The sequence below is a fragment of the Corallococcus sp. AS-1-12 genome, assembly GCF_020036995.1.
Lineage (GTDB): Bacteria > Myxococcota > Myxococcia > Myxococcales > Myxococcaceae > Corallococcus.
This window is the reverse complement of record NZ_JAIQDD010000009.1, coordinates 169,078-226,748: the sequence shown is the minus strand read 5'-3', so window position 1 is coordinate 226,748 and position 57,671 is coordinate 169,078. Positions and strand designations below refer to the sequence as shown.

The 57,671-nt window shown below is 70.7% G+C and carries 46 protein-coding genes (2 of these 46 only partly in view); 17 read left to right on the top strand and 29 right to left on the bottom strand.

Annotation, left to right across the window (positions count from 1 at the left end; genetic code table 11):
• A protein-coding gene (locus K8556_RS17740) for a phosphatidylserine/phosphatidylglycerophosphate/cardiolipin synthase family protein (RefSeq protein WP_223741260.1) crosses the window boundary here: on the top strand, positions 1-592 show its final stretch. It extends 641 nt beyond the left edge of the window; only the last 592 of its 1,233 coding nucleotides appear in the window; its start codon lies beyond the left edge, outside the window; its stop codon occupies positions 590-592.
• Positions 593-720: 128 nt separating this feature from the next.
• Complete coding sequence (acnA, locus tag K8556_RS17735; protein WP_223741259.1) at positions 721-3,456, top strand: aconitate hydratase AcnA; 2,736 nt, start codon at positions 721-723, stop codon at positions 3,454-3,456.
• Positions 3,457-3,531: 75 nt separating this feature from the next.
• On the opposite strand, the gene K8556_RS17730 is transcribed toward acnA, so the two are convergent.
• The 8 genes from K8556_RS17730 to K8556_RS17695 form a co-directional block, all read right to left on the bottom strand.
• Complete coding sequence (locus K8556_RS17730; protein WP_223741258.1) at positions 3,532-3,954, bottom strand: GTP pyrophosphokinase; 423 nt, start codon at positions 3,952-3,954, stop codon at positions 3,532-3,534.
• A gap of 31 nt (positions 3,955-3,985) precedes the next feature.
• The gene (locus tag K8556_RS17725; RefSeq protein ID WP_223741257.1) at positions 3,986-4,612 is read right to left on the bottom strand and encodes a hypothetical protein; all 627 of its coding nucleotides are present in this window, start codon (positions 4,610-4,612) and stop codon (positions 3,986-3,988) included.
• A gap of 26 nt (positions 4,613-4,638) precedes the next feature.
• Complete coding sequence (locus K8556_RS17720) at positions 4,639-5,736, bottom strand: PilW family protein (RefSeq protein ID WP_223741256.1); 1,098 nt, start codon at positions 5,734-5,736, stop codon at positions 4,639-4,641.
• Positions 5,733-6,332 carry a type II secretion system protein gene (locus tag K8556_RS17715; protein WP_223741255.1) on the bottom strand — a complete coding sequence of 200 codons (600 nt, stop codon included), beginning with the start codon at positions 6,330-6,332 and terminating at the stop codon, positions 5,733-5,735. Before K8556_RS17715 ends, K8556_RS17720 begins: the two co-directional genes overlap by 4 nt.
• Positions 6,329-10,567 carry a hypothetical protein gene (locus tag K8556_RS17710; protein ID WP_223741254.1) on the bottom strand — a complete coding sequence of 1,413 codons (4,239 nt, stop codon included), beginning with the start codon at positions 10,565-10,567 and terminating at the stop codon, positions 6,329-6,331. Before K8556_RS17710 ends, K8556_RS17715 begins: the two co-directional genes overlap by 4 nt.
• Positions 10,568-10,771: 204 nt before the next feature.
• Positions 10,772-11,164: a peptide chain release factor-like protein gene (locus tag K8556_RS17705; protein ID WP_223741253.1), complete on the bottom strand. Its 393-nt coding sequence runs from the start codon at positions 11,162-11,164 to the stop codon at positions 10,772-10,774.
• An 85-nt stretch (positions 11,165-11,249) separates the two neighbouring features.
• Complete coding sequence (locus K8556_RS17700) at positions 11,250-11,957, bottom strand: hypothetical protein (protein ID WP_223741252.1); 708 nt, start codon at positions 11,955-11,957, stop codon at positions 11,250-11,252.
• 84 nt (positions 11,958-12,041) lie between these two features.
• The gene (locus tag K8556_RS17695; RefSeq protein ID WP_223741251.1) at positions 12,042-12,941 is read right to left on the bottom strand and encodes a histone deacetylase; all 900 of its coding nucleotides are present in this window, start codon (positions 12,939-12,941) and stop codon (positions 12,042-12,044) included.
• 129 nt (positions 12,942-13,070) lie between these two features.
• Here K8556_RS17695 and K8556_RS17690 point away from each other — a divergent pair, with 129 nt between their 5' ends.
• Entirely contained in the window at positions 13,071-14,321 is a 1,251-nt protein-coding gene (locus tag K8556_RS17690) for a VWA domain-containing protein (protein WP_223741250.1), read from the top strand.
• Between the two features lie 6 nt (positions 14,322-14,327).
• On the opposite strand, the gene K8556_RS17685 is transcribed toward K8556_RS17690, so the two are convergent.
• The 5 genes from K8556_RS17685 to K8556_RS17665 form a co-directional block, all read right to left on the bottom strand.
• The gene (locus K8556_RS17685; RefSeq protein WP_223741249.1) at positions 14,328-15,992 is read right to left on the bottom strand and encodes a hypothetical protein; all 1,665 of its coding nucleotides are present in this window, start codon (positions 15,990-15,992) and stop codon (positions 14,328-14,330) included.
• Positions 15,989-16,822 carry an ABC transporter ATP-binding protein gene (locus K8556_RS17680; RefSeq protein WP_223741248.1) on the bottom strand — a complete coding sequence of 278 codons (834 nt, stop codon included), beginning with the start codon at positions 16,820-16,822 and terminating at the stop codon, positions 15,989-15,991. Before K8556_RS17680 ends, K8556_RS17685 begins: the two co-directional genes overlap by 4 nt.
• Before the next feature lie 85 nt (positions 16,823-16,907).
• Positions 16,908-17,288, bottom strand: coding sequence for a response regulator (locus K8556_RS17675; RefSeq protein ID WP_014394116.1), 381 nt, complete (start codon positions 17,286-17,288; stop codon positions 16,908-16,910).
• A 102-nt stretch (positions 17,289-17,390) separates the two neighbouring features.
• Entirely contained in the window at positions 17,391-18,356 is a 966-nt protein-coding gene (locus tag K8556_RS17670) for an amidohydrolase family protein (protein WP_223741247.1), read from the bottom strand.
• A complete protein-coding gene (locus tag K8556_RS17665) occupies positions 18,353-18,598 on the bottom strand; it encodes a hypothetical protein (protein WP_223741246.1) in 246 nt (81 codons plus the stop codon). The genes K8556_RS17670 and K8556_RS17665 overlap by 4 nt, the downstream gene beginning before the upstream one ends.
• Before the next feature lie 325 nt (positions 18,599-18,923).
• On the opposite strand from K8556_RS17665, the gene K8556_RS17660 reads away from it, so the two are divergent.
• Entirely contained in the window at positions 18,924-19,199 is a 276-nt protein-coding gene (locus K8556_RS17660; protein WP_120561800.1) for a hypothetical protein, read from the top strand.
• A 147-nt stretch (positions 19,200-19,346) separates the two neighbouring features.
• Here the strand turns inward: K8556_RS17660 and K8556_RS17655 are convergent, their stop codons facing one another.
• On the bottom strand, positions 19,347-20,129 hold the full coding sequence (locus K8556_RS17655; protein ID WP_223741245.1) for a TatD family hydrolase: 783 nt from the start codon (positions 20,127-20,129) through the stop codon (positions 19,347-19,349).
• Positions 20,130-20,152: 23 nt separating this feature from the next.
• Positions 20,153-21,916: a gamma-glutamyltransferase gene (gene ggt / locus K8556_RS17650; RefSeq protein WP_223741244.1), complete on the bottom strand. Its 1,764-nt coding sequence runs from the start codon at positions 21,914-21,916 to the stop codon at positions 20,153-20,155.
• A 388-nt stretch (positions 21,917-22,304) separates the two neighbouring features.
• Here ggt and glmU point away from each other — a divergent pair, with 388 nt between their 5' ends.
• Together glmU and glmS are read left to right on the top strand one after the other, a co-directional pair.
• A complete protein-coding gene (gene glmU, locus K8556_RS17645) occupies positions 22,305-23,705 on the top strand; it encodes a bifunctional UDP-N-acetylglucosamine diphosphorylase/glucosamine-1-phosphate N-acetyltransferase GlmU (RefSeq protein ID WP_223741243.1) in 1,401 nt (466 codons plus the stop codon).
• Between the two features lie 114 nt (positions 23,706-23,819).
• Complete coding sequence (gene glmS / locus K8556_RS17640; protein WP_223741242.1) at positions 23,820-25,655, top strand: glutamine--fructose-6-phosphate transaminase (isomerizing); 1,836 nt, start codon at positions 23,820-23,822, stop codon at positions 25,653-25,655.
• Positions 25,656-25,741: 86 nt separating this feature from the next.
• Here glmS and K8556_RS17635 read toward each other — a convergent pair whose 3' ends face one another.
• The 4 genes from K8556_RS17635 to K8556_RS17620 are packed head-to-tail and all read right to left on the bottom strand — an operon-like array spanning position 25,742 to position 27,586.
• Positions 25,742-26,017: a hypothetical protein gene (locus tag K8556_RS17635; protein WP_223741241.1), complete on the bottom strand. Its 276-nt coding sequence runs from the start codon at positions 26,015-26,017 to the stop codon at positions 25,742-25,744.
• A complete protein-coding gene (locus K8556_RS17630; RefSeq protein WP_223741240.1) occupies positions 26,014-26,496 on the bottom strand; it encodes a DUF3106 domain-containing protein in 483 nt (160 codons plus the stop codon). The genes K8556_RS17635 and K8556_RS17630 overlap by 4 nt, the downstream gene beginning before the upstream one ends.
• A gap of 11 nt (positions 26,497-26,507) precedes the next feature.
• Positions 26,508-26,987: an anti-sigma factor gene (locus tag K8556_RS17625; RefSeq protein ID WP_223741239.1), complete on the bottom strand. Its 480-nt coding sequence runs from the start codon at positions 26,985-26,987 to the stop codon at positions 26,508-26,510.
• Complete coding sequence (locus K8556_RS17620) at positions 26,984-27,586, bottom strand: RNA polymerase sigma factor (RefSeq protein ID WP_223741238.1); 603 nt, start codon at positions 27,584-27,586, stop codon at positions 26,984-26,986. The genes K8556_RS17625 and K8556_RS17620 overlap by 4 nt, the downstream gene beginning before the upstream one ends.
• Positions 27,587-27,677: 91 nt before the next feature.
• Between K8556_RS17620 and K8556_RS17615 the strand changes: the two genes are divergently transcribed.
• From K8556_RS17615 to K8556_RS17600, 4 genes are all read left to right on the top strand, one after another.
• Positions 27,678-28,448: a hypothetical protein gene (locus tag K8556_RS17615; protein WP_223741237.1), complete on the top strand. Its 771-nt coding sequence runs from the start codon at positions 27,678-27,680 to the stop codon at positions 28,446-28,448.
• A 112-nt stretch (positions 28,449-28,560) separates the two neighbouring features.
• Positions 28,561-29,646, top strand: a complete 1,086-nt coding sequence (gene recA / locus K8556_RS17610) for a recombinase RecA (RefSeq protein WP_223741236.1) — start codon at positions 28,561-28,563, stop codon at positions 29,644-29,646.
• A 253-nt stretch (positions 29,647-29,899) separates the two neighbouring features.
• Positions 29,900-32,038 (top strand): alkaline phosphatase, encoded by a 2,139-nt coding sequence (locus tag K8556_RS17605; protein ID WP_370639937.1) that lies wholly within the window; start codon positions 29,900-29,902, stop codon positions 32,036-32,038.
• A 127-nt stretch (positions 32,039-32,165) separates the two neighbouring features.
• Positions 32,166-34,448, top strand: coding sequence for a Tex family protein (locus tag K8556_RS17600; RefSeq protein WP_223741234.1), 2,283 nt, complete (start codon positions 32,166-32,168; stop codon positions 34,446-34,448).
• Positions 34,449-34,457: 9 nt separating this feature from the next.
• Here the strand turns inward: K8556_RS17600 and K8556_RS17595 are convergent, their stop codons facing one another.
• Genes K8556_RS17595 through K8556_RS17580 form a run of 4 tightly spaced genes read right to left on the bottom strand, consistent with a single transcriptional unit; the run spans position 34,458 to position 38,277 of the window.
• Complete coding sequence (locus K8556_RS17595) at positions 34,458-34,928, bottom strand: DUF6714 family protein (protein ID WP_223741233.1); 471 nt, start codon at positions 34,926-34,928, stop codon at positions 34,458-34,460.
• Positions 34,925-35,299, bottom strand: coding sequence for a hypothetical protein (locus K8556_RS39780; protein WP_223741232.1), 375 nt, complete (start codon positions 35,297-35,299; stop codon positions 34,925-34,927). Before K8556_RS39780 ends, K8556_RS17595 begins: the two co-directional genes overlap by 4 nt.
• A 15-nt stretch (positions 35,300-35,314) precedes the next feature.
• Positions 35,315-36,427 (bottom strand): hypothetical protein, encoded by a 1,113-nt coding sequence (locus tag K8556_RS17585; RefSeq protein WP_223741316.1) that lies wholly within the window; start codon positions 36,425-36,427, stop codon positions 35,315-35,317.
• Positions 36,424-38,277 carry an HSP90 family protein gene (locus K8556_RS17580; RefSeq protein ID WP_223741315.1) on the bottom strand — a complete coding sequence of 618 codons (1,854 nt, stop codon included), beginning with the start codon at positions 38,275-38,277 and terminating at the stop codon, positions 36,424-36,426. Before K8556_RS17580 ends, K8556_RS17585 begins: the two co-directional genes overlap by 4 nt.
• 210 nt (positions 38,278-38,487) lie before the next feature.
• On the opposite strand from K8556_RS17580, the gene K8556_RS17575 reads away from it, so the two are divergent.
• Both K8556_RS17575 and K8556_RS17570 read left to right on the top strand, forming a co-directional pair.
• Complete coding sequence (locus K8556_RS17575; protein ID WP_223741231.1) at positions 38,488-39,336, top strand: metal-dependent hydrolase; 849 nt, start codon at positions 38,488-38,490, stop codon at positions 39,334-39,336.
• 197 nt (positions 39,337-39,533) lie between these two features.
• Positions 39,534-40,925 carry a TerB family tellurite resistance protein gene (locus tag K8556_RS17570; RefSeq protein WP_223741230.1) on the top strand — a complete coding sequence of 464 codons (1,392 nt, stop codon included), beginning with the start codon at positions 39,534-39,536 and terminating at the stop codon, positions 40,923-40,925.
• Between the two features lie 14 nt (positions 40,926-40,939).
• Here K8556_RS17570 and K8556_RS17565 read toward each other — a convergent pair whose 3' ends face one another.
• Positions 40,940-42,298, bottom strand: coding sequence for a spondin domain-containing protein (locus K8556_RS17565; protein WP_223741229.1), 1,359 nt, complete (start codon positions 42,296-42,298; stop codon positions 40,940-40,942).
• Between the two features lie 170 nt (positions 42,299-42,468).
• Here K8556_RS17565 and K8556_RS17560 point away from each other — a divergent pair, with 170 nt between their 5' ends.
• Positions 42,469-43,920: a GNAT family N-acetyltransferase gene (locus K8556_RS17560; RefSeq protein ID WP_223741228.1), complete on the top strand. Its 1,452-nt coding sequence runs from the start codon at positions 42,469-42,471 to the stop codon at positions 43,918-43,920.
• Positions 43,893-44,330: a hypothetical protein gene (locus tag K8556_RS17555; protein WP_223741227.1), complete on the top strand. Its 438-nt coding sequence runs from the start codon at positions 43,893-43,895 to the stop codon at positions 44,328-44,330. The genes K8556_RS17560 and K8556_RS17555 overlap by 28 nt, the downstream gene beginning before the upstream one ends.
• A 7-nt stretch (positions 44,331-44,337) precedes the next feature.
• Here the strand turns inward: K8556_RS17555 and K8556_RS17550 are convergent, their stop codons facing one another.
• The 4 genes from K8556_RS17550 to K8556_RS17535 all read right to left on the bottom strand — a co-directional run bounded on the left by K8556_RS17550 (position 44,338) and on the right by K8556_RS17535 (position 49,841).
• On the bottom strand, positions 44,338-45,216 hold the full coding sequence (locus K8556_RS17550; RefSeq protein WP_223741226.1) for an aldo/keto reductase: 879 nt from the start codon (positions 45,214-45,216) through the stop codon (positions 44,338-44,340).
• 57 nt (positions 45,217-45,273) lie between these two features.
• A complete protein-coding gene (locus tag K8556_RS17545) occupies positions 45,274-46,053 on the bottom strand; it encodes an SDR family oxidoreductase (RefSeq protein ID WP_223741225.1) in 780 nt (259 codons plus the stop codon).
• 195 nt (positions 46,054-46,248) lie between these two features.
• A complete protein-coding gene (locus tag K8556_RS17540; RefSeq protein WP_223741224.1) occupies positions 46,249-48,063 on the bottom strand; it encodes an ABC transporter ATP-binding protein in 1,815 nt (604 codons plus the stop codon).
• Positions 48,060-49,841 carry an ABC transporter ATP-binding protein gene (locus tag K8556_RS17535; RefSeq protein ID WP_223741223.1) on the bottom strand — a complete coding sequence of 594 codons (1,782 nt, stop codon included), beginning with the start codon at positions 49,839-49,841 and terminating at the stop codon, positions 48,060-48,062. Before K8556_RS17535 ends, K8556_RS17540 begins: the two co-directional genes overlap by 4 nt.
• A 169-nt stretch (positions 49,842-50,010) precedes the next feature.
• Here K8556_RS17535 and K8556_RS17530 point away from each other — a divergent pair, with 169 nt between their 5' ends.
• Both K8556_RS17530 and K8556_RS17525 read left to right on the top strand, forming a co-directional pair.
• Positions 50,011-51,045 (top strand): aldo/keto reductase, encoded by a 1,035-nt coding sequence (locus K8556_RS17530; RefSeq protein ID WP_223741222.1) that lies wholly within the window; start codon positions 50,011-50,013, stop codon positions 51,043-51,045.
• A gap of 132 nt (positions 51,046-51,177) precedes the next feature.
• Positions 51,178-53,532 carry an arylsulfatase gene (locus K8556_RS17525; protein ID WP_223741221.1) on the top strand — a complete coding sequence of 785 codons (2,355 nt, stop codon included), beginning with the start codon at positions 51,178-51,180 and terminating at the stop codon, positions 53,530-53,532.
• A 60-nt stretch (positions 53,533-53,592) separates the two neighbouring features.
• Here the strand turns inward: K8556_RS17525 and K8556_RS17520 are convergent, their stop codons facing one another.
• On the bottom strand, positions 53,593-55,392 hold the full coding sequence (locus tag K8556_RS17520) for a M4 family metallopeptidase (RefSeq protein WP_223741220.1): 1,800 nt from the start codon (positions 55,390-55,392) through the stop codon (positions 53,593-53,595).
• A 345-nt stretch (positions 55,393-55,737) separates the two neighbouring features.
• Here K8556_RS17520 and K8556_RS17515 point away from each other — a divergent pair, with 345 nt between their 5' ends.
• On the top strand, positions 55,738-57,671 hold the 5' portion of the coding sequence (locus K8556_RS17515) for an FUSC family protein (RefSeq protein ID WP_223741219.1). It continues 265 nt past the right edge of the window; 1,934 of the gene's 2,199 nt are visible here — the first part of the coding sequence; its start codon is at positions 55,738-55,740; its stop codon lies beyond the right edge, outside the window.

Genomic DNA, 57,671 nt, shown 5'->3' with positions numbered 1-57,671 from the left:
GCGCCGGCGCATGCGCGGCGGGGCGCAGCCCCTGAAGGCCCTGCCCCGGCGGGGCGACGTGGGCCTGGCGGTGTTGTCCAGCCGCCGCAGCATCCACCGCGCGTACCTGCACGCCATCCAGCGCGCGCGGCGCAGCGTGCTCATCGCGGCGGGCTACTTCGTGCCGGACCGGCGCATGGTGGCCGCGCTCAAGGACGCGGCGAAGCGGGGCGTGGAGGTGAGCCTGCTGCTCAACGGGGGCAAGAGCGACCACCCGTTCCTCGAGCACGCGACGCGCGCCTTCTACGAGCCGCTGATGGACGCCGGCATCCGCATCTTCGAGTGGCGCCGGGGCGTGCTGCACGCGAAGACGGCCGTGGTGGACGGGGTGTGGGGCACCATCGGGTCGTTCAACCTGGAGCGGCTGTCCCTGGCCTTCAACCACGAGGTGAACGCCGTCTTCGCGGACCCCCGGCTGGGGCGCGACCTGGAGGACTCGTTCCGCCTGGATTGCGGCAACTGCCGTGAAGTGGACCTGGCCGCCTTCCGCCGCCGCCCCCTCTGGCAGAAGGCCGTGGAGCGGGTGCTGTACCTCTTCCGCAAGGTGCTCTGAGCGGGCCCGTAAGCCCGGGGGCCAAGACAACCGTCCACCGCCTTCAACGCGGTGCAGGAACCCTTTGCATGCCGGGGGGGACACGCCTAGAAGTTGCGTCATTCCGGCACGGAAGGACGGCAACGCACATGACGGACAGTTTCGGCACCAAGGCCCAGCTCAAGGTGGGCTCGGCGACCTACGACTATTTCAGCCTGGCCACGCTGGCGAAGGCGCACCCGGCGGTCAACCGCCTCCCGTTCTCGCTGAAGGTCCTGCTGGAGAACCTGCTGCGCAACGAGGACGGCCGCGTCGTCAAGCGCGAGCACATCGAGAAGATGCTCGCCTGGGACCCCAAGGCCACCCCGGAGACCGAGATCTCCTTCCACCCCGCGCGCGTGCTGCTCCAGGACTTCACCGGCGTGCCCGCCGTCGTGGACATGGCCGCCATGCGCGAGGCGCTCGCCGCCATGGGCGGTGACCCGGCGAAGATCAACCCGCGCAACCCGGCGGACCTGGTCATCGACCACTCGGTGCAGATTGATTCGTTCGCCACCACCGCGGCCTTCAAGGAGAACGCGGAGCTGGAGTTCGAGCGCAACCGCGAGCGCTACGCCTTCCTGCGCTGGGGCCAGAGCGCGTTCAAGGGCTTTGGCGTGGTGCCGCCGGACATCGGCATCTGCCACCAGGTGAACCTGGAGTTCCTGGCGCAGGTGACGTTCCGCCAGGGCAGCACCGTGTACCCGGACACGCTGGTGGGCACGGACAGCCACACCACGATGATCAACGGCCTGGGCGTGGTGGGCTGGGGCGTGGGCGGCATCGAGGCGGAGGCCGCGCTGCTGGGCCAGCCCATCACGATGCTGATTCCGCAGGTGGTGGGCTTCAAGCTCACCGGCAAGCTGCCCGCGGGCGCCACGGCCACGGACCTGGTGCTCACCGTCACGCAGATGCTCCGCAAGAAGGGCGTGGTGGGCAAGTTCGTGGAGTTCTACGGCGAGGGCCTGAAGGGGCTGTCGCTGCCGGACCGCGCCACCATCGCCAACATGGCCCCGGAGTACGGCGCCACCATCGGCTTCTTCCCGGTGGACGAGGAGAGCTGCAACTACCTGCGCTTCACCGGCCGCCCGGATGACGTCGTGGCGCTGACGGAGGCGTACGCCAAGACGCAGGGCCTGTGGCTGGAGGCCGGCGCGCAGGACCCCCTCTTCAGCGACACGCTGGAGCTGGACCTGGCCGCCGTGGTGCCCAGCCTGGCGGGCCCCAAGCGCCCGCAGGACCGCGTGCCCCTGAAGGACATGAAGGCCGGGTACGAGAAGTCCCTGGTGGAGATGCTCGCCGCGGGCAAGAGCAAGGGCGAGGACGACGAGGGCCCCAAGGGCGGCGCCAAGGCCCCCGCGGCCCCGGTGCCCCCGGAGCGGCTGGCCCAGGCCGTCACCGTGAAGGCGGGCCGCCAGAGCTACCAGGTGGGCCACGGCGCGGTGGTCATCGCGTCCATCACGTCCTGCACCAACACGTCCAACCCGGCCGTGCTGGTGGCCGCGGGCATCCTGGCGAAGAAGGCCGTGGAGAAGGGCCTCAAGCCGCAGCCCTGGGTGAAGACGTCCCTGGCCCCGGGCAGCCGCGTGGTGACGGAGTACCTGCGCGACGCGGGCCTGCTGCCCTACCTGGAGGCCGTGGGCTTCCACGTCGTGGGCTACGGCTGCACCACCTGCATCGGCAACTCCGGCCCGCTGCCGGAGCCCGTGTCCAACGCGGTGGTGGAGGGCGACCTGGTGGTGGCGGCGGTGCTGTCCGGCAACCGCAACTTCGAGGGCCGCATCAACCCGCACGTGCGCATGAACTACCTGGCGAGCCCCCCGCTCGTGGTGGCGTACGCGCTGGCTGGTGAAGTGGGCCGCGACCTGGACACCGAGCCGCTGGGCACGGACCCCAACGGCCGCCCGGTGTTCCTCAAGGACATCTGGCCGTCCAACGAGGAGATCAAGGAGACCATCCGCACGGCCGTGAAGCCGGAGCAGTTCCGCAGCCAGTACGCGAACGCCATGGAGGGCGACACGCTCTGGCAGCAGCTCCAGGTGAGCAAGGGCTCCACGTTCAAGTGGGATGAGAAGTCCACCTACGTGCGCAAGCCGCCCTTCTTCGAGAACCTCCCGAAGGAGCCCAAGGCCGTCCAGGACATCAAGGGTGCGCGCGTGCTGGCGCTCCTGGGTGACTCCGTCACGACGGACCACATCTCCCCGGCGGGCAACATCGCCAAGACGAGCCCCGCGGCGAAGTACCTCATGGCCGAGGGCGTGGAGCCCAAGGACTTCAACTCCTACGGCGCGCGCCGCGGCAACCACGAGGTGATGGTGCGCGGCACCTTCGCCAACATCCGCCTGAAGAACCTGCTGGTCCCGGGCGTGGAGGGCGGCGTCACGGTGCACATCCCCACGCGGGAGCGGATGAGCATCTACGACGCGTCCATGAAGTACCAGGCGGACGGCACGCCCCTGGTCGTGCTCGCGGGCGCCGAGTACGGCACGGGCTCCAGCCGCGACTGGGCGGCCAAGGGCACGCAGCTCCTGGGCGTGAAGGCCGTCATCGCCAAGAGCTTCGAGCGCATCCACCGCTCCAACCTCGTGGGCATGGGCGTGCTGCCCCTGCAGTTCGAGGCGGGCCAGGACGCGCAGTCGCTGGGCCTCACCGGCCACGAGACGTTCGAGATCACCGGCATCGCGGAGGGGCTGGCGCCGCAGAAGAAGCTCACCGTGAAGGCCACCGGTGAGAAGGGCCCCATCGAGTTCACGGCGCTGTGCCGCATCGACACGCCGAACGAGCTCGACTACTACCGCAACGGCGGCATCCTCCAGTACGTGCTCCGCCAGCTCGCCAAGGCGTAAGCGGCGCGTCACGCTGGTTTCGCGGCCCGGCCGCCCTCGCTGAGGGGCTGCCGGGCCGTCGTCTTTTCCGGGGGGCTACTCCGCGCGCAGGCGCGTCCAGGCGGCCACGTAGCGCGACAGGCGCTCGGCGTCCCTGGGGGTGACGGCCTTCAGCCGGCGCACGTCCATGTTGTCCTCCAGGTCCGCCAGCTTCACGCGGCGGGCCAGGGGGTGGGGGCGCAGCCGTTCGATGAAGGCCTCGTAGCTTTCGCCCTCGCGCTTCGTCAGGCAGTCCAGCGCGGACAGCACGTCCTCCGGGTAGCCCAGGCCGCGCAGGCGCTCCAGCGTGTACGGCGTGTCCTCCACCACGTCGTGGAGGATGGCCACGGTGCGCTCCGCGTCGGACGACAGACGCAGCATCACCCTCATGGGGTGGAGGATGTAGGGCTGTCCTGCCTTGTCGCGCTGACCCTGGTGCGCGGCCACCGCCAGGGCGATGGCGTCTTCGAGCGTGGGCATGGGCCCGAGCTTCGCACGCCCGGCGGACGGCTCAACGGTTGAGGTTGCCGGAGCCCGTGCCGCCCGCCGTCTGCGCCGTGTAGGCGTGGCCGCCGCCGTTGTATTGGAGGATGCCCTCCACGGCGAGCGCGTTGGGGTCCAGTTGGTTGCTGTTGCCCCGGCGCGGAATCATCGTCTCGCTGATGCAGATGGCGCCCACCACCACCTGTTGATCATTGTCGCGGTTCCACTCCGGGGCGAGCGGCTTGAACTCGTCCTCGTTGTCCCGGATGTAGAGGTACACGTCGTCCTTGCCGTCGCCGTCCAGGTCCGCGAACAGCGCGGGGTTGACCGTCTTGATGGCCGCGCGGCCGGCGGCGGTGCGCGGGTCGGCGGGGGCGGTGTTGGTGGACGAGGCGATGGGGTCGTAGGCGCCCGGATTGCTCAGGAACGTGTCCCACTGGGCGTAGTTGCGGCCGAAGTAGCCGCGCGCCAGTTGCAGGCCGCTCTCCGCGCAGCCCTGCCGCTGGCCCGTGCGGCTGGACGTCACGGCGCGCGAGCGCTCGCTGCTGGCGTAGGCCATCACGCCCGCCACCAGGCCCAGGAGCACGGTGACGAGCAGCACGACGAGCAGCAGCGTGGAGCCTCGGGGGGAACGGGACGAAGCGCGTGGGGACATGGCGGAGGGCCTCACGGAGGACGGACTCACAGGCTGGCGGCGGCCAGGTTGGGCAGCTCCGCCCGGCGGGAGAAGAGGCTGCGGAAGTAGCCGTCCGCGGGGGCCGCGGCCGGGGTGTGGTTCTCCACCGGGATGGGCAGGTCCTCGGAGAGCACGGACTGGCTCTGCGTGTCGCGCCGGGGCGTGCGGCCGGTGGCCACCACGCTGATGCGCACGGAGCGCAGGCCCGGCGTGTACTCGGGCTGGAGGCCGTTCTGGAAGTCGTAGCGGGTGGGGTCGCCCGTGTTGCTGGCGTCGATGCCGAACGTCACCTGGAAGTCCTCCACGTGGTCCTGCACCACCACCGGGTCGGCCATGTCCACGAAGGGGCGCCCCGACACGTCGCTGCCGGGCCTGCCCTCCGCGCGCATCAGCGCCTTGCGGCCGGTGCTCGCGTTCGTCCCGATGAAGAAGTGCAGCAGCCGCACGGGGTACACCAGGTCGCCCTTCTGGAAGCCGCCCTTGTGGGGCGCGTTGGAGAAGCCCGGCACGCCGGTCTCCAGGTAGTTCACCGTGGCCGTGGGCGGGGTGCTCGTCACCGACGTCTGGGTGAGCAGCGCGGCGCTCTTCATGTTGCTGGCCACCAGCATGGGGTTGGCGGGCGCGGCGCCGGCGAACGTGCCCTGGCAGTTGACCTCCAGGGCGCCGGTGCCCGGCTTCACCACCGTCATCGCCGCGCCCGGCGCGCAGTCGCGGCCCAGGTAGTTGCGGTCCGGCACCACCAGCCACAGGTCGTCGCTGCCGTCCGTGCCCGGCGCGTTGCCCGTCGTGGTGGCGGCGAGCACGCCCATGCCCGCGCCGTCACCGCCGAAGACGGGGTTGATGCGCTGGGGCGCTCCGCTGGACACCACCCAGAGGCCCTCGGACATGCCCGCGCCGGCCTGGCGCACCGCGGACAGCAGCGTCTCTCCCGCGAGCCGCGCGTTGTCATGGCTGTCCGCCACGTGCTCCGTGTTGTGCACCACGCGCCCGCCCGCCAACAGCAGCGCGGTGGCCGCCGCCAGGATGATGGTGGCGAGCACCGCGGCCACCATCGTCTCCAGCAGCGTCATGCCGCGCGCGTTCGTCCGGAGCCGGGTCCTCATAGGACGAAGACCTCGCTGTGCACGATGGCGCGCTCCAGGCTGTCGCCCTTGCGGTACGCGCGCGTCCAGAACGTGAAGGGCAGGGCCCCGGCGGGCACCATCGCCTGGGCCGCGGGCGGCAGGTCCTGGGGCAGCCCCTGCGTCACCAGGACCTCGCGGCAGTAGACGTCGCGGGGCAGCACCGAGTCCGGGGTGGCGGCGGTGCAGGGCGTGCCGGCGGGCACGTCCAGCGCGGGCTCCACCTGGCCCGTGGGGCGCACGCGGAAGTACGCGCCGGTGCCGATGTCACCCGCCTGCGGCGCGCTGGGGTCCAGCACCCAGGGCGCCGTGGCCAGGGCCACGTCCGGCGGGAAGAGCGCGGGCCGGGGGACGGCCTGGTGGGCCAGGTCCATCTTGGACGCGAGCCACAGCCGCTGCACGCGCGCCTCCAGCAGCATGCGCCGGCCCTGGAGCACCTGGCCGTCCTTCACGTCGCGGGTGGCGGCCACCATGCCCATCACGGCGCCCACGGCGGCCAGCGCCAGCACGCACATGGCGATGAGCACCTCCAGCAGGCCGCTGCCGCGCCGGGGGGCGGAGGAGGGAAGGGCTCTCATTCGAGGAACCTCTGGCTCCAGTTGAGGAGCTGGTAGAGCACGCCGTTGTTGCCGTCCACGGAGTCCTTCGCGTTGGGACTGGAGGCGCCCGTGTTGTTCGCGTTGTCGATGCGGGTGACGCGCAGGGCGCTCACCTCCGCGCCCACCACGTAGTCCGTGGACGCGCCGCCGTTGTCGCGGTGGTAGACGGCCACGCCGCCGTAGTTGGCCAGCGTGGCGCCGCTCATGGGCTGGATGCCCGCCTGCGTGGCCGCCGTGTTGCCCAAATCGATGCTGTAGGTGTGGCCGCCGACGGACGCGCTCAGCAGCATGGGGTCGTTCACGGACTCCTCCGCGGTGCTGAAGTACGCGGTGCGCCCGGCGATGGTGATGTTGCCGTAGACGTGCTCGGGCGCGGGGAAGATGAGCGGGAAGGGCGGGGGCTCCTGGAGCACGCCGTAGGTGTTCGCCTCCGTGTGGGCCAGGTTCGCGTCGATGGGCGACCCGTCCAGCCGCTTGCCGTCCATGCCCAGGGGCAGCCGCAGGCCCGCGTCCAGCAGCAGCGCGTGGAAGCGGCCCCCCACCGTGTCCGGCACCCAGTCCATGCCGGCGGTGCCCACCAGGGCCACCACCTTGCCCTTGTACGCGCCGAAGGCGGAGGTGTTCGCCGCGTCGAGCGGGATGCGCGCCAGGCCCACGTTGGTGCTGATGGGCTGGCTGGCGGGGGGCAGCCCGCCGATGTTCATCGCCGCGTACTTGCAGGGCGAGGCCTCCGAGCACGCGGGGCCCATGCGCGCCACGTTGAGGTTCATGCCGGTGGACGCGTCCAGCTCCCAGAGCCGGCCCTCCATGTCGCCCACGTAGAGGCGCGCGGCGCCGCTCGAGTCCTGCGACACGGTGGGCGCGGCGGGCGCGCTGTTGTCCACGCTGCTGGTGTAGGCCTGCTGCCACTGCCACAGCTTCTGGCCGGTGGCCACGTCGATGGCGAACACCTGCACGCCCTTGGCGGGAGTGCCGGGGGAGCCCGGCGCCGGCAGCGCGCCGGAGCTGCTGGAGGCGACGAAGACGGCGTACACGGGCTCCATGCCCAGCCGGCCCACGCCCACGGACAGCCCTCGCGAGCCGCCCAGGCCGCTGTAGTCATACAGGCCGCTGGGCAGCCGGCCGGGGTCCGAGCGCGGCGGCAGGAGGAAGAGGCTGGAGTCCTCGTCCCAGGTGTACGTCCAGTCCAGGCCGCCCTGGCCCCTGTCCGCCAGCGCCACCGCGGAGTTGGGCGCGCTGGAGGTGGCGTAGTGGCTGCCCACCAGGTGCCACAGCAGCACGGGCTTGAGCGGGTGGGTGACGTCCATCGCGAACAGGTCGCGCCCCGTCTGGCCCACGTTGGCGACGAGCACGGTGTGCCACTCGCGGCGGCCGCTGCCCACGAAGTCCGCGAACACGTCGAAGACGGCGGGCGCGCTGTTCACCCGCGCGGTGTTGTTGCGCAGGCCCGCCAACTGCGTGGCCGGCAGGAAGCTCCAGAGCTCCGTGCCCGGCGCAGGCGGGGTGCCGCTGCGGAAGCGCTGGGCGAAGTCCGTCTTGAAGCGCGCGCTGGCGTCCGGGTTGGGGAAGCTCAGGTTCTGCGCGGGGCCGTCATAGCGCGCGCCGCCGGACACGTAGAAGGCGTGCACCTGGCCATCCAGGCCCGCCGCGTAGGCCACCGTGGGCCGGGGGGCGTTGCGGTCCGGGATGTGGGGGCTGGCCGTCACCACCACGGGCGACGAGTGGATGAAGCCGCCCAGGTGCGCCTTGTTGTCCGCGTCCTCGTTGTTGCACTGGGTGTTGGCGGGTTCGAGGATGGGCGTCTCACCGGCGCCGTCGCGGCCGGACACCGTGGCGTAGCAGTAGCCGCGCACCCGCTGGAGCATCATCGCCACCGCGTTGAAGTCCACGGACAACTGCGTCTTGTTGATGAACTCGTTGGTGGCGCCGAAGTCCGCCCCGGCCACCTGCGGCGAGTACTGCGTCGCCTGCTGCAGGTCGCAGACGCCGTCCGGCCCCTTCACGAAGTCGTAGCGGAAGCCGCCGTCACGCGTCGTGGCGCGCCCGAGCTTCAGCTCGTCCACGCAGCCGGGGTTGGGGGTGGAGCCGTAGTTGCGGTTGATGCGCGTGCCGGAGACCTCCTCCGGCTTCCAGCCCACCTGCATCACCCCGTGCGGCGCGGAGCGGCCGGCGCCCAGCGACGGGTTCACCGTCACCTCGCCGCCGAAGTAGGTGAAGAGGTTGCGGTCGCCGGGCAGGGGCATGCGCGCGTCCGCGTTCCACAGGGTGCCGTCCGACAGGGAGTTCTCCCCCGTGGACAGCGCGTCCCCGCCAATGAGCGAGTGCGCGCGCAGCGTGCCCGGGTAGTAGGGGAACACCCAGTGCGAGCCCTGCGCGGGCGTGTACGTGTCCGCGCCGGGCGGGTAGCCCGTCACGGCGTTGTAGGACGTCTTGAACAGGAGGGCGCGCGAGCCGTTGGTGTCGCTGCCGTTGGTGTCGTCCAGCGCGACGGGCGCGGACACGGTGCGCTCGCTCTGCAGCGGTTCGCTTCCCAGGTTGAGCAGCGTGTTGAGCACGATGCGCGTGCCCGCGACGCTGCCCTTGAAGTCATGGCCCGCCAGATAGACGATGGTCGCCTTCTGCGGATCATTGTCCTTCTGGTTGAAGGAGAAGAAGTCGTGGCCGCGGTGGTTGTCCACCGCCACGTCCGTGGGGTTGTCGTACTGGTTGCCCGCGGCGTAGTTCACCCAGCTCACCGCCAGCCGCCGCACGCCGTTCTTGAACGTCGTGCGGTAGTTCTCCGTCTCGCCCGCCACGTTGTTGAAGCGGAAGTCCCCCAACTGGGAGAAGGGGTCGCCCGGGTTGGGGTAGATGATGCAGGCGGGCCGGGGTGAGGACTCGTTGACGTAGTCGGGGTCCGTGCAGTTGCGGCCGTCCCACTTGTCGCCGCCGCCCAGCTTGTTCTTCTCGAAGGAGACGTCGCCCTGGAAGCGCGTGGACGGCACCAGCCCTCCGCCCACCTTGTCGGTGTGCTCGTAGGACCAGATGCTGGTGCACTCGGCGAACAGGCCGTTGCCGCGCTGGTTGGTGAAGTAGGCGATGTTGTTGAGGACGTTCTCCGCCTGGTTGCCGGCGCCGTCGCCGTTGGAGCGGTACTCGGGGCGGGTGCTGTCGCCAATCTGCCAGTGCGGGGCCCAGAACACGCGGTAGCGCGGGCGATCCGTGGCGGGGTCCACGGCGTTGAGCAGGCCGTGGGGGAACGCCGTGGTGGAGATGAGGTCCGCGTTGGCGTGGAGCGAGTCGTAGATGAGGCCGGGCTTGCCGCCGTTGAGCGCGCAGCCGCTGACGGTGCCCTGGGGGCAGCCCCCCGCGCCCGGGAAGTCCAGGCCCGCGTTGCGCAGGTAGTCGTCCAGCATGCCGCCCTTCACGAACGACGTGTCCACGGCGTTGTCGTCGTCCAGGTCCAGCAGGGCGATCTTCGGAGGCACCCGGTTGAGGCGCCGGCCGATGGGCGCGTTGAACTCGATGGTGGCCTGGTGCATGCGCACGTAGAAGCAGCCGCTGTTGTTCTTGAACGTGTCGCAGTTGCACGTGGTGCGGAACTTGTTCGGCGCGTCCGGCCCGGTGGAGGAGTTCAGGAAGTCGAGCGCGTTCTTCGCGTCCTTCGCGTCGATGATGAACGCGCCGCCCATGTACTGGACGTCCCGGAAGCCGCTGGCGCTGTTGAGCGTCCTGGCCGTGAAGTTCGGCCGCGCCTGGGTGGTGCTGGTGGTGAAGTTGTCGATGTTCCCTTCAGGGAACAGGCCGCTCGGGGGCAGCGCCTGCAGCGGCGGCACCGGCACGACGGGCGCCGCGTCCGCGCGGGAGATGTGGAAGTCGCAGCCGTCATTCCAGCTCGGGTCGTTCCACTGGCCGTTGTGCGGCAGGGGCGGCAGGTGCTTGTTGGTGGGCACGCAGCGGTTGGGGGACCGCTTCGTGTCGTCGATGGCCAGGTACACCGTCACCGGGTGGTTGGCGTTGAAGCCGCCCGCCTCGTTGGACTGCAACAGGCGCCACACCAGGCCGTAGGCCGACAGGCTTCCACAGCCCTGCTGGAAGGTGGCCTGCTCCGGGATGATGAGCGCGCCCTGGCTGAAGGTGACGATGTCCGTCGCGGACGCCGGCAGCGCCGTCGCGAGCGCCAGGCCCAGCAGGATTCGCCGCGCCGCGGAAACTCTGGGGGAGATGGGGGCCAAGGGTTCACCGGGGGTTGGGGACCGACCGACCCCCTCGGGGTCAGGGGTTACCCCGGCTTGTGCACACCGTGTGCCCTGGCGTGGGGCGCTTCCGTGCGGGAGGCGCCTTGGAAAGAAACCGTGTGGCTGTGGGTGGGCGACGTCAGTTGCTACGCAAAGCTTGCGAGGTCCGCAGGACGTGCATAGCGGCGGAGGCCCGGCCGCCTAATCCGCGAGCCTGCCGCCCCGGCCGGCCTTCTTCTCGGAGGTGCGCTTCTTCTCCTCCAGGCGGCGGCGCTTGGAGCCCAGGGTGGGGCGGGTGGCCTTGCGGACCTTGGGGACGAAGGTGAGGGCCTGCAGGCCGGCGCGCAGGCGGCGCACGGCGGCGTCCTTGTTCTGGGACTGGCTGCGGCGCTCGGTGGCGGTGACGGACAGCTCCGTGGGCGGGTGGGTGAGGCGCACGCCGCTGGCGGTGGTGTTGCGGTGCTGGCCGCCGGGTCCGGAGGCGATGAAGAACTCCACGTCGCAGACCTTCAGCAGGGCCTCGTCGTCCAGGGCGAGCGCCTCCCGGGCGGCCTGGCGTCGTGCTGGGGGAGCGATGGGGGCGGTCGGCGTCATGGCGGTCCTCAAGTTAGCGCCGCCGAGACGCCGCCGGTACCCCGCGCCTGACACCGGGCGGCGCGGGGGGCCCTCACGGCCTGCCTCAGATGAGGTTCAGGTTGAACGTGAAGCCCGTCTTGGCGGTGCGCCCCGTCTCGTCGGTGGCCACGAACTTCACCGCGTACGGCAGGACGGTGAGCGAGCGGTCCGTGGCCACGCGCACCTGCGCGCTCGTCTCGCCCGGGGCCAGGGTGATGGGGTCGGCGGTGAGCCGCGTGCTGGGGGACTCCAGCGTGATGGTGAGCGCGCCGGTGAAGCCCTCCGCGCGCGTCACCGTCACCGTCGTCTGGCCGGACTGGCCGGGCGTCAGGTTCACCTGGCGGGGCTCCACGGCGACGGAGAAGGCCTCGTTGGGCTCGGGCGGCTCCAGGATCATCAGGGAGATGTTGCCCCGGGCGGTGACGTTGTTGGCCGGGTCCTCCGCGACGAGCTGCAGCGGGTTCACGCCGTAGGTCGTGACGCCGCGGGACACCGTGACGTTGGTGGTGGTGCTGAAGGTGGTCTCGCCCTGCGGCAGGGAGAACTCCGGGCCGAAGGTGACGCCCTCGGGCACGATGACCGCGCGCACGCGCACCTCGCCCAGGTTGTCCGCGATGCGCTGGATGGCGATGTCATACGGCACGGTGTCGCCGGGCGCGGCGGTGATGGTGTCCTCGCCTCCCCAGTCCAGGCGGTAGTAGGGCGTGTCGCCGCCACAGCCCAGGGCCAGCGCGCAGGCGAGGACGGCGAGACGGGGGAGGGAACGCGGCATGGGAGGGCTCCAGGGGTGGCGAAGCAGGGGTGAGCATGAGGCCGGGGCGCGCGGGCCCGCAAGCGGCCCCGGGGAAGACGGGCGTCAGCGGAACAACGAACAGGCCGCCAGATAAGTCCCGAGGTGGGCCTCCAGCGACGGCGCCAGCGGACGCGCGTAGCCGCCGCCCAGCGTGAGCACCACGGGGAGCCCGCGCTCCTTCGCCGCGCGCATCACGCGCAGGTCGCGCTCGCGCAGCCCCGCGTGGGTGAGGGACAGCCGGCCCAGGGTGTCCTCCTCCAGCGGATCCACGCCGGCCTGGAAGAAGAGCAGGTCGGCGTGGGCGGACTCCAGGACGTGGGGCAGGTGGGCGTCGAGCACGGCCAGGTACTCCGCGTCCCCCACGCCGTCCTCCAGCCCCAGGTCCAGGTGCGAGGGGTGCTTGCGGAAGGGGAAGTTGTGCTCGCCGTGCATGGAGAAGGTGAAGACGGACGGGTCGCCCGCGAAGACGGCCGCGGTGCCGTTGCCCTGGTGCACGTCCAGGTCCACCACCACCGCGCGGCGGATGGCCCCTTCGGCCTGGAGCACGCGGATGGCCACGGCGATGTCGTTGAAGACACAGAAGCCCTCCCCGTGGTCCGGGAAGGCGTGGTGCGTGCCGCCGGCCAGGTTCGCGGCGAAGCCGTCCTCCAGGGCGGCGCGGGCGGCGGCCAGGGTGCCGCCCACGGACGCGCGCGCGTTGTCCACGAGCCGCGAGGACCAGGGGAAGCCCAGCCGGCGCAGCTCCGCGTCGGTGAGGGCGCCGCCGAAGAAGGCGTCCAGGTAGCGCGGGGTGTGGACGCGCTCCAGCTCGTGGCGCTCCGCGCGGGGGGCCTCGTGGAAGGCGGTGGAAGGGAGGATGCCGCGCTCGAGCAGCAGCTCGCGCAGCACCCGGTACTTCTCCATGGGGAAGCGGTGCCCGTCGGGCAGGGGGACGAGATACCGGTCGATGTGGAAGACGCGCACGGAGGCGGGGCGTAACGCCCGTTCCGGAGGGGTGCAACCGGGGGCGTAGAACTTCCGGCGGGCCTGTCCGTTACAGGAGCAGGCGGCGCGGATGTGCCCGCCTCGCAAGCCGTCTTCCGGAGCCCACCCATGAACCTGAAGCCCCTCTCGCGGGCCGTCCTGACGGCCGCGCTCGCCACCGGTCTGTCCGCCACCTCCGCCTGGGCCGTCACGCCCGTCAGCGCGCCGCCCTCCACCGCGAAGCCCGCGGAGCAGAAGCCGACCGCGAAGGAGGCGCCCGTCAAGCCCACGAACCCCCAGGACCCGCAGGTCCAGGCGCAGGGCGCCCGGCCTGAAATCGAGGTGGCGTTCGTGCTGGACACGACGGGGTCGATGGGCGGCCTGCTGGAGGGCGCCAAGCAGAAGATCTTCTCCATCGCGTCGCGCATCGCGAAGGGCAAGCCCACGCCGCACCTGAAGGTCGCGCTGGTGGCCTACCGCGACCAGGGGGACGCGTACGTGACGAAGCGCTTCGACCTGAGCGACGACATGGACTCCATGTTCGCGGAGCTGCGCAAGCTGGACGCGAACGGGGGCGGGGACACCCCGGAGCACGTGGGCCGCGGCCTGGGCGAGGCCGTGTCGCTGCTCAAGTGGAGCCAGGACCGCGAGGTGATGAAGGTCATCTTCCTGGTGGGCGACGCGCCCCCCGCCCAGCGCGAGGCCGCCTGGGATTTCAAGATGTGGTCCAAGCGCGCGAAGGAGCGCCACATCGTGGTGAACACGGTGCGCTGCGGCGCGGACGCGAGCACCGAGGAGTCCTGGCGCTACGTGGCGAAGCTGACGGACGGCACCTTCGACTCCATCGACGCGTCGGGCGGCATGGTGGCGGTGGCCACGCCCTATGACGCGGAGCTGTCGCGGGTGAACGCGGAGCTGGCGTCCAAGACGCTCTACGGCGGCCGCGCGGAGGCCCGGGCCATGAACGTCGCCCGCGCGGAGGCGACCAAGGGCATGGCCGCGGAGGCCGTCGCGGACCGCATCAGCTACATGAAGGAGAGCCGGGGCGCGGGCAAGAGCGCCGCCAGCGCCGGGGCGGTGAGCAGCGCGCCCGCGGCCATCGCGGGCGGCGTGGACCTGCTGGAGCAGCCGGCCGCGCTCGAAACCCTCAAGGACGACGAGCTGCCCCAGGAGCTCAAGGGCCTCAAGAAGGAGGCGCGGACCGCGAAGGTGAAGCAGCTTGCCGCCGAGCGCAAGGTGCTGGAGGAGAAGGTCGCGAAGCTCGCCGCCGAGCGCGACCAGTGGCTCGCGAAGAACGCCCCCGCCAAGGAGGACGCCTTCGACGCCAACGTGATGAAGAGCGTGAAGAAGCAGGCCGCGAGCTTCGGCGTCACGTACTGAGCGCGGCTACTCGCGCGTCACCGCCCGCAGGACGACCTCCCGGCGCTGGTCCAGCAGCCGCATGGCCCAGGGCCGCGTCACGCGGTACACGCCGAAGTGGAGCACCGCGAACCCGAGGATGAAGGCCACGGACTGCCAGCCCGGTCCGTCCTTCCCCGCGGCCCGCAGCGCATGGCCAAACGGCATGCAGCCCACGCTGGCCGCGAGGATTCCCAGCATGGACGCGGTGAGGGGGATGCGGTCGCGGCGCTTGAGGCTCGCGTGGAACTTCACCGGGAAGTACAGCGACAGGAAGTTGCCCGCGGCCAGCAGCATGGGCACCACCGCCGCCACCGCGGCCATGGCGCACAGGAAGTCCACGAGCGAGCCCGCGCCGAAGTACACCCGGTAGAAGGCGCCCACCAGCACCGCCATCCCCAGCGCCGCCACGCCCTGCACCCGGTTCTTCGCGCGCAGCACGTCCGCCAGGTCCAGGGGCGCCGCCAGGAACACCGCGAAGCCGTGCCCGTCATACGCGAAGGTGTTCTGGGAGAACGTGGACGCGATGACCACCGCGCCGTAGATGCTCAGGCCGCCCATCACCCACGCGTCCGCGCTGCCGCCCAGCAGGTACACGAAGAGGTCCCGGCCGGAGAGCAGCTTCAGCAGGATGGCCAGGATGAAGGGCACCGCCGCCAGCAGCCGCGCGCGCGGGTTGCGCCACAGGTCCAGCACCTCGCGGCGCAGCAGCGTGTCGAAGCGCGAGCCCGTGGTGGCGAACGGGTCGCTGTCCTTCCCGTCCCCCCGGTCACCGCCGGAGCGGCCCCCCGCCTGACGGTGGAAGCGCATCAGGAGCGCGTACGCCACGCCCATGCCCATGGCGGTGAAGAACAAGAGCCCGAAGGCCTCCAGCATGGCGATGCCCACGCGCCCGTGGGCCAGTTGTCCCAGCCCGTCGCCGAAGAAGCCCGGGGGCACCTGGCTGAGCGCCACCGCCGCGTTGATGATGAGGCTCATGTCCAGCGCGCCCACGCCCGCCTCGCCCACGCTGGTGAGCCACGACGTGTCGATGGGCGGGATGAACGACGCGGCGACGAGGAACGCCACCATGCCGCCGCCCATGATGCGCGCGCTGTGCTTCTCCCGCAGCACGTTGATGACCGTGTACAGGCCCACCCGGCTCCACGCCGCGCAGAAGAGCGCGAACAGCACGTAGAGCACCGCCGCCAGCCACGGCGAGGCCAGCCGGTGCCGCGACGCATAGCCCACCGCCGCGCCGGTGAGGGGCGCGTAGAACACCAGCGCGCGCGGCTCGAAGAGGCTGGCCACCGTGGAGCCCATCAGCAGGCGGAACGGCGAGATGGGGAACGCCGCGTAGCGCGACAGCTCCGAGTGGTCGTCCACGCCCGCGGACAAGAGCGGCCACGTCACCCAGGTGGCGGCGGTGACGAAGCACAGCAGGTTGAGGATGAAGTACGGCCACACGTTGCTGTGCACGATGAGCGGCAGCCGCATCAGCTTGAAGAAGCTCAGCCCCAGCAGCACGCCTGGCGCGCTGGAGCCCACGAACGCGGCCACCGCGAGCAGGCGGCTTCGGCCCGGCCCCTGGTTGAGGCCCAGGTGCAGGCGCAGGCCCCAGAGCAGGAGCAGGTGCTGGAGGAAGCCGGGGACCTTCGGGCGCGGGCGGCTCACGCGGACTCCCGGCGCAGCGGCACCACGTCCGCCGCGGGCTCGCCGTAGAAGGACAGCTTCGCGTTGCGCGCGGCGGGCACGGCGATCAGCTTCTCGAACACCGCCTCCAGCGTGGACACGCCGTGGCGCTGGCGGAGCGCCTCCACCGGGCCCTGGTCCAACATGCGCCCGCCCCGGATGACGCCCGCGTGCGTGGCCAGCCGCTCGGCGATCTCCAGCACGTGCGTGGTGAGCAGCAGCGTGACGCCCCGGCGCGACAGCTCGCGCAGGAGCTCGCGGATGACGCCCGCGGCGAGCACGTCGATGCCCTCGAAGGGCTCGTCCAGCAGCACCAGCTCCGGCGCGTGGATGAGCGCCGCGGCGATGGCGAGCCTGCGCCGCATGCCCTTGGAGTACTCCGCCACCAGCGCGCCCGCCTTGTACGTGAGCTCCGTCAGCTCCAGCAGCTCCACCGCGCGCGACGCGGCCTCCGCGCCGTCCAGCCCGTACATGCGCGCGCAGAAGGTGAGGTATTGGCGGCCGGTGAGGCGCTCGAAGAGGCTCAGCTCCTCCGGCACCACGCCCACGCGCTGCTTCACCTCCAGGGGCCTGGCCACGGCGTCCACGCCGAGCATGCGGATGGTGCCCTGGTCCGGCCCGTACACGCCGGTGAGCAACGCGATGGAGGTGGACTTACCGGCGCCGTTGGGGCCGAGGAACGCGTAGAAGGCGCCCCGTGGAATCCGAAGCTCCAGGCCGTCCAGCGCGGTGAAGCTGCCGAAGCGCTTGACGAGGCCGCGGGCGTCGATGGCCAGCTCTTGGCCGGCGGGTTCAACAGGAGGGGGCGTCATGAAGGACGCCATCACACCATGCCCCGTGGGGCTGCCCACAATCCTCGGGTTGACGGATGGTGCGGCCCGCCGGGCGCTCCCCGACTCAGTGCACCATGGCCACCTCCGGCGGCCCGACGATCTGCTGCACGGTGGTGCGCACCTTGTCCAGGTCCACCGGCTTGGAGATGTAGCCGGCGGCGCCCACCAGCTCCGCCTCCCACTCGAAGCCGTAGCCGGAGATGATGATGATGGGCAGGTTGCGCGCCCGGGGCATCTTCTTGAGCGCGTCCAGCAGGCCCCAGCCGCTCATGACGGGCATGCGCAGGTCCAGCAGCACGGCGCCCGGGATGTCGTCCTCCAGCAGGTCCAGCGCCTCGCGGCCGTTCTTGGCCTCGATGGTGGCATAGCCCATCTCCTGGAGGGCATCGCAGATGAGCGTGCGGTGACTCGCGTCGTCGTCGACGACCAGGATGAAGTTCGACATGGGCTTGAGCCTCTGGAGTGGCGGCGTCTGCTTGGGGACCGCGATTCTATGGGGACGAAGATGGGAATGCCCCCCTCATTGCGGAAGGGCCTTCGTTTCTTTTCAACACTCCCCGTAGAGCGACAGCGTGTTTCCGCCCAGCACCCCCGCGAGCGCGGCCTCGTCCAGCCCCAGCCCCGCCAGCGCCCTCAGCTCCCGGTCCCACGCATAGGGGATGTTGGGGAAGTCCGTGCCGTAGAGGATGCGCTCGGGCCGGACCTCCAGCGCCTTGCGGGGGAGGGGCACGGGGAAGTAGCCGCCCACCGCCATGGTGGTGTCCAGCCAGAGCGTGTCGTGGCGCTCCAGCAGGCGCGCGTACGCGTCGAACTCGTCCGCTCCCAGGTGCGGCACGCACAGCTTGAGCGTGGGGTGATCCTTCAGCACCCGCTCCACCCGCTCCGCGGCGCAGAGTTGGTACGGATCCACCGGGTACTGGGCGCTGGAGGGCTCCCGCCCCGAGTGCATCACCAGCGGCCTGCCCGCCCGGGCGCACGCTTCGTAGAGCTCCTGCAGTGGGGGCGCGTCCGGGGCGAAGGCCTGCACGTGGCAGTGCAGCTTCACGCCCTTCAGTCCCAGGGCGAACGACTCCTCCAGGATGCCGACCGCGCCGGGCTCGCCCGGGTACACGGTGCCGAGGCCGATGACGCGGGGCTCGGCCCTGGCCACCTCCGCCATGAAGGCGTTGAGCGCGCGCGCCATGCCCGGCTTGTGGGCGTAGTGCAGGGCGACCACGCGCTCGACGCCCCGGGACAGCAGGAAGGACAGCACCTGGGGCGTGTGCAGCTTGTAACGGATGGGCCAGCCGTAGCGGTCGAACCAGCGCCACACCGCCTCGAAGACGCGGTCGGGGAACAGGTGCACGTGCGCGTCCACGACGGGCGGCAGGCCGGGGTCCACGCGGGGCCCTTCCTCGTCCGCCAGCGCGGGCATGGGCATCTGGATGCCCTGCTCCCGCCAGGTGGCGGCCGGCGAGGACGCCAGGCACGGCACCGGCGCGTCGGCGTCCTCGGGCTCCCGGGGGGCCGTCACCCTCCCGTGCCCGGTCCGGACGGCTTCTTCGCTTCGTCCTCGTCCAGGTCCAGGCGCCGCAGGTAGCTGTTGTGCGCGTAACCCTGGCGCTCCAGCCGCTGCGCCTCGATGGCGTCCGCGACCTTCGAGCACACCTGGCCGAGCATGCGCAGGGACTCGGCGATCAACCGCTCCGCGTGATCCTGCGCGTTGGCGGAGGGAATGATGGGACGGTCGCGACGGAACGGCAGGGGCAACTTCATCCGCTGGAATCTAAGGGATGCCCCCGCCGGGTGCCACGCGTCACTCCCGCCCCGTCCCCCGGCCGCCCCTCCCGGGAGGCCCGGTTCACGGAGTGTTGACAGCGCGACGCGGCATGGACCCTTCACCGCTGTTAACCGCGTTGACAGTGCTCCACTTTACATTTTGCGCCGGTCCGGCCGCCGGGGCCCCCCTGGTCACGCCCTTGAGCGGCGGCAACCCATTGGAACCACGAGGGGTTTACGAATTTTCAAACGGGGGGGATGACAGCGCGGGGATTCATCTCTACATTGCGACCGTCGGATTTCACTCAAGAGGGTGCTGCGCATGGCTTACGACGGCGAGCTTGTGAAGATGCAGAACGGTCGCTGGGCGCGGTTCCAGCGTTGCCAGGTGTACCGGCCGGGCGTGACGGACGCCGGCGAGACCATGCTCCTGATCGCGGTGGAGCTGGAGGAGCGCTACCAGCAGTTGCTCGACGAGGCGGCGGATTCCCTCGCGGAGTACCGCTCCCAGGGCGTGCCCGTGCAGGTGCGGCTGGCGCCGGACGCGCAGGGGCTCACCCTGCACCCGGAGGCCCAGGCCTCCGTCTCCGTGAACTAGTCCCCCTTCCGGGATTCCAGGCCGCTGCGTCACGGGCTTCGCGCTTCACGGCGCGAGGCCCGTCGCATTTACAGCGCTGACAGGGGCGGGCGGCCGTCCACTTTTCAACGCGCCGCGCGCCACCCGCACGGCGGGCGAATGGCGCGCTCAGTCGTGGATCTGGAAGAAGCGGGCGGCGTTGTCCCGGGTGACCCGCCGGACGATGCGCTCGGACAGCTTCGCCTTGCCCAGCAGGTTCGCCGTGCGCGCGAGCCCCAGGATGTCCCCCGCGCCGTCGCCCGCGTCCGAGTCCAGCACCAGGCGCTCGCTGCCCAGCCGCCGCACCAGGGCCACCGCCCGGTCCGCCTGGAGGGCCTCCGGGTGCAGGGTGAGGCCGGCCCAGTGGCCCACCTCCAGGATGGTCCGCACGGTGCGCGCGTTGGCGTGGTCCACCAGCGCGCGCGAGGGCGCGAGGCCCGACTGGCGCAGCAGCGTGAGGATGCGCCGCGTGTGGCGCTCCTTGTCCTTGAGCGGCGTGTGCACCACCACGCGCAGCTTGAGCTGGCGGGCCAGGGCGAGCTGCTCCAGGAAGGCCTCCTCCTCCTCCTCGCCGCCCACGTGCAGCCCCGTCTCGCCCAGGGCCACCACCCGGCCGCCCTCGAAGTAGTCCGGCAGGTGGCCCAGGACCTCCGACAGCCCCCGGCGCGGGATGCAGCGCGGGTGCACGCCCAGGGCGGCCCAGGCGCGGATGCCCAGCCGCTCCAGGCGCGGGAGCTGCTTCTCCACCAGTTGGTCGAAGTGCTGGCGCAGCGCCTTGGCCGTGGGCTCCGGGAAGTGGTGCGCCACCACCAGGGCCCGCTCCACGCCGAAGAAGCGCATGGACTCCAGGTCCTGGTCCGTCAGGGCCTCCGGGTGGAGGTGCGCATCGAAGAGCGGGATCGGCTCGGCCACGGGCAGTCGTTCTCCTTCGTCTTTCAGTCCTGGCCCGTCGCGGCGCCCTCGTTGCGCGGGTCACTGGAGGAATAGCGCAGGTGGGTGCGCGGGTCGCTGTAGACGGCCTCCGCGTCGCCCCAGGCGTCCACCCGGCGAATCTTGTGGCCCCGGGCCTCCAGCGTGGACAGCGTCGCGGGCTCCAGGCCCCACCGGTCCACCCACAGCTCGTCCGGGAGGTACTGGTGGTGCAGCCGGCCCGCGCCCACCGCGCGCGTCACGTCCATGCCGTGGTCCACCACGTTGCTGATGGCCTGGATGACGGTGGTGGGGATGGTGGAGCCGCCGGGGCTGCCCACCGCCAGCATCACCCGCCGGGGGTCCTCCTTCGTGAACACCAGCGTGGGGGACATGGAGGACAGGGGCACCTTGCCGGGCTGGATGGCGTTGGGCTCGCCGGTGACGAGCCCGTACGCGTTGGGCACGCCCGGCTGCGCGGCGAAGTCGTCCATCTCGTCGTTGAGGAGCACGCCGGTGCCCTTCGCCACCAGGCACGAGCCGAAGCTGTAGTTCACCGTGGTCGTCATCGCCACCGCGTTGCCGTCCTTGTCGATGACGGAGATGTGCGTGGTGTTCTTCTTCTCCGGCTCCGGCGTGAGCGGCCCCGCGTCCTTGCGCAGCGTGGAGGCGGGCCCGCCCGTCACCGGCGCCAGCAGCGACGCGCTGGGCGTGGCCTTCTTCGGGTCGATGCCGCCCGCCAGGTCCGCGATGTGCCCGGGCGACGTCAGCCGCTCCAGCGGCACCTGCACGAAGGCCGGGTCACCCAGGTACTTCGCGCGGTCCACGTACGCGCGCCGCACGGCCTCCACGTAGAGGTGCAGCGACTCCGGGTCGCGGTACGGCACGCCCTGCGGCCGGAGCTGCTGGAGCATGCCCAGCACCTGCACCACCGCCAGCCCGCCCGCGCTGGGCGGCGGCATGGTGAGGATGCGGTGCCCGCGGTAGGTGGTCTCCAGCGGCGTGGCCGCGCGCGTGCGGTAGTCCGTCAGGTCCTCCTGCGTGAGCAGCCCGCCCGCGTCCCGCACCGTCTTCACCAGCGCCTGGGCCACCGGGCCCGCGTAGAAGGCCTTCGCGCCGCCCTTCGCCACCCGCTCCAGCGTGCGCGCCAGGTCCGGCTGCTTGATGAGGTGCCCCAGCGGCGGCACGTCCGGCGTGCCCTGCGCGTTGGGCACAAGGAAGATGCGGGCCGCCTCCGGGTCCCGGCGCAGGCACTCCGCGCGGCCGGTGGCCATCTGCTGGTACTTGGGCGTCACCCAGAAGCCCTGCTTCGCCAGCCGGATGGCCGGGGCCAGCACCACCGCGGGCTTGAGCTTGCCGTGCCTGGACAGCAGCTCCAGGTAGCCCGCCACCGCGCCCGGCACCGCCACGCTCAGGGCGCCGTCCGTGGACAGGCCCGGCACCAGCGCGCCGTCCTTCAGGTACATGTCGCGCGAGGCGCCCTTCGGAGCCACCTCCCGGAAGTCCAGCGCCTGCGTGCCGCCCGACTTCGCGTCATGCACCAGCGCGAACCCGCCGCCGCCCACGCCGGAGTGGTAGGGGCCCACCACCGCCGCCACGAACGCCGCCGCCACCGCCGCGTCCACCGCGTTGCCGCCCCTGTCCAGCATCTGGAGCGCGGCCTCGCTCGCGGGCGGATACGCCGTGGCCACCGCACCTCCCCGGTAGGGACGTGCCGCACCCGCCTGCGCCGCCACCAGCAACACCGCGAGTCCCAGCGCGCGGAACGACTCCCGTCCCACAGCTCCCATGTGTGCTTTCCCCACCTGGATGCCTTTCCTTGTGATTTCCGGCCGTTCCCTAATGCACCATGCGCCGCGCCCGGACCAGGGTTTCAGCCAGACAACATTTTTTTCCTTGGATTGTGAGCGGAAGCGGGGCAGGCTTCCCTCATGTGCAGCGACGGGCGGTGCTCATGAGTCCTCCGAACCCCGTGGAAAACCCGGCGTCGGCCCCGACTCCGGCCTGCGCCCCGGTGCGGCTGACGACGTTCCTGAAGCCGCGCTTCGGCATCACGGTCCAATGCAACACGTTGTGTGTGGCAGTCAGCGCACGGCCCTCTCCGGACACCCCGCGATCATCTTTGACGCCCGGGCGCGGTTGACGAGTTGATCGGCGGTCCCTAATTCTCCGCCGCATATGACAGCTCTGGCGGCGGTTGTGCTGTGCGCGGGCAAGGGCACGCGGATGAAGTCGGAGAAGGCGAAGGTCCTTCACCCCATCCTCGGCCGTCCCCTCTGCGCCTATCCCTTGAAGCGGGCCCTGGAACTGGGCGCCACGCACGTGGTGCCGGTGGTGGGCCACCAGGCGTCGGAGGTGGAGAAGTCCATCCGCGCCCACTTCCCGGACGCGCCCCTGCGCTTCGCGCTCCAGAAGGAGCAGCGGGGCACCGCGGACGCGGTGAAGGCGGCGCAAGACGCGCTCAAGGGCCATGACGGCCGCGTGCTCATCCTCTACGGAGACGTGCCGCTCCTGCGCAAGGAGACGCTCCAGGCGCTGCTCGCCGCGCACGACGCCGCGGGCGGGGCGCTGGCGCTGGTGTCCACCACGCTGGAAGACCCCACCGGCTACGGCCGCGTCATCCGCGAGGCCGGCAAGGTGGAGCGCATCGTGGAGCACAAGGACTGCACCCCGGAGCAGCGCGCGGTGAAGGAGTGCAACGCGGGCATCTACTCCGTGGACGCGGCCTTCCTCTGGAAGGCGCTGGCCGAAATCAAGCCCGTCAACGCGCAGGGCGAGTACTACCTCACCGACCTGGTGGAGATGGCCGCGAAGCTGGGCCCCGTGGGCGCGGTGGACGCGGACGCCACGGAGACCGCGGGCGTGAACGACAAGGTGGAGCTGGCGGCGCGCGCCCGCGTCCTCCAGCAGCGCATCAACGAAGCCCACATGCGCGCGGGCGTGTCCATCCAGGACCCGGCCACCGCGTACATCGAAGAGGGCATCACCATCGGCACCGACACGGAAATCGGCCCCAGCGTGTCGCTGATGGCCGGCACCGTCATCGGCAAGGGCGTCATCATTGGCCAGGGCAGCGTGCTCACGGCCTCCCACGTCGCGGATGGCACCCACATCAAGCCCTACTCCGTGCTGGAGGAGGCGCGTGTGGGCGAGCGTTGCATCATCGGGCCGTTCTCCCGGCTGCGCCCCGCCACGGAGTTGGCAGAGGAAGTGCATCTGGGGAACTTCGTGGAGACGAAGAAGGCCCGCATCGGCAAGGGCAGCAAGGCCAACCACCTGACCTACCTGGGCGACGCGAACATCGGCGCGGGCTGCAACATCGGCGCGGGGACCATCACCTGTAACTATGACGGGGTGAACAAGCACCTGACCGAGCTGGGCGATGGCGTCTTCATCGGCTCGGACAGTCAGTTGGTGGCGCCGGTGAAGGTGGGGGACGGCGGGTATGTCGGCGCGGGCACCACGGTGACGAAAAATGTGCCTCCTGGGAGCCTCGCTGTGTCCCGTGCGCCGCAGGTGGTGAAGGAGGGGTGGGTGGCGGCCAAGAAGGCACGGCAGGTGAAGGTGAAGGCTGGTTAGCAAGAGTGCTCGCCTGCTGCTCGGTCGGCGGGGCGGGGTTGGGCGTGTTGGGCGTGAACGGGTTGCCCGTGGTTTGCTCCGGCGGCCGCGGGACGAGAAAGAGGCAGGAAGAACATGTGCGGGATTGTTGGCTACGTCGGTGACAAGGAATCTGCTCCCATCCTGGTGTCGGGCCTGAAGAAGCTCGAGTACCGGGGCTATGACTCCGCGGGCGTCGCGGTGGTCGGCGGCAACCAGCTCAACGTGGTGCGCGCCACGGGCAAGCTGCGCAACCTGGAGAACCGCGTGGTGCAGGACCTGCCCAGGGGCACCACCGGCATCGGCCACACGCGCTGGGCCACGCACGGCCGTCCCTCCGACGAGAACGCCCACCCGCACACGTACAAGAACGTCGCGGTGGTGCACAACGGCATCATCGAGAACCACCTGGCGCTCAAGGCGGAGCTGCGCGCGCGCGGCCACGTCTTCTCCTCGGAGACGGACTCTGAAGTCTTCGCGCACCTCATCTCCGCGGAGGTGGAGCGCGGCGTGGACCTGCCGGACGCCGTCCGCGCGGCCATCAAGCAGGTGAAGGGCACCTACGGCCTGGTGGTGGTGTGCGCCAACGACCCGGGCCGCATCGTGTGCACGAAGGACGCGTCGCCCATGGTGCTGGGCCTGGGCGAGGGCCAGAACTTCGTGGCCAGCGACGTGCCCGCGCTGCTCGAGCACACCCGTGACTTCGTCTACATGGAGGAGGGCGACCTGGCGGTCGTCACCGCGGCGAAGGTCGACATCTTCAACCGCGACGGGAAGCTGGTGAACCGCCCCACGCGCCGCATCGACTGGACGCCGATGATGGCGGAGAAGGGCGGTTACAAGCACTTCATGCACAAGGAGATCCACGAGCAGCCCCGCGCCATCGCGGACACGCTGCGCGGCCGGATGCTCCTGACGGAAGGCGACGTCCACTTCGAGACCTGGAACCTCACGCCGGAGCAGGTCCAGTCCTTCACCAAGGTCACCATCCTGGCCTGCGGCACGTCCTGGCACTCGGGCGTGGCCGGCAAGCACATGATCGAGTCCCTGGCGCGGCTGCCGGTGGAGGTGGAGCTGGCCAGCGAGTTCCGCTACCGCGACCCCATCGTGGAGAAGAGCCACCTGGTCATCGCCATCAGCCAGTCCGGCGAGACGGCGGACACGCTCGCGGCCTTCAAGGAGGCCAAGCGGCTGGGCGCGCACACCATGGCCATCTGCAACGTCATCGGCAGCGCGATGACGCGTGAGGCGAACCTGCACGTCCTCACCAACGCGGGCCCGGAGATCGGCGTCGCGTCCACCAAGGCGTTCACCACGCAGCTCGTCACGCTGTACCTGCTGGCGGTGAAGCTGGGCCGCATGCGCGGCACGCTGTCCGTGGCGGGCGCGCAGGAGCACCTGACGCACCTGACCCAGGTGCCGAAGATGATCGAGGACGTCCTCAAGTGCGAGCCGCAGGTGAAGCGCGTGGCGCGCGAGTTCATGAACGCGCAGGACTTCCTCTTCCTCGGCCGCGGCCCCATGCACCCGGTGGCGCTGGAGGGCGCGCTCAAGCTGAAGGAGATTTCCTACATCCACGCGGAGGGCTACGCGGGCGGTGAGATGAAGCACGGCCCCATCGCGCTCATCGACGAGAAGATGCCCGTCGTGGTCATCGCGCCGAAGCAGCCGCACATCGCCTACGAGAAGATCATCGGCAACATCGAGGAGGTCCGCGCGCGCGGCGGCAAGGTCATCGCCATCCTCGACGAGGACGACAACCAGGCGGACACCCTGGCCGACCACGTCATCCGCATCCCCGCCGCCTGCGCGCTGCTCGCGCCGGTGGTGGCCACCATCCCGCTGCAGCTCCTCGCGTACCACGTGGCGGAGATGCGCGGGAACGACGTGGACCAGCCGCGCAACCTGGCCAAGAGCGTGACCGTCGAGTAGCGCTGCACGGCCTCCAGGCTCCAGGCCTGGACGCGAAAGAGCCCGGACTCCCTTCACGGGGGCCCGGGCTTCTTCGTTTGCCGGCGCTACTGCTCGTCCGCCAGCTCCAGGAGCACCTCCAGGTCCGCGGCGGCGTCCAGCGACTCCAACAGCTCCAGGTTCTCCACCACCTCGCGGTCCTCGTCGGTGAGCGGAGGCTGGGGGCGGCGGGCTTCGGTCGGCACGGGAGTGGCCTCCGGGTGCGCGGCCTTCGCGGGCGCGGGGACCTCTTCCGTCCGCGGGGGCGGCGGGGGCTGCTGGGCGGACGCGGGCGCGGCGGCCGCGAGCGCGAACAGCAGCAGCCAGCAGGGCGCGGGGCTCACGGGTTGCGCCGCCTTTCGCGCAGCCGCTCGCGTGCCTCCTGTCGCTGCTCCTGGGACATCCGCCGCCAGCGGCGCATGTTCTCCAGCATCTGCTCGCGGCGCTCCGGGTGCTCCTTGAGGTAGGCGCGCATCCGCTCGCGCAGCTCCGCGCGGCGCTCCGGGGTGAGGCCGCGCAGCTCGCGCACCTGCTCACGCACCGCCTGCCGCTCCTGGGGCGACAGCTTCTGGAAGTCGCGCAGGTTGCTCCTCAGCCGCGCGCGCTCCTCCGGGGGCAGTTGCCGCCAGCGCTGGAGGTTCGCGCGCACGCGGGCCTGCTCGTCCGGGGACATGGCCTTGAACTCGCGCAGCTTCGCGCGCAGGGCCTCCTTCTGCTCCGGCGGGAGCTTCTCGAAGCGCTCCGCGGCGGTGGGCGCGGGGGCGTTGGCGGCCCGGGCGGACGTGCCGAGGAACAGCGCCACCGCCAGCACGCCAGCGGTCATCCTTCCCAGCATCACGGCACCCCCAGTTCGTGGAGGCTCTCGACGACCTCCAGGTCTTCGGAGCTGTCCAGCCCCAGCACTTCGTAGTCCTCGACCAGCTCCAGGTTCGCCGCCACCTCCAGCGCGCCCGGGTCCCACTCCTCCAGCGCGGGCGCCTCCACGCGCGTGCGCCCGGCGACGAGCAGCGTCAGCACCACCGCGGCGCCCAGGCCGGCGGAGGGCACGAGCACGCCGGGCCTCAACAGGTGCGCGAACCGCTCGCGCCAGGTGGGCGGCAGCGCGTCCACGCGCGCCAGCAACTCGCGCCGGGCGGAGGGGGAGGGCGTGAAGGCGGGCAGCTCCGCCATCCGCGCCACCGTGAGGCGCAGGAGCCGCTCCGTGCCCTGGCACTCGGCGCAGGTGGCCAGGTGGGCCTCCACGCGCGCGCGGTGCGGGGGCGGCAGCTCCCCGTCCACCCAGGCCGTCAGGTCTTCCTCGAACGCACAGCTCATGCCCGACTCCTCGCGGGCACGGTGCCCGCCTGCAACGCTTCAATCCTGCGCGCCACCGCCAGGGTGGCCCGGTGGATGAGGCTCTTCACGGCGGCCTCGCTCGCCTCCAGCGCCTCGGCGATGTCCCGGTACGCCATGCCCTCGAAGCGGCACATGGTGAACGCGGCCCGCTCGCGGTCGCTCAGGTCCTTCAGGGCCTGGCCCACCGCCGCCTCCAGCTCCCGGCCGCTCAACGCCTGGTCGGGCCGGTCTCCGTCGGGCCCTGGCATCCGCATCGCTCCCGCGTCGTCCTCCGCCGGGGCCTCCGCCGTGAGGCGCGCCACGCGGTACTCCCCGCGCCGCATCTCATTGAGGCAGTGGTTCGTCGCCACCCGGAAGAGGAACGTCTTGAACTTCGCCGTGGGCTTGTAGGAGCGCGCGTGGCGGTAGAGCTTCACGAAGATGTCCTGCGTGAGCTCCTCCGCCCGCGCCGCGTCCCCCACGAAGCGGAACGCGAAGCGCGCCACGCTCGCGTGGTGCCGGTCGAAGAGCCAGGCGAACGCCTGCTTGTCGCCCGCCGCCACCTTCAGCATCGCCTGCGTGTCCGGGTCCCAATCCATCCGTGAGGCCAGAAACCCCGTTGCCCGCTGGAAGTTGCGGGCGGGCCCCACTTTGAACCCCACGCCGCGCCCCGGTTACAGTTTCGCCACCGTGTCCGATGCTTTCCGCCCACGTTCGCGCACACCGGCTCCCCACCCGGCGGGAGAGGCGGAGTCCCCGTCGGACCTGGCGGCCTGGGAGCCCGCGTCGGAGCCCCTGGCGCAGGGCGGCACGCCCACCCCGCCCACGGACTCGCCGCTGCCCATGTACCTGCTGGCGCAGCAGGCCCGGCGGGCGCAGGGGGACGAACAGAAGCGCCTGGCCTGGAACCTCAACCAGCTCCTGGAGGAGCTGGGGGCGCGGGGCGGGGGCCGGCCGGAGGCGGACGCCTTCCACCGGCTGCTGGAGGGCGGCAACCTGGACGGGCTGGTGGACTCGGACGGGCGCTCCTGCCGGGCCACGGCGGTGGAGTCCCTGCTGGCCCTGGGCTTCCCCTACGCGCTGGAGGTGCGCCCGGAGGACCTGGAGCACCTCAAGAACGCCCCCGTCCCCGGCGCGCGGCTGACGCCCCCCAGGGGCGGGCCCTTCCCGGCCCTGGCGGTGGGGCTGGGGGCGCTGGCGCTCCAGGTGGTGCTGGGGCTCACGGGCGTCGTCGTGCCCGGCGGGCTGCTCATCCTGCAGGGGCTCCTGACCCTGCTGTCCCTGGCCGTGCTGACGGTTGCCTCCGTGGGCTCTCCCCTGTATCGCGGAGCCCTGGCGCTGCTGACGGTGGTGTCCGGGCTCGGGTTGGGGATGGTGCTGGTGCCAGAGGTTCCGGCGGGTTGGGTGGCCGGACTGGGCGGGCTGGTGGCCGCCTTCCTGGCTGCCCTGCGCAAGAGCTGACCGCCAGGACCCGAAACGGATGTCAGGGGGGTGGACTAGGGTCTACCCATCGCGTACTAAAAGCGCGTTCAGGTGGACCGGGGTGGTCCACTCTTCCAAGGAGCGACGAGAAATGGCCGTGAATCAGGAGAAGGAAAAGGCGATCGAGCTGGCGCTGGCGGCGGTGGAGCGTCAGTTCGGCAAGGGTTCCATCATGCGGCTCGGCAACGACGAGCCCATGATGAAGGACGTCCAGGCCATTTCGACGGGGTCCACTTCGCTCGACATCGCCCTGGGCGTGGGCGGTGTCCCGCGCGGGCGCATCATCGAAATCTTCGGGCCGGAGTCCTCCGGCAAGACGACGCTGTGTCTCCACATCGTCGCGGAGGCGCAGAAGAAGGGCGGCGTGTGCGGCTACATCGACGCGGAGCACGCGATGGACGTGGGCTACGCGCGCAAGCTGGGCGTGCGCACGGACGACCTGCTCCTGTCCCAGCCGGACACCGGTGAGCAGGGCCTCGAAATCGCGGAGATGCTCGTGCGCTCCGGCGCCATCGACGTGCTGGTGGTGGACTCGGTGGCCGCGCTCGTGCCGAAGGCGGAACTGGAAGGCGAGATGGGCGACGCGCACATGGGCGTGCAGGCCCGCCTCATGAGCCAGGCGCTGCGCAAGCTCACGGGCACCATCTCCAAGAGCCAGACGTGCGTCATCTTCATCAACCAGATCCGCATGAAGATTGGCGTGATGTTCGGCAACCCGGAGACGACCACGGGCGGCAACGCGCTGAAGTTCTACGCGTCGCAGCGCATGGACATCCGCCGCGTGGGCGCCATCAAGAACGGCGAGAACGTGGTGGGCAGCCGCACCCGCGTGAAGGTCGTGAAGAACAAGGTGGCGCCGCCGTTCAAGGAAGTCGAATTCGACATCATGTACGGCGCGGGCATCTCGAAGGAGGGCGACCTCATCGACCTGGCCTCCAACGAGAACATCATCGAGAAGAGCGGGAGCTGGTTCTCCTTCAAGGGAGAGCGCATCGGCCAGGGCCGGGAGAACGCGAAGGAGTACCTGCGCGAGCACCCGGAGACCTACAAGGAGATCGAGGGCCTGGTGCTGGAGAAGTACGGCATCGGCAAGGCGGCCGGTGCGGCGGCCCCCGCGGCGGAAGCAAGCGAGCCGGCGGAGGGCGAGAAGCGCCCGCGCGTGAAGGCCGTGAAGTAGTCCGCGAAGCGTTTCGCGAGCGCAGCCCGCCGCGCACCTCCGGGGGGAGCGGCGCGGCGGGTGAAGCAGAAGGGGGCCGGTCTCCAGCGATGGGGCCGGCCCCTTTTTCTTCACCGTGAGAGGGATTGGAGGTCGTGACGCGCGCGGTCATCACCGGGCTGTCGCCGGGATGTTTCGTGTGGAGGGAGGAGGGCCTCTAGACTTCGCGGGCCGGGAGCCCCTTCACCCCTGCTTCCCGCGGGAGTCCATCGCCTTGTTCAACCCCTTCAAACGCCGCACGTTCCTGCAAGCCGTGGTCGCCGTCGCGGCGACGACGACCTTTGGATGCTCCGACGACGACTCGACGCAGCCGTCGGAGGGTTCGCCCTACTTCCCGCAGTCGCTGGCGTCGGGGGATCCGCGTCCGGACAGCGTGGTGTTGTGGGTGCGCGTGGAGGACAAGGACCGCGCCGGGTCGGACCTGCCGTTGCGGCTGGAGGTCTCCCCGACGGAGGACTTCAAGACGCTGGTGCTGGACAAGACGGACCTGACGGCGCGGGCGGAGCATGACCACGCGCTGAAGGTGAAGGTCACCGGGCTGTCCGCGCGCACGACGTACTACTACCGCTTCTCCTACGAGAAGGACGGCCAGCGGCACACCACGCGCACCGGGCGCACGCGCACCGCGCCCGCGGCGGGGGATGACGTGCCGGTGAAGTTCGTCTTCGCGAGCTGCCAGGACTTCATTGGCCGCTACTACAACGCCTGGCAGCGGCTGTTGCAGTTGGACGCGGACCTGGACTTCGTGGTGTTCCTGGGGGACTACGTCTACGAGACGACGGGCGACACGTCCTTCCAGTCTGGCGACGGCGGCCGGGCCGTGCGCTTCAGCGCGCCGGACGAGGCGCTGCCGCAGGGCTCGGGGCTCACCGCGTTCCTGGCGGCGAACTCGCTGTCCAACTACCGCGACCTGTACAAGACGACCCGCTCGGACCGGCAGTTGCAGGGCGTGCACGAGCGCTACCCGTTCATCATCGTCTGGGACGACCACGAGTTCTCCGACGACTGCTGGCAGGACGTGGCCACGTACGAGGACGGCAAGCGGGACGAGACGCAGCGGGACCGCAAGCTCAACGCGGAGCAGGCCTTCCTGGAGTACATCCCGCTGGACACGGCGCAGTCGGCCGCGGGCGCCATCGACGTGGGCAGCGAGCCGCGCTTCCCCAACTCGCGCATCTACCGTGACTTCGAGTACGGCAAGCACCTGAAGCTGCTGGTGACGGACTACCGCAGCTACCGGCCGGACCACCTCATCCCGGAGGACGCCTATCCGGGCGGCGTGGTGCTGGACCAGACGCTGCTGGGCGCGGCGCTCCAGGGCCAGCCGGACGCGGTGAAGGCCACGTTCCAGACGGACACGTTCGCGTACGTGAACATCGACGACGCGGCGTACGCGAACCAGAAGCAGGTGCTGCTGGGCGTGTACCTGAGCCAGGCGAAGGCGGCGGGCCTGACGGACGCGGAGGCCGCGCAGAAGGCCGGCAAGTGGGTGGCCGGGCCGGTGGCGCTCTACTACGTGAACCAGGTGCTGGCGGCGGTGAACAAGTCGCTGGTGATTCCGCCCGCGGACAAGCCCCGGGGCCTGGCGTACGCGCACATGGGCAAGGCGGCGCTCTTCAACATCCAGGGCTCGCGCTACGTGGTGGTGAAGGACACGTTCGACCTGTTCGCGGCGGTGAAGTACCAGCTCTCCCAGGGCAAGAGCGAGGACGTGTTCGGCCCGGACCAGGAGGCGTGGTTCAACCAGACCCTCACCACGGCGACGAACACCTGGAAGATGGTGGTGAGCTCCACGTCGCTGTCGGCGCTCATCTGGGACTTCCGGCAGCAGGCGGACATCACGGACCCGACGCTGCGCCAGCGCTTCTACTTCAGCGTGGACCAGTGGGACGGCTTCCCCACGAAGAAGAAGGTGATGCTCAACACGCTGAAGGCCGCGGGCGTGACGAACACGCTGTTCATCTCCGGGGACATCCACGCGTCGTTCGCGTCGGTGGAGGAGGGCGTGCCCACGCTGACGGCGCCGGCCATCACCTCCGGCTCCATCAAGAGCCTGGCCAGCCTGGCGCTGATTGGCGCGGGCTACGCCACGGGGGCGCCGGTGTACCAGCACGCCGTCGTGGAGATGGAGAAGACGCTGATGGCGTCCAACCCGGGCCTGCGCTTCGCGGACGCGGACTCGCACGGCTTCGTGCTGGTGGAGGTGAATGGGGACGAGACGCTCGCCACCTTCCACCTCATCCCCGCCGGAGAGGTGGCCAAGGACTACTCCAAGCGCGCGGACAGCGACCTGGAGGCGAAGTTCACCGCGAAGACCTTCCGCGTGAAGAACAGCGACATCCAGCCGGCCTGAGCCGGAGGGACGTGATGTGAAGGAGCGGGCCGCGTGGGGGCACTCCCCGCGCGGCCCTTTTCATTGGGGGACGTGAGAGCGGCGCGTCTCTGGGAGGCGCGGGCGGGCCGGGGTATAGACGGGCGCCATGCACGTCTATGCCGCCGCGTTGGCCCAGGAGCTGGGCATCAAGCCGGAGCAGGTGGACCGGACCCTCGCACTGCACGAAGAGGGAGGCACGGTCCCCTTCATCGCGCGCTACCGCAAGGAGGCCACGGGGGGCCTGGACGAGGTTCAAATCCAGTCCATCCTGGACAAGGCCACGGAGCGCGCGGAGCTGGACGGGCGGCGCGACACCATCCTGCGCGGCATCGAGGAGCAGGGGAAGCTGACGCCGGAGCTGAAGAAGGCGCTCCTGGCGGCGCGCACGCGCGCGGAGCTGGAGGACCTGTACCTGCCGTACAAGCCCAAGCGCCGCACGCGCGCGGCCATCGCCCGGGAGAAGGGGCTGGAGCCGCTGGCGGACCTGGTGTGGAAGCAGGAGGGCCAGCGCGGGGAGAACCTGGACGCGCGGGTGAAGCCCTACGTGAACGCGGACAAGGGCGTGGCGGACGTGGCGCAGGCGCTGGCGGGCGCGCGGGACATCTGCGCGGAGCGGGTGGCGGAGGACGCGAAGCTGCGCCGCGAGGCCCGCGACCTGTGCACGCGGCGGGGCACGCTGCGCTCGGACGTGGTGCCCGCGAAGAAGGGCGAGACGACCAAGTTCGAGAACTACTACGGCCACGAGGAGCCGCTGTCCCAGGCCCCGTCCCACCGCGTGCTGGCGCTGTTGCGCGGGGAGGAGGAGGGCGTGCTGAAGGTGAAGCTGGGCCTGCCGGACGACGAGGTGAAGGGGCTCTTCAGCGCGCGTGTGGTGACCCGGCCGCAGTCGCTGTTCGCGGGCGAGCTGCGCGCGGCGGTGGAGGACGGGTGGGACCGGCTGATGGGGCCGTCGCTGGAGTCGGAGCTGCGGGCGGAGCTGAAGGAGCGCGCGGACAAGGGCGCCATCGGGGTGTTCGGGGAGAACCTGCGGCACCTGTTGCTGGCGGCGCCCGCGGGGGCCCGGGCGGTGCTGGCGTTGGACCCGGGGCTGCGCACGGGCATCAAGCTGGTGATGCTGGACGCGACGGGGACGGTGGTGGAGACGACGACGCTCTATTCGGAGCGGAGCGCGGACGAGCGGGCGCGCGCGGCGAAGCTGCTGGAGGCGGTGGTGCGCAAGCACAAGCCGGAGCTCATCGCCGTGGGCAACGGCACGGGCAGCCGCGAGGCGGAGGTCTTCACGCGGGACACGCTGAAGGCGATGGGCGTGCAGGTCCCGGTGGTGTCGGTGAGCGAGCAGGGGGCGTCCATCTACTCCGCGTCGGAGGTGGCGCGGGAGGAGTTCCCGGAGCTGGACGTGTCGCTGCGCGGGGCGGTGTCGATTGGCCGGCGCTTGCAGGATCCGCTGGCGGAGCTGGTGAAGATCGACCCGAAGAGCATCGGGGTGGGGCAGTACCAGCACGACGTGGACCAGGGGCTCTTGAAGAAGAAGCTGGGCGAGGTGGTGGACTCGTGCGTGAACGCGGTGGGCGTGGACGTGAACACGGCGTCACCGCAGTTGTTGGAGCACGTGTCGGGCGTGGGGCCGTCGCTGGCGAAGAAGCTGGTGGCGCACCGGGCGGCGAAGGGGCGCTTCACGACGCGGCGGGAGCTGCTCAAGGTGAGCGGCCTGGGGCCGAAGACGTTCGAGCAGGCGGCGGGCTTCCTGCGGGTGCGAGGGCCGGAGCCGCTGGATTCGAGCGCGGTGCACCCGGAGCGCTACACGGTCGTGGAGCGGATGGCGAAGGACCTGGGCGTGGACGTGGCGTCGCTGGTGGGGAACGCGGCGCTGGTGCGCCAGATTGAAGCGAAGCGCTACCTGGGGCCGGAGCTGGGCGAGCTGACGCTGAAGGACATCCTGGCGGAGCTGGAGAAGCCGAGCCGGGACCCGCGAGGAGACTTCACGGCGCACGCGACGCGGGATGATTTGCGCACGCTGGAGGACGTGAAGGAGGGGATGGTGTTGCAGGGCGTGGTGACGAACGTGACGGCGTTCGGAGCGTTCGTGGACGTGGGCGTGCATCAGGACGGCCTGGTGCACGTGTCGCAGTTGGCGGCGCGCTTCATCAAGGACCCCTCGGAGGTGGCCAAGGTGGGCGACCGGCTGACGGTGAAGGTCCTGTCCGTGGACCTGGCGCGCAAGCGGTTGGCTTTGTCCGTGCGGGCGGTGCTGGAGGGTGGGGCGCCGCAGGCGAAGCCCGCGAGCGCACCGGCGCAGCATCAGCGGCCCGCGCAGAAGCCCGCGACGCAGGCTCCGCCGCAGAAGAAGCCGGAGCCGTTCAACAATCCGTTCTCGAAGTTGAAGCGCTGAGCGCGGACGTCATTCCGCCGGCAGGTCCCAATACGTCTCCAATGCTTGGGACCAGGACTGCTTGGAGATAGGTGAAGTGGACGCGTCCCTCATGTGGATGAGGAACATCCGGATGGCGCTCCTTTGAAGAGGGCTCAATCGGTCAAACCTGCGAAGGAAGAAGGAGCGCAGGTCTGGCTGTGCTTCATCCGAAATGGTCAGTGAGGACAGGAGGAAGTCGCGTACATCCAGATCCACGAGCGCCGCGTTGAGATAGGCCGGAAGGTAGTAGGTCATTGCCTCCGGGCTGAACAGCGAGAGGTGCGCCGCATGGTCGCGCACCTTCTCCAGTGGGACGTCCTTCCAGTGGCGCCCCCCGAAGTCCCGAACGAGTTCGGGTGTCTCCCATGCACCGCGTGCATAGGCGACGTGTTTCTTCTCGGGGCGGGGAACACCTGAGAAGGCTTGCTCTATGCGCTGTCGGAGGGCCTCATCGCTCATTGGCACTTCTCGTTGGGGCTGCATCGGGCGCGAATGAACTCCGTGCAGCGAGCTTGCCCTCGCTCATAGCCTTCAAGGACTTTCTTGTGCTCCGCATCGCCGCCGCGAAAGCACCGGTTCATCAATGTCCTACGCGCTTGGATGCAGTTCTCAAAACGGTTCCATTGAACCGTCAAATCCACGCAGGACATCGTGGCGTTACAGCTCATGCTTTGGGTCTTGCACGCTGAGCCAACCGCTTTGCTCAAGTCGCGCCAGACGTCCTTGGTGCAGTCGCCCGGTGGAGGTAGCTCTGTTTCTTCAGCCCGGCCTTGGGGCGCGAGAAGGAAGAGCCAGGTGATCGCGACAGTCGGCCAGCTTGAGCCCGTCATGTTGCGGCACTCCCTTCAATCCAACGGGAACAGCCGCGCTTCCTTCGCCAGCACCTCATTGCGCGCCAGCAGCCCCGCGAACCGCTTCGTCCCGTTGCGCGCGTCGAACCGCGCCGCGATGTCGCGCGCCTGCGACTCCAGCCAGTCCTTCAGCGCTCGCGTCCCGTAGCCTCCGTCCACCGCGTGCAGCGGGAACGCGCGGGGCAAGCGCAGGCTCACCTCATCCCGGCCGTCCGCCACCACCTGGCCCACCAGGAATGACGCCGCCGCGTAGAAGCTGAACCGGTCCCGGTAGCTGGAGTGCTCCAGCGCCCAGCCCAGGTGCTTCTCCAGCAGCGTGAGCCCTCGCGACAGGTTGCCCGTCAGCGCCAGGAACTCCAGGTGCTCTCCCACCGTGGAGAGGAACTCGCGGTTCTTCGCCACCATCGCGTAGCCGCGCACGTGGCAGTCCCGCGCTTCCTTCAGCCGCTCCAGCTTGAAGAACGGATACAGCAGCGTGCCCAGCGTCAGGTGCGGAATCTCCGCGCAGGACTGCCTTCCATCCAGGATGGGCTTCGCCTTCTGGATGGCCTGCTCCCACTCGCCCTTGTCCACGTGGTGGTCCAGCTCGTCGTCCAATTCGCAGACGCGGCAGTCCGTCAGGTGGTCCCTCGGCGTGACGAGCCACGCCTCCCACAGGCGCTCCGCGTCCTCCGTGTCGCCCATGTCCCGCGCCATCTGGTAGCGCAGCTTCAGCGCCGCCCGCTTGCCCGCGTCCAGCTTCGCGAAGCTCTGCTCCACGTCATCCAGCGCTTCGGCGATCTGCTTGCGGCTGATGTGCGGGAACTCGTCCAGCCGGCCCACCACCCACTTCTGCTTCCAGAGCATGTCCTCCGGGTCGAACCGCTGCGGGTCCTTCTTCTGCTGCCCCCGGCACCACGCGAACGCCACCAGCGCCTTGTCCGGATACCCCCCGAACGTCGCCGCGTCGATGAGCGCGTCTCGCAGCTCGTACCCGAGCGGCACGTCGCCGTGCACGTCCGCTAGCCGCACCGCCTCCTCCAACGCGCGCACCTTCGCGTCGCCCTCCGGCAGCGCGTCCGCCTGCCCTCGCAGGGCCTCCACCTGCTGGCGCCAGTCCGCCATCAGTGCATCCCCCGCGAGCCCGGGCCCGACGAACCGCCCCCTCCGCCACCGTCATCCAGCCTCGCGGAGATGAGCCCCAGCAATCCATGGTTCAGCAGCGCCATCTCCTGCGCGTTCAGCGGGTGCTGTCCCAACAGCAGCGCCTGCACGTAGAGCATCTCCACCGACAGCTTCAGCAGCTCCCGCCCCTCCACCGCCGCCAGCCGGCGCACCACCGGGTTGTGCAGGTTGAGGCAGAGCAGCGCGTGGTCCTGCCCGCCCGTGCCCGCCATCACCCCGTCCAGCACGCCCGCGTACAGGTCGTCCGACTCCTCGCGCGCCCGCGCCGCGTCCCGCTTGAACGCCCCTTCCGCGTCCGAGCTGTAGAGCGTGGGCACCTCCGCCGGGAAGAACTTCTTCACCTCCACCCCGCAGCGGAACGGCGCCAGCACCCGCTCGGCCAGACGCAGCAGCGGATAGACGGCCTCGCGCTCGTCCAGCGTCAGCTCCTCGAAGCTCTGCGGCAGGTCCGCCGACGAGAACGCCGCCACCTGCGCCTCCGGCACCACGTGCGGCAGCTTCTCCAGCAGCGCCGTGTCGTGCGTGTACGCCGCATTCAACACGCACAGCCCCTGTGCCGCCGCCACCCTCGCCACCTGACGGAACCCATCCAGCGTCGGCGTGTAGCGCACCACCGGCCAGGACCGCCGGTAGTCCGCCAACGTCATCACCCCGAGCGACGTCTCGAACGGCAACCAGTCGATGACCAGCCGGTAGAAGTCATCGTCGTCCAGCGCCAGCCCCTTCACCGACAATCCATGCAGCGCGATCAACCGCTGCAGCGCCCGGGGGTCCTCGTGCGCCAGGTCCATCAGGTACTGGCGCAGGGACTGCCCCAGGGCCTCGCGCGCCTTCGCCAGCACCGTGTCCTCGTAGAAGGACTCGCGGCTCGCGGTGGGCCTCAGGCCGTTCGCGTTCACCACGCACTTCACGAAGAACGCCCACTCCGGCAGCAGGTTCTCCGCGCTCTCCGACAGCAGCATCTGCTTCAGGTACACGCGGTGCTTCTGCTTCGCGTTGAAGTGCGGCGACGCCGGCAGCACGTACGCCACGCCGTCCACGTCCCCCGCCTCCGAGCGCAGCGGAATCACATCCAGGAAGTCCGTGCCGAACACCTCGCGCCCGTACGCGAGCAGCGCCCGCCGCTTGTCCGCCGCCGTCTCGTGGAAGCGGCGCCAGGGCGGGCCATCCGGGTTCAGCGGCTCCGTCCGCCCGTCCACCGTGAGCCGCACGGGGAAGGGCAAGAGGCCGCCGTAGTGGCTCGCCAACTGGCGCACCCGCTCTGGCGTGAACCACTCCGTCATGTCCGCGCGGGCCACCAGGTAGACGTGCGTGCCGGGGGCGTCCAGCGGGTGCTCGGAGACGCGCACGTCGTACGTGCCGTCGTGCCGGCCCCGCCACTCCAGCGTCCGCCCGTCCCCCTTCGCCGAGCGCGTCACCACCAGCAGCTCGTCGCACACCATGAAGCACGACAGGAGGCCGATGCCGAACTGCCCGATGAAGTCGTTGCGCCGGGCCTCCAACTGCTCGCGCTTGGAGGACTCGCCGATGGTGGCCAGGAAGCGGTGGATCTCCTCCTCCGTCAGCCCCACGCCGTCATCCGTGAAGAGCAGGGTGGGCGGCCCGCCGTCCTGCTTCTCCCGCAGCTCCAGCCCCACCGTGCCCGTGACCCCGGGCTCCATCCGCTGGCGGGCGCGGATGGCGTCCGTGGCGTTCTGGAGCAGCTCCCGCACGTAGACCCCGGGCGAGCTGTACAGGTGGTGGGACAGGAGGTCGATGACCCCACGGAGGCTGACTTGGAATCGATGGTCCACGCGGCCGGCGAGCGTAGCGCGCTGCATCCTCCCCGGGGCCACAAACCCCCGCCGTGGGTGGATGAAGGCATGTGTCCTTCCCAAGGCAACCGGACGCGCCAGCCCCCTTCCGCCTCCCTGGCGGGGTGGTATGTCGCGCCCCGGCCGTGCGGCGCCCCCGGGCGGCGCGGCGACATGTCGTCTCTTTCCTTCCTCCTGGAGTGGACAACGATGGGCAACAAGCTGAAGGCAGTGGTGGTGGGCGCGGTGCTGGGCGTCGCGGGCGCGGCCTTCGCGCAGGGCACGCCGGCGGCTCCCAAGGCCGACGCGAAGGCGCCGGGCAAGGCGGCGGGTAAGGCGCCGGCCACGGCGGGCAAGACGGAGGTGACGTGGTGGGGCCACGCCGCCTTCGTGGTGAAGACGCCGGGCGGCGCGACCCTCGCCATCGACCCGTGGCTCACCAACCCCAAGGCGCCGCAGGGCGCCACCTGGCCGGAGGCGGTGGACGCCATCCTCGTGACCCACGGCCACTTCGACCATGTGGGTGAGACGAAGGCCCTGGCCCAGAAGACGAGCGCCAAGGTGTACGGCTCCTTCGAGCTGGTGAACCTGCTGGGGCTGCCGGAGGCGCAGGCCGTGGGCGCCAACGCGGGCGGGACGTTCACCGTGAAGGACGCCACCATCCACCTGGTGGAGGCGGTCCACTCCAGCAGCTACCAGGCGGACCCCAAGGCCGCGTCGCAGTACGCCGGCGCGCCCCTGGGCTTCGTCATTGAGATCGCCAACGGCCCCACGCTGTACCACGCGGGGGACACCGGGGCCTTCCAGTCCATGGCCCTCATCGCGGAGCAGTTCAAGCCCAGCGTGGCCCTGCTCCCCATTGGCGGCCACTTCACCATGGACCCCGCGCAGGCCGCCGTCGCCGCGAAGCTGCTGAAGGTGAAGACCGTGGTGCCCATGCACTACGGCACCTTCCCCGCCCTGGCCGGCACCCCGGACGCGCTCACCACCGAGCTGAAGAAGACCCGGGCCGCCACCAAGGTGCTCGCCCTGGAGCCGGGCAAGGCCACCGCGCTGTAGGTCTTCCGGGTTCACCTCTCGCGCCCGTTCGCCCTGGGTGGACGGGCGCGCTGTTTTTTCCGCCAGCCATCAGCATCCGTTGCCGGACTCCCGCGTGCGCCCGGGGTCGAGTGGCATCCCGGAGGCGGCTGGGTTATTCCCCGCCTCAGTGCGCCCGAGGGGGAAGCTCCGGCGGCGCGCTTTCGAGGGGTGTACCGGTGGCGGTGCTGGTTTTTGGAAGGGGGACCTGGCTGGCCGCGCTCCTGACGGACGTGGTCGCCGCGCATGCGCGCTCCCCCGCGCCCGTCCCGACGCCTCCGCTTCCGGACGCCGCCTCCGGCCGGGCCCGGGGCCGCGCCTTCCTGCGCCGCACGCTGCGCGCCTCGGGACTCGTCTATGGCACGCCCGTGCCGCTGCCCTCGCCGGTGGACGGCGGTGAGCCCTTCGACGTCCCGGCACGCGCCGTGGAGGACGAGCTGTTCCACGCCGTGGTGCGCACGCTGGCGCGCATGGCGCTGGACCTGGCGCGGGTGATGGACGCGCCGGAGGGCCCCCGGGTGGAGCAGTTGCTGGTGCTCTTCGCGGTGCTGGCGGGCGAGCTGGACCTGGCCATGGCGCTGGACGCGCGGCTCGCGGCGGGGCTGCCGGTGCCCCGGCGGATGGTGGGCCGGGTGGAGGACGCGCTCGACAAGCGGGCGCCGTCGCTGGCCGGGGACCCGGTGTACGGGCTGGTGCTGCACAACGGCGCGCAGTACGCGGACGCGCAGTTGTTCTGCCGGCAGGCCATTGATGTGTTCGCGAGCGGGCGGCTGTCCCGCGCGGTGGCGGAGCGGCGGCGGGACTTCGCGGCGCGGCAGAAGGCGCTGCTCGTGGACGTGCTCACGGCGCTCGCGTGCGTGGACCGCGAGCCCAGCGCCCCCGCGCGCCGCGCCATCCTCCGGCAGGTGGAGGGGCTCAAGCTGCCGCACGCGCTGGAGGGCGAGGTGAAGGCCGCGGTGCGCCAGTCCTTCGAGCGCAAGCGCGACGTGCGGGACGTGGTGCGCCGCGTGCGCAGCGTGGACATGCGGCACCTGCTGTTGGAGCAGGCGCTGCTGGCGGCGCTGGTGGACGGCCGGCGCACGCGGCGGGAGCGGGCCTTCATCGACACGTTGGCGGGCGCGCTGCACGTGCCCCACGCGGAGCTGCGCCGTCTGGAGTTGGAGATGGCGGAGTTCTACGCGCGGCACCGCTCGCTGGTGGATGTCTTCACCGTGTCGGACGCGGCGGGCGCCATGGGCGAGGAGCTCATGGGCGGCATGCAGGAGACGCTGGAGAAGAACTTCCACCGGCTCATGCAGGAGGCGCGCGAGACGGGCGACCTGGCGGTGCTGCTCACCAAGGCGGCGCGGCGCCAGAAGCTCACCGCCGACGAGCGTCAGCGCATGCGCGCGCAGCTCATCGACGTGGCGAAGGCCATCCCCGCGCTGGCCATCTTCGCCGCGCCGGGCGGCATCCTGCTCCTGGCGGCGCTGGCCAAGGTGCTGCCCTTCAGCCTGCTGCCCAGCGCCTTCCAGGACGGCCCCGCGGCGGAGCCCGACGACGAGGACACCCTGGAGCGCGAGGCCGTCTGAGGCGTGGCCCGCGGCTACTCCGTCGCGAGGGTGACGCGCAGGTGCTGGGACAGGGGCGTGCCGTAGCGTGACGGGGGCACCCGGCGCACGGCCTTGTCGGTGTCCACGGTCCACTCGGGGGCGCCCTGGTGCGGGCCGACGGCGGGCTCCTCGTCCAGCTCCGTGCCCACGTCCCACAGGTACACCCTGGACGTGATGTCGCCCGTCACGGGGGCGTTGGCCTTGTCGAAGAGGGGGACGCCCTGCTCGTCGGGGCCGAAGAACCAGTCGTTGGACTGGCCGAACATGGTCGCGAAGGACAGCCGGTCGCCGGGGCGCGCGTTGACGGTGAACGCGTAGGCGTGGCCCGGCAGGAGGGGCCCGGGGGAGGCCGCGTCCACGGGCGTGTCGAAGGTGCCGGACCGGCTCACGCCCGTGGGCGGCGTGGACGCGAGGGCGCTGGCCAGCCGAGAGGCATCGCCGCCTTCCGCGAGCGCCTCCAGCCCCTGGCCCCGGTCCAGCGCGCCTTCCGTGAACAGCGGCGAGGCGGCGTTGTGCACGGCGAAGACGCCCGGTGACAGGGGCGTGGCCACGCCGTTCAGCGGCTGGAGCCAGGTGTCCAGGGCGGTGGCGTCGCCGCCCTCCGCGAGCGCCTCCAGGCCCTGGCCCCGGTCCGGCCGGCCTTCGGAGAAGAGGGGCTCATTGCCGGAGCCCACCACCCAGACGCCCGGGGAGATGCGCACGGGCTTGAAACCCTCGGAGGTGCTCAGGGTGGTGCGGTCATCGGAGACGTTCTCGATGCGCACGGTGAAGCGGTGCGTGGCTTCGTCGTGGGCCACCTGCACGCGGATCATCGTCGGGATGCCCGGCATGGAGAGCTGCTGGCCGTTGCTGAGCACGGTCCTGACGCCCACGCGCCGCACGGTGGGGTCGGGGTCCTGGATGCCCGGGCCGTCCGGGGAGGTGGCCTGCTTCGGACCGGTGTGCGCGCCCACGCCGGGCTCCTCGTTCACCTCCGTGCCCGCGTCCCAGAGGACCACCTGGGCGGAGATGTTGCCGACCAGTGGCTTCCCGTCGGAGGCGTAGAGCGGGATGCCCGCGGGCTCGGTGCCGAAGAACCAGTCGTTGGACGCGCCGAGCATGGCGGCGAAGGACAGGCGGTGGGTGCGGCCCGCGGTGAAGCTGAACTCGTAGGTGTCGCCGGGGGCCAGCGGGCCCGGTGAGTTGCCGCTCACCTTTGTGTCGAAGCGGCCGGACTTGAGGTTCTGGAAGGGCGCCACGTTCTCGATGCGCACGCGGAAGCGCCGGGAGGACGGGTCGTCGCCGGAGCCGCAGGCGGACAGCGTGAGCAGACCGAGCGCGGCGGCGCTTCCACGGAAGGAGCGGATGGACATGGCAGGAGTCTCCAACGGGCCTCGTGGAAATGCGAAGCCCGGTGGGGTGACCCCGTACGCGGCGGGAGGGACGCGGTCAGCGCCCCGCCGCCGCCGGAACGTGACGCGTGTCAGACTCGTGAGTAGGCTTCACGCCTCATGACAGCAGTGAGGGGGATGTCACGAAGCTCTTGATCGATACGAACGTCTTGATTCCATTGGAGCCCACCTCTCCCGAACAGGTTGAGGCAATGATGGAACCCGCGACCCGGCTGGTGAGAGCCATTGAAGAGGCTGGCTATCAGCTCTTCATCCATCCAGCCATCAAGGTGGATGTCGAGCGGGACCGCGATGAAGCACGCCGCCGCCTTCGCGAATTGCTGCTCGGCAAGTACCTCCCACTCCCCGCGCCGCCTCCCGTTCCCGCGAGCTGGGACGAGGTCCTGGGGAGCCCCGAGCTCCACTCGAATGATTGGGTAGATCACCAGTTGCTGGCCGCCGTGCGGTCCAACGCCGTGGGCGTCCTGGTGACGGAGGATCTGCGCATTCACCGGAAGGCGAAGCGCGTCGGATTGAAGGAACGCGTTGTCACGGTCAGCGAAGCCCTCGCCATGGTGCAGGGCTTGCGAGCCAGATTCGCTCGGCCTCCGCCCGCGGTGGAGTTCACGTTCGCGCATGATGTTGACGTGGAGGACCCATTCTTCGACAGCCTCCGAGGGGACTACCCGCCGTTCGACGGTTGGTTCCGCAGATGCCAGATGGAGCACCGCCGATGCTGGGTGGTGCGGGGCCAGGGGCGTCATCTGGCCGCGCTGTGCCTCATCAAGGATGAGGAGGGTGTGCTGGACCTCAAGGGCCGCACGCTGAAGCTCTGCACGTTCAAGGTCGCGCCCGCGCATCAGGGACGCCGCTTGGGGGAACTTCTGCTCAAGAGCGTCTTCGAGCACGTCTCGAAGAACGGGCACGACTTCGTCTACGTGACAGCCTACGAGCGCCAGGGCGCGCTCATTGCTGTGTTCGAGGACTTCGGCTTCCAGGTGGAGGGGCGTACGGAATCAGGCGAACTCGTCCTCGTGAAACGAATGCGTGCAGGGGATGCGCCCGAAGTGCTTTCACCGCTCGACTTCCATGTGCGCCACGGGCCGCCCGCGATGAAGTTCGACGTGCCATCCTTCATTGTCCCCATCGAGCCCCGGTTCCATCACCTGCTCTTTCCAGACGCGGATTCGCAGTTGTCGCTGGAGCCCGGCATCCATCCCTTCGGGAATGGCTTGCGGAAGGCGTACCTGTGCCGGGCGTTGATCCGGCAGATAGAACCCGGTGCGTCCCTGCTGTTCTACCTGAGCCACTCCCAGAAGGCCGTGACGGTCGTGGGCATCGCGGAGCAGACGCTGGTATCCGCGAATGCCGAGGAGATCGCCGCCACGGTGGGAAAACGCACGGTGTTCTCACTTCGCGACATGCAGACGCTGTGCTCGAATGGCGAAGTGCTCGCCATCCTGTTCCGACAAGCGGCCATCCTGAAGGAGCCCATTCCTCTCGGAGACCTCTGTCGTCATGGAGTGCTCAACGGCCCTCCGCAGTCCATCACCACGGTCCAGCAGGGAGGTCGTGAGTGGCTTCGCCAACGCCTCGGTCTGTAGTCCTGCTGCCCATCCAGCCCCGGTATGCGACGCCCATCCTGGAAGGCCTCAAGCGGGTCGAGTTCCGCAAACGCGCCTTCCGCCGGGAGGTCTCACACGTCGTCGTCTACTCCTCTAGCCCGGTGAAGCAGGTCGTCGGCTTCTTCGACATCCTGGGGATCGACGAGGCCCCTCCCGAGCAGCTCTGGCGCCGCTACTCGAGGGTGGGGGGCATCCTGAAGGAGGATTACGACCGCTACTTCTCGCGATGCGAGGGCGGCGTCGCCATCCAGGTGGGAAGGGTCCACGTCTTCGCGAAGCCCTTCCCCCTGGGGGATATCTCGCCGGAGCTGCGTGCACCCCAGAGCTACGCCTACCTGAGCTCTCACGCCTTCACGAAGATTCGTGGCCGGCGGACGCTCGCCACCTGAAGTGCGGTCAGCGCCCCGACGCCTGCGCGTCCACGGCGGCCAGCTCTTCCTTGCTGAGCTTCACCTCCGCGCCCGCGAGGTTCTCCTCCAGGTGCTTCACGGAGGACGTTCCCGGGATGGGCAGCATCACGGGGGAGCGCGCCAGCAGCCAGGAGAGGGCGATCTGCGCGGGCGTCGCGTCGTGCTTCTTCGCCACGGAGTCGAGCGTGCTCCCCGGCTTCGCCAGACCGCCCGTCGCCAGCGGGAACCACGGGATGAAGCCCAGGTTCTCCTTCTCGCAGTAGTCCAGCACCTTCTCGTGCACGCGGTCGGTCAGGTTGTACCGGTTCTGCACCGACACGATGTCCACCACCTTGCGCGCCCGCTGAATCTCCTCCACCGACACCTCCGACAGGCCGATGTGGCGGATCTTCCCTTCCTTCTGAAGCGCCTTCAGCTCGCCCAGCGACTCCTCCACCGGGACCTTCGGGTCGATGCGGTGCAACTGGTACAGGTCGATGCGCTCCAGCTTCAGCCGGCGCAGCGACATCTCCAGCTCCTGGCGCAGGTACTTCGGCGCGCCCACCGGATGCCACTCGTTGGGGCCCGTGCGCACCAGGCCCGCCTTCGTCGCCACCACCACGCCCTTGGCGTAGGGGTGCAGGGCCTCCGCGATGATCTCCTCGCTGACGTAGGGGCCGTACGAGTCCGCCGTGTCGATGAAGTCCACGCCCAGCTCCAGCGCGCGGCGCAACACGCGCACCGCCTCCGCCCGGTCCTTGGGCGGGCCCCAGATGCCAGGGCCCGTCAACTGCATCGCGCCGTAGCCCAGCCGGTGGACCGGCAGGTCCCCGCCCAGCTTGAAGGTGCCGCTCTTCTCCGCGGGTCGCGTCGAGGTTCCGCTCATGGGTGCTTCCTCCGTGCAGATGAACGCCCAAATGGATGCAGGTGCAGCCAATGTGTTTCAGGCCGTCCGGTACCGCCCGGCCAGCGCGTGGGTCGCCCCCCGCAGCAGCGCGGCCTCCGCCTTCTCCAGGGCCGTGAGGGCCTCCGCGGCCTCCAGCCCCGGGACGCAGACCGTCTCACCGCGCTCCAGCGCGACGAGCGACGCCGTGACGACGTCCTCCGGCGACATGGTGCCGGGGTAGCCGCCGTTGAACTCCGTGAAGGTCATGCCCGGACAGACGACCTGCGCCACCACGGGCGTGCCGCGCAGCTCGCCCGCGAGCGTGCGGGTGAAGTGGACGAGGAACGCCTTCGCGCCCGCGTAGGTGGCCCGGTGGGGCAGGGGGCCCGGCGGCATCGCGCCGGAGAAGGCGAGCAGGGAGGCGACGTTGATGACCGCGCCCCGGCCCCGCGCCAGCATGCCGGGCAGCGCCGCGCGCGTGGCCAGCATCGGCGCCATCATGTGCAGGTTCGCCAGCCCCTCCAGCGCCGCGGGCTCCACCTGCGCGAAGGGGCCGTAGCCGCCCACGCCCGCGTTGTTGATGAGCAGCGTGAGGTCCTCGCCCGCCGCGCGGGCCGCCACCCGCTGGAGGTCCGCGTGCACCGTGAGGTCCGCCCGCAGCACCTCCGCCCGGATGCCATGCGCCGCCGTCAGCTCCGCCGCCAGCGCCTTCAGCCGCTCCTCCCGCCGGGCGACGAGGACCAGGTCATACCCGAGCGCCGCCAGCCTCCGCGCGTACACCGCGCCGATTCCCGCGGACGTGCCCGTCACCAACGCTGTCCCTCGACTGCCTGCCATGCCTGCTCCCGGAAGAGGTGGAAGGGGTGCGCGCCCGTCTCCCATGCAGTGAATGCTGGAGATGGGGACCGCCGCCGCGAAGCGCACGCCGCGAGCGCCGCACCCTCGGCCGCTGGGTAACGAGGGGCGGGCGGCCGTGCAAGCGCGATGCGCCTCCACCGGGAATCAAGGCCCCGGGGCCAGCCCTACGCGCGCTCAGCCCAGCGCCTTGACCGTCGGCTCCGGCGTGTCGCGGAACTGCTGGTGATACAGCTCCGCGTAGAGCCCGCCCTTCGCGAGCAGCTCCTCGTGGGTGCCCTGCTCCACCACGGTGCCGCGCTCCAGCACCAGGATGAGGTCCGCGTGGCGGATGGTGTTGAGCCGGTGCGCGATGACGATGCTCGTGCGGCCGGACAGCAACTGCCCCAGCGCCAGTTGGATGAGCGCCTCCGTGCGCGTGTCGATGTTCGCCGTCGCCTCGTCCAGGATGAGCACCCGCGGATTGGCGATGACCGCGCGAGCGAACGCGAGCAACTGCCGCTGCCCCTGGCTGAGCGTCGCGCCGCCCTCGCCCAGCACGGTGTCGTAGCCCTGCGGCAGCCGGGTGATGAAGTCGTGCGCGTGCACCGCCTTCGCCGCCGCCTCCACGTCCTCGCGGGTGGCGTCCGGCTTCCCGTAGGCGATGTTGTCCGCCACCTTCCCGCTGAAGAGGAAGGGCTCCTGCAGCACCATGGCCATCCCCCGGCGCAGGCTGGTGCGCGTCACCTGGCGCACGTCATGCCCGTCCACGCGCACCGTGCCTCCCGTGACGTCGTAGAAGCGCGGCACCAGGCTGGCCACCGTCGTCTTGCCCGCGCCCGTGCGCCCCACCAGCGCCAGCGTCTGGCCGGGCTCCAGGCGGAAGGACACGTCGCGCAGCACCGGCCGGGCCGCGTCGTACCCGAAGGACACGCCCTCGAAGACGACCTGCCCCTGCAGCGGCCCCAGCTCCACCACCCCGGGCGCGTCCGGCGGCTCCGGCGTCTCGTCGAGGATGGCGAAGATGCGCTCCGCTCCCGCCAGCGCGGACTGCATCAGCGCGGCCACCGTCGCGGCCAACTGCACCGGCCGGAAGAACTGCTGCACGTAGATGAGGAACGCCGCCACGCCGCCCACCGTGAGCTGCCCGCTCAGCGTCAGCACGCCGCCGTAGCCAATCACCAGCGCCATGGACAGCGTGGAGAGCAGGTCGATGGCCGGCGAGAACGCGGACGTGATGCCCACCGCCGCCACGTTCGCGTCCCGGTTGGCCGCGTTGCGGTCGCGGAAGCGCTCGATGTTCTTCTCCGTGCGGTTGAAGGCCTGCGCCTGCCGCACGCCCCCAATCTCCTCCTGGAGGTTCGCCGTCACGTCGCCCACCGTCTGCCGCGTCTTGCGGTAGGCGTTGCGCGCCCGCGACGCGAAGAACCACGTGGTGAGCACGATGGCGGGGATGAGGGAGAAGCACGCCAGCGCCAGGCGCACGTTCATCGCGAACATCGCGATGATGACCCCCACCAGCCCCAGCACGGAGCCCAGCAACTGCGTCAGCCCCTGCGTGAAGAGCTGGTTGAGCGTGTCCACGTCGCTCAGCAGGCGGCTCATCAGGTCGCCCAGGGGGCGGCGGTCGAACCACGACAGCGGCAGCCGCTGGAGCCGCTCGAAGAGGCGCTGGCGCAGGTCCGCCAGCACGCGCTGCCCGGTGTGGCCCACCCGCCGCGTCTGCGCCTGCTGCGACAGCGCGCCCACCCCGTAGATGACGAACAGCGCCGCCAGCGTCCGCGCCAGCCCCCAGCCGTCCCCCGCGCCGATGTCCCGGTCGATGGCCCGGCTCACCAGGTACGGCCCCAGGGCCTGGCACGCCGCGCCCACCAGGATGAAGACCAGCGCGGAGCCGAGCGCGCGCGTGTGCGGACGCAGCTCGCCCAGCAGCCTGCGCAGCACCTTGCCGCGCTGGTTCGCGCGGTCCGCCTCCAGCTCCACCATGGACTCAAGGCTTCCCGGCCGCCTCATGCCGCTCCCTCCTGGCGCGGGGGCAGGAGCTGCGACCCGAGGATGTCGTTGTACAGCTCGCTGGTGGCCTTGAGCTCCTCGTGGCGCCCCTTCGCGGCGATGCGCCCCTCGTCCAGCACCAGGATGAGGTCCGCGTCCCGCACGGTGCTGATGCGCTGGGCGATGACGATGGCCGTCCTGCGCTTGTCCCGCATCAGCATGTCCAGCGCGCCCTGGATGGCGGTCTCCGTGCGCGCGTCCACCGCGGACGTGCTGTCGTCCAGGATGAGCAGGCGCGGATCCGTGAGCAGCGCCCGCGCGATGGCCAGCCGCTGCCGCTGCCCGCCGGAGAGCCCCACGCCGCGCTCGCCCACCACCGTGTCGTAGCCCTGGGGCAGCTCGCGGATGAACTCCGCCGCCTGGGCCGCCTCCGCCGCGGCCTCCACCTGGGCCTGCGTCGCCTCCGGGCGCCCGTAGGCGATGTTCTCCCGCACCGTGCCGGAGAACAGCAGCGCGTCCTGGAGCACCACGCCAATCTGCGAGCGCAGGCTCGCGAGCGTCACGTCCCGCACGTCCTGCCCGTCCAGCAGCACCGCGCCCCCGGTGACGTCGTAGAAGCGCGGCAGCAGGTTGATGAGCGTGCTCTTGCCGGAGCCGGTGGTGCCCAGCACCGCCACGAGCTGCCCGGGCTCCAGCGTCACGCTCACGCCCCGCAGGATTTCACGCTCGCCGCCCGCGTAGCGGAAGCGCACGTCGCGCAGCTCGATGCGCCCTTGCAGGGGCGGCAGCGGCACCGCGCCCGGGCGGTCGGACACCTCCACCGCCGTGTCCAGCAGCTCGAAGACGCGCTGCGCGGACGCGCTCGCCCGGGACATGCTGGCCGCGATGAAGCCCAGCGTCATCAGGGGCATCAGCAGGAAGGCCAGGTAGCTGTTGAAGGCGATGAGCTCCCCCAGCGTCAGCCGCTCGTGGAAGATGCGCCAGCCGCCCACGCCCACCACCACCAGCGTGCCCAGGTTGGCGAAGAAGCTGATGAAGGGGAAGTTGCTGGCCAGCGCGTCCACCACCCGCAGGTTCTTCTCCTTCAGCTCCGCGTTCGTCTTCCCGTAGCGCTCCAGCTCCCGCGACTCGGCGGAGAAGGCGCGCACCACGCGCAGCCCGCGCAGGTCCTCCTGGAGCGTGGTGTTGAGCGAGCCCAGCAGCGCCTGGAGCTGGCCGTACATGGGCCGCATCCGCCGGATGAACGCGCGCATCACCAGCAGGATGGGCGCCACCGTCGCGAGCGCCGCCAGCGCCAGCAGCGGATCCAGGTACACCAGCAGCCCCGCGCAGCCCACCAGCATCGCCGCCGCCGCCGCGAACTGCACGATGCCGCCGCCCACGAAGGTGCGCACCGCCTCCACGTCGCTCGTCAGCCGCGTGAGCAACTGCCCCGTCTGCGCCTGGTCGTAGTAGCTGAAGGACAGCCGCTGGATGCGCGCGAAGAGCGCGTCCCGCAGGTCGAACGCCACGCCCTGCGACGCGCGCTCCGCCAGGTAGCCCTGCAGGAAGTTGAACAGGCCGCGCCCCAGCGCGATGGCGACCAGGCCCCCCACCGCCAGCCACACGGGCCGCGCCTCTCCGCGCGCGAGCCCCTGGTCGATGGCGATGCGGATCATCTGCGGCGCGCCCAGGTTCGCCACGGAGACGAGCAGCAGCGACACGAGCGCCCCCACCGCCTCCAGGCGGTAGCGGCGCAGATAGCCCAGCGCCCGCAGGATGGGGGGGCGGCCGGATGCGGGTGTCGCGGATGTGCTCACGTGGAACCTGGACCCCTGCCTCCCCGCCCGGGAAGGCGCGCGCATGATGGGCGGCCCCCCGCGCCGCATCAAGCACTTCGCGCAACCCGGGTAAAGACGGTTGCGCGCCGCGCCACGGCCCGTTACGTGGGCCGCCTTTCCTTCCCCGGTTCGTCACGAGGTGTGTGTCATGGAATACCGGCAGCTTGGCGGTTCTGGTTTCAAGGTCCCCGTCCTCAGCCTGGGCACGGGCACGTTCGGCGGCTCGGGTGAGTTCTTCAAGGGCTTCGGCTCCAGCGACGTGAAGGAGGCCACGCGGCTGGTGGACATCGCGCTGGAGGCGGGCGTGAACATGTTCGACTCCGCGGACGGCTACTCCGCCGGGCTCGCGGAGGAGATCCTGGGCAAGGCGCTGGAGGGCCGGCGCGACAAGGCCATCATCTCCACCAAGGCCACCTTCCGCGCGGGCCCGGGCCCCAACGACGTGGGCTCCTCGCGCTTCCACCTCACGCGCGCCGTGGAGGCGTCGCTGCGCCGGCTGAAGACGGACTACATCGACCTGTTCCAGCTCCACGCCTTCGACGCGGTGACGCCCGTGGAGGAGGTGCTCAACACGCTGGACGGCTTCGTGCGCGCGGGGAAGATCCGCTACCTCGGCTGCTCCAACTTCTCCGGCTGGCACCTGATGAAGTCGCTGGCCGTGTCGGAGCGCTACAACCTGGCGCGCTACGTGGCCCACCAGGCCTACTACTCGCTCGTGGGCCGCGACTACGAGTGGGAGCTGATGCCGCTCGCGCAGGACCAGAAGGTGGGCGCGGTGGTGTGGAGCCCGCTGGGCTGGGGCCGGCTCACCGGCAAGCTGCGCCGGGGCGCGCCGAAGCCGGAGCTGAGCCGCCTCAACAACCCCGCCACCGCGGCGGGCGGCCCGCAGGTGCCGGAGGAGTACCTCTTCAAGGTCGTGGACGCGCTCGACGCGGTGGCTCAGGAGACGGGCAAGACGGTGCCGCAGGTGGCGCTCAACTGGGTGCTCCAGCGGCCCACCGTGTCCAACGTCATCATCGGCGCGCGCACGGAGGAGCAGCTCCGCCAGAACCTGGGCGCCGTCGGCTGGAACCTCACGCCCGCGCAGGTGGCCACGCTGGACGCCGCCAGCACCACGCCCTGGCCGTACCCGTACTTCCACCAGCGCCAGTTCCACGAGCGCAACCCGTTCCCGGTGACGTGAGCGCGGTGTGAAGCAGGAGGCGGCCAGGGCCTGGGTCCGGCCGCCTCCGTCCTGGGGGCAGGTTCGCTGCCTCGTGGGGCGACGCACCTCACGCACGAGAACACTTCGCTTCGCGTGGAGGCGCGTCCGCCCATGTCCCTCAAGGAATACAAGCCCGGCAGTCCCTTCCCCGGTGTCATCGGCCGCACCTGGGAGCAGTCGTCCCCCGCGTGGCCCTCGCCCCTGCGCTCGAAGCCCGGCGCGCCCAACGTCCTGTTCATCATCCTGGATGACACGGGCTTCGGGCACCTGGGCTGCTACGGCTCGCCCATCCGCACGCCGAACCTGGACCGGCTGGCCAGGGGCGGGCTGCTCTACAACAACATGCACACCACCGCGCTGTGCTCGCCCACGCGCTCGTGCGTCCTCACCGGCCGCAACCACCACTCCAACGGGATGGGCACCATCACGGAGACGTCGCTGGGCTACCCCGGCTATAACGGCACCATCCCCTTCGAGAACGGCCTCCTCTCCGAGATGCTGATGGAGGCCGGCTACAACACGTATGCCATTGGCAAGTGGCACCTGACGCCCGCGGAGCAGACGAGCGCCGCCGGGCCGTACTCGCGCTGGCCGCTGGGCCGCGGCTTCGAGCGCTTCTACGGCTTCCTGGGCGGGGACACGCACCAGTACTACCCGGACCTCGTCCACGACAACCACGCCATCCGCCCGCCCGGCACGCCGGAGGAGGGCTACCACCTCACCCCGGACCTGGTGGACCGCGCCATCGACTGCATCGCGGACACCAAGCAGGTCGCGCCCGACAAGCCCTTCTTCCTCTACTTCGCCACGGGCGCCATGCACGCGCCCCACCACGTCCCGCGTGAGTGGGCGGACGCGTACGCGGGCCAGTTCGACGACGGCTGGGACGCCTACCGCCAGCGGGTGTTCCAGCGGCAGTTGGAGCTGGGCGTGCTTCCGCCGGGCACGCAGTTGTCGCGGCATGACCCGGACGTGCAGGAGTGGGACTCGCTGCCGCCGGAGGAGAAGCGGCTCTACGCGCGGATGATGGAGGTGTTCGCGGGCTTCCTGGAGCACACGGACCACCACATCGGGCGGCTCTTGAAGTTCCTGGAGGACACCGGCGAGCTGGACAACACGCTCATCATGGTGCTGTCGGACAACGGGGCCAGCGCGGAGGGCGGGCCGCACGGCTCCGTGAACGAGCTGAAGTTCTTCAACAACGCGCCGGAGTCGCTGGAGCAGAACCTGGCGGCCATGGAGGACCTGGGCGGCCCGAAGCACTTCAACCACTACCCGTGGGGCTGGGCCTGGGCGGGGGACACGCCGTTCCGCCGCTGGAAGCGGGAGACGTACCGAGGCGGCACCACCGACCCGTTCCTCGTCCACTGGCCCCGGGGCATCCAGGCGAAGGGCGAGGTGCGCACGCAGTACGCGCACGCCATCGACATGGTGCCCACGGTGCTGGACTGCCTGGGCCTGGAGCCGCTGGCGGAGATCCGCGGCGTCACCCAGTCACCCATCGAGGGCGTCAGCTTCCGGCACACGTTCAACGACGGGAACGCGCCCAGCCGCCACCGCACGCAGTACTTCGAGATGTTCAGCTCGCGCGCCATCTACCACGACGGCTGGCGCGCGGTGTGCCCGTTCCCCGGCCCGTCCTTCACGGAGGCCGGAGAGGGCTTCGGTGAGTCGCAGCTCGACGAGGACCGGCTGCGCGAGCTGGATGAGCGCGGCTGGGAGCTGTACCACGTGGAGGAGGACTGCTCCGAGACGCGGGACGTGGCGCGGGAGCACCGGGGCAAGCTCATCGAGATGATCGCCCTCTGGTACGCGGAGGCGGGGCGCTACCAGGTGCTGCCGCTCGCGTCGCCCACCCGCGCCGTGTTCGCCCTGGAGCGCCCGCAGCTCACCAAGGACCGCACGCGCTACGTGTACCGCCCGCACACGTCCCCCGCGCCGGAGAACGCGGCGGTGCACGTGCTCAACCGGCCCCACACCCTCACCGCGGACGCGGAGGTGACGCGGGACACGCAGGGCGTGCTGCTGTGCCACGGCGGACTCACCGGGGGCTACACGTTCTTCATCCAGGACCGCAAGCTGCACTACGTCTACAACTACCTGGGTGAGCAGGAGTTCCACATCGAGTCGGCGGTGGACGTGCCGGAGGGGCGCTCGGAGCTGAGGTTCGAGTTCGAGCCCACCGGCAAGCCCGACCTGAGCGTGGGGCGGGGCGCTCCCGGACGCGGCCGGCTCTACATCAACGGCGACCTGGTGGCGCAGAGCACCATCGACGCGACCATGCCGCTGGCCATCAGCCTGGGCGAGGGGCTCACCTGCGGCCGGGACGAGTGCTCCTCCGTCAGCCAGCGCTACGCCGCGCCCTTCGAGTTCACCGGCACGCTCCACGAGGTGACGGTCGACGTCGTCGGCGAACACGTCCGGGACACGCAGGCCGAGCAGAAGGCCGCCCTGGCGAAGCAGTGAAATGAAGAAGGCCCGGATGGGAGCGGCAGGGCTCCCATCCGGGCCTGAAAGCTCAGGGCGTTACCTGGTCACGCCGACGGCGGTCCAGGCCTCGGCGACCTTCTTCGCCTCGACGGAGTCCTTGCCGTACAGGTCCGTGGCGGCCTTGATGGTGGCGGCGCGGGCCTCGGAGAAGTTCGTCTGCGGCGTCATGTACGTGGTGAGCGCGCGGCCGAAGACCTTGAGGCTCTTGTCCATGCCGATGCCGTCCTTCACCTCGATGCCGGACGTCTTGTTCTTGCCGCCCTCGGTGAGGAGGAAGAAGGCGTTGTTCGCGATGCCGCTGGAGCCGTGGACCTCCGTCATCTTCGGGTAGTTCTTGTAGTTGTCGATGGAGTAGCCGTCCGCCGTCGGGTCGTTCATGTAGCGGAGGGCGTCCGTGTTGTCGCCGTTCTTGGGCGTCCACGCGTCCTCGCCCACGGCCCAGTCGAACTTCACCGCGCCGTTCTTCTGGCTGGCGTACCACTCCACGCCCGTACCGATGATGTCGCTGAAGGACTCGTTGAGGCCACCGGACTCGCCCTCGTACTCCAGGCCGGCGGTGCGCTCCGTGAGGCCGTGCGCGATTTCGTGGCCGGCGATGTCCAGCGTGGTGAGCGGGCCGGAGTCCACGCCGTCGCCGTCGCCGTACTGCATCTTCTCGCCGTCCCAGAACGCGTTCACCAGGTTGTTGTCGGTGTGCACGTAGTTGATGAGCTTCTCGCCCTTGCCGTCGATGGAGTCGCGGCCCAGGACGTCCTTCATGAAGTCGTACGTCATGGCCGCGCCGTAGTGCGCGTCCACGCCCGCCTGGGCGCGCGTCGGGTCGCCCTTCTCACCCCAGACGTCGTTCTTGTCGGTGATGGCCGTGGTGCCGGACGCGTTCGGGCGGTTCTTCGCGTCGTACGTCACGATGCCCTTGCCGCGCGTCTTGTCCTCCAGCGAGTACGTGCCGTCCTTGTTCTTCGTCGTCTGCAGGTCCACCTTGCCGCTGTACATCGTCTGGTCGTCCGCCACGCGGGCCGCGCCGCCGCCCGTCGTCGGGGCCGGCGTCGCCGGGGTGGAGGGGGCCTGGGTGGACGTGCCCGGCTTCGTGGGGGTGGCCCTGGCGCCCTCGCGGCTCCAGTGGCTGATGGTGTTGTACTGCTTGATGGACGCGCCGGTGTTCGCGTCGATGAAGTAGTTCATCGAGCGCGGCTCCTTGCCGTTGGCCGCGGACGTGTCGGTGAGCGTCACGTGGTAGGCGGCGTGGTACTGACCGTCCCTGCCCTTGACGATGACCTTCTCCGACGTGGGGGCGCGCGTCGTGTCGCCGTTGAAGTCCTTCTGCGCCACGGCGAGCGCGTCCTTCGCCGTCAGCTTCGTGGGCGCCTTGCCGATGCCCGCGGGGATGTCGGACACGTTACCCGTCAGGCTGTCGAACTGACCCTTCGCGTCCAGGTGGCCGATGATCTGCTCACCGGCGACCTTCACGCCCTCGTGCATGCGGTCCATGCGCACGTGCGTCATGCCCAGTTGGTCGCGCTCCACGGTGCGCGGCGCGAACGACGTGCCGCCCGTGACGCCGGACAACTGGGGGTTCTTCTGGTTCACGTACGCCACCGTCTGCTGGATGGCCTGCTGCGCCTGGGGGCTGGTGAGGTCCACCGGGCCCGGCGTCAGCTTCTGGCCCACGCCGTTCAGCGCCACCGTGGCCTTCGCCTTGGAGGGCGCGCCCGCGCTGAAGCTGGACTGCGAGCTCATCCCCACCGGGCCCTGGGGCTTCACGGTGTTCACGGGCTTCGTGTCGGTGCGGTTCTGGGTGGCGACAACGGGCTTCGAAAGGTCGGTGCGCAGGGCCATGGGGGGCGTGCTTTCGGGGGCAGGTGCAGCGGACAAATTGATTCTCGTGTCAGCCGTCCCGATGTTGCGTGTGGGTGCTTGCTTACACGGTCATGAGTGGACTCAAGCTTATGAATTCACAGGTGAAGTTTTCGTCCTACATATGCTCCAGAATCACATTCCGACCGGTAGGTAGGCGTGTGCGCCAGGGTGTATTTCGGTTCATTTTCGACCGGGCCGCGCACGGCCGTCCACCCACACGCCGTGTCTGGACGCCGTGCATGCGGGCGGGCGGGGGAGGAATCCGGCGCTCGCGCACCCCATCTTCTTCCTCCAGGGACGTTCACCCGGGGGGAAGGAGCGGGGATGCGCGGGGACGGAGGCGAGACGGTGGCGGAGGGCTGGGTGGCGCCCCGGGGGCGTGCGGCCCGGGGACACCTGCCCCGCCACGTCGCGGGCCTCTTCCGCTTCCAGCCGGGACGGCCCGCGCTGGCCTCGGGGCTGCGCACGGGGTTGGCGCTGGGGGTTCCGCTGCTGGTCTCCGCGCTGCTGTCGCTGCCGGAGGCGGCGTGGGCGGGCATGGCCGGGCTCTTCGTCGCGCTGGTGGACAAGGGCGGGCCGTACCGCACGCGCGCGCGGGCCATGGGGGCGATGACGGTGCTGGGCGCGGTGGTGGGGCTGGTCATCGTGCTGCCCAGCCCCTTCTGGGTGGACGTGGCGCTGACGCTCTTCTGGGTGACGGCGTGCGGCTTCGCGCGCAGCTTCGGGGACACGCCGGGCATCGTGGGCATGCTGCTGGCGAACCTGTTCGTGGTGTCGCTGGCGCTGCCTCAGCGGGGGCTGGAGGCGGCGCTGATGCAGGCGGCGTACTTCGTCGCGGGCGGGCTGTGGTCCATGTTCCTGGCGCTGGTGCTGTGGCCGCTCAGGCCGTACCGCCCGGCGCGGCTGGCCATCGCGGCCTGCTACGAGGAGCTGGCGGACGCCGCGGACGCGGTCGCGGGCTGGCCCATGGAGGGGCCCTCGCGGGTGGGGACGTGGGAGGCGGTGCAGCGGGCCGCGCGCATGCGGCGGTCGCTGGAGACGGCGCGCGCGACGCTGGGGGCCACGCGCCAGGGGCGGCAGGAGGAGAGCGGCCGGGGTGAGCACCTGCTGGTGCTGCTGGAGGACGCGGACGCGCTGTCGCTCCTGCTCACGGCGATGTCGGAGGCGCTGGACGAGGCGCCGCGCCAGGGCGCGTGCCGCACGGCCCGCATCGAGGCGCAGCACGCGCTGGGCGCGTTGGCGGTGGACCTGCGGGGCGTGGAGGGTTCGCTGGTGCGGGGCACGGTGCCGGTGCCGTCATCGTGGGACGCGGAGCGGGTGACGCGGGTGCTCCAGGCGGACGGGGGGCCTCCGGAGCCGGCGCGCTCGCAGTACGCGCACGTGGCGGGGCTCCTGGGGCGGCTGCGGGAGTACAGCGCGGTGGCCTTGGACGTGGCGTCGCGGCTGGAGACCGGCGGGCCGCTGCCGGAGCGGGACATGAAGCCGCTGGGGCTGGCGCCGGGGCGCGGGCGCTCGGGGTGGAAGGTGCTGCGCGACCACCTGACGCCGGAGTCGGTGGTCTTCCGGCACGCGCTGCGGCTGGGGCTCACCGCGACGGTGGCCACGGCGCTGGCGGAGGGGCTGGGGCTCAATCACGGGTACTGGGTGACCATCACGGTGATTGTCGTGTTGCAGCCGTACTCGGGGCTCACGACGGAGAAGGGGCTGCAGCGCGTGGCGGGCACGTTCGTGGGCAGCGTGCTGGCCATGGGGCTGGTGCACGTGCTGCCGGCGAAGGGGCTGATGCTCGTGGCCATCGTGCTGCTGGTCTGCGTGTCGGTGAGCGTGCGGCCGCTGAACTTCACGGTGTACCAGGTGCTGCTGGCGCCGGCGCTGGTGCTGCTCGCGGAGCTTCAGACGGGGGACTGGCGGCTCGCGGGGGTGCGCATCCTCAACACGCTGATGGGGGGCGCGCTGGCGCTGGTGGGCATCCGGCTGCTCTGGCCGAGCCCCGAGCACTCGCGCTTCACCGAGGAGGTGGCCTGCGTGCTGAAGGCGGACCAGCACTACCTGCGCGAGGTGTCGCGGACGCCGGTGCCCTCGGAGGCGGCGCTGCGGGAGGCCCGGCGCAAGGTGGGGGTGGCGCTGCTGTCCGCGGAGGCGTCGTTCCAGCGCCTGCTGAGTGAGTGGAAGGGACCGGCGAAGGAGCTGGAGCCGGGCATGGCGTTGATTACCTACGCGCGCCGCTTCACCGCGGCCGTGACGGCGCTGGCGGCGAG

Excerpts from the sequence above, each read along its gene's own strand:
- K8556_RS17665 (WP_223741246.1), bottom strand. The coding sequence starts at position 18,598 with ATGAAGTTGCCCCTGCCGTTCCGTCGCGACCGTCCCATCATTCCCTCC.
- K8556_RS17730 (WP_223741258.1), bottom strand. The coding sequence starts at position 3,954 with ATGCCCACGCTCGAAGACGCCATCGCCCTGGCGGTGGCCGCGCACCAG.
- K8556_RS17565 (WP_223741229.1), bottom strand. The coding sequence starts at position 42,298 with ATGTCCATCCGCTCCTTCCGTGGAAGCGCCGCCGCGCTCGGTCTGCTC.
- K8556_RS17630 (WP_223741240.1), bottom strand. The coding sequence starts at position 26,496 with ATGACCGCTGGCGTGCTGGCGGTGGCGCTGTTCCTCGGCACGTCCGCC.
- glmU (WP_223741243.1), top strand. The coding sequence starts at position 22,305 with ATGACAGCTCTGGCGGCGGTTGTGCTGTGCGCGGGCAAGGGCACGCGG.
- K8556_RS39780 (WP_223741232.1), bottom strand. The coding sequence starts at position 35,299 with ATGACGGGCTCAAGCTGGCCGACTGTCGCGATCACCTGGCTCTTCCTT.
- K8556_RS17620 (WP_223741238.1), bottom strand. The coding sequence starts at position 27,586 with ATGGATTGGGACCCGGACACGCAGGCGATGCTGAAGGTGGCGGCGGGC.
- K8556_RS17545 (WP_223741225.1), bottom strand. The coding sequence starts at position 46,053 with ATGGCAGGCAGTCGAGGGACAGCGTTGGTGACGGGCACGTCCGCGGGA.
- K8556_RS17530 (WP_223741222.1), top strand. The coding sequence starts at position 50,011 with ATGGAATACCGGCAGCTTGGCGGTTCTGGTTTCAAGGTCCCCGTCCTC.
- K8556_RS17520 (WP_223741220.1), bottom strand. The coding sequence starts at position 55,392 with ATGGCCCTGCGCACCGACCTTTCGAAGCCCGTTGTCGCCACCCAGAAC.
- K8556_RS17540 (WP_223741224.1), bottom strand. The coding sequence starts at position 48,063 with ATGAGGCGGCCGGGAAGCCTTGAGTCCATGGTGGAGCTGGAGGCGGAC.
- ggt (WP_223741244.1), bottom strand. The coding sequence starts at position 21,916 with ATGGGAGCTGTGGGACGGGAGTCGTTCCGCGCGCTGGGACTCGCGGTG.
- acnA (WP_223741259.1), top strand. The coding sequence starts at position 721 with ATGACGGACAGTTTCGGCACCAAGGCCCAGCTCAAGGTGGGCTCGGCG.
- K8556_RS17550 (WP_223741226.1), bottom strand. The coding sequence starts at position 45,216 with ATGAGCGGAACCTCGACGCGACCCGCGGAGAAGAGCGGCACCTTCAAG.
- K8556_RS17625 (WP_223741239.1), bottom strand. The coding sequence starts at position 26,987 with ATGAGCTGTGCGTTCGAGGAAGACCTGACGGCCTGGGTGGACGGGGAG.
- K8556_RS17690 (WP_223741250.1), top strand. The coding sequence starts at position 13,071 with ATGAACCTGAAGCCCCTCTCGCGGGCCGTCCTGACGGCCGCGCTCGCC.
- K8556_RS17700 (WP_223741252.1), bottom strand. The coding sequence starts at position 11,957 with ATGCCGCGTTCCCTCCCCCGTCTCGCCGTCCTCGCCTGCGCGCTGGCC.
- K8556_RS17725 (WP_223741257.1), bottom strand. The coding sequence starts at position 4,612 with ATGTCCCCACGCGCTTCGTCCCGTTCCCCCCGAGGCTCCACGCTGCTG.
- K8556_RS17715 (WP_223741255.1), bottom strand. The coding sequence starts at position 6,332 with ATGAGAGCCCTTCCCTCCTCCGCCCCCCGGCGCGGCAGCGGCCTGCTG.
- K8556_RS17705 (WP_223741253.1), bottom strand. The coding sequence starts at position 11,164 with ATGACGCCGACCGCCCCCATCGCTCCCCCAGCACGACGCCAGGCCGCC.
- K8556_RS17720 (WP_223741256.1), bottom strand. The coding sequence starts at position 5,736 with ATGAGGACCCGGCTCCGGACGAACGCGCGCGGCATGACGCTGCTGGAG.
- recA (WP_223741236.1), top strand. The coding sequence starts at position 28,561 with ATGGCCGTGAATCAGGAGAAGGAAAAGGCGATCGAGCTGGCGCTGGCG.
- K8556_RS17675 (WP_014394116.1), bottom strand. The coding sequence starts at position 17,288 with ATGTCGAACTTCATCCTGGTCGTCGACGACGACGCGAGTCACCGCACG.
- K8556_RS17660 (WP_120561800.1), top strand. The coding sequence starts at position 18,924 with ATGGCTTACGACGGCGAGCTTGTGAAGATGCAGAACGGTCGCTGGGCG.
- K8556_RS17595 (WP_223741233.1), bottom strand. The coding sequence starts at position 34,928 with ATGAGCGATGAGGCCCTCCGACAGCGCATAGAGCAAGCCTTCTCAGGT.
- glmS (WP_223741242.1), top strand. The coding sequence starts at position 23,820 with ATGTGCGGGATTGTTGGCTACGTCGGTGACAAGGAATCTGCTCCCATC.
- K8556_RS17680 (WP_223741248.1), bottom strand. The coding sequence starts at position 16,822 with ATGACGCCCCCTCCTGTTGAACCCGCCGGCCAAGAGCTGGCCATCGAC.
- K8556_RS17525 (WP_223741221.1), top strand. The coding sequence starts at position 51,178 with ATGTCCCTCAAGGAATACAAGCCCGGCAGTCCCTTCCCCGGTGTCATC.
- K8556_RS17575 (WP_223741231.1), top strand. The coding sequence starts at position 38,488 with ATGGGCAACAAGCTGAAGGCAGTGGTGGTGGGCGCGGTGCTGGGCGTC.
- K8556_RS17600 (WP_223741234.1), top strand. The coding sequence starts at position 32,166 with ATGCACGTCTATGCCGCCGCGTTGGCCCAGGAGCTGGGCATCAAGCCG.